Raw genomic sequence first — 46105 nt, 5'->3', positions numbered from 1 at the left:
AGCTGATTTGTAATCAGCAGGTTGTAGGTTCGATTCCTATTGCCAGCTCCATAAGTGGAGGAGTTCCCGAGTGGCCAAAGGGGGCAGACTGTAAATCTGTTACGTTTCGTTTCGATGGTTCGAATCCGTCCTCCTCCACCATATAAGGTCGCATAGCTCAGCTGGGAGAGCACCTGCCTTACAAGCAGGGGGTCACAGGTTCGATCCCTGTTGCGACCACCATAATGAATTATAATTCATTAAATTTCAAAACTATATAATATGCTGGCATGGCTCAACGGTAGAGCAGCTGATTTGTAATCAGCAGGTTGTAGGTTCGATTCCTATTGCCAGCTCCATAAATGGAGGAGTTCCCGAGTGGCCAAAGGGGGCAGACTGTAAATCTGTTACGTTTCGTTTCGATGGTTCGAATCCGTCCTCCTCCACCATATAAGACACTAAGTTTACTTAGTGTCTTATTTTATTTTTAATAAAATATAAAATAGGAATTGAGTAAGTATTTTATAATAATTGAATAAATCTTTTTATTAAGTTTAAAATATATTTAATGGCATATAGAAAGTTATTATAATGGTAAATATTAATTATTTATATTAATAGATAAGTGTGTTGACAGTTAAATTTCCCTATGCTATTATCTATGTATAAATTAATAATATAACTCTTATCAAGAGTGGTGGAGGGACAAAGGCCCAATGAAACCCAGCAACCGGCTATTAAAAGCAATGGTGCCAATTCCTGCAGGATTTTCTGCAAGATAAGAAAGCTTAGTTTGAAATATACTAACCTCTTCTTGTCTGATAAGAAGAGGTTTTATTTTTAAGTGTCGGTAATATTTAAATACTTAAGGAGGAAAATTCAATGAGAAGATTATTTACGTCAGAATCAGTAACTGAAGGACATCCAGATAAAATGTGTGATCAGATATCTGATGCAATACTAGATGCCATATTAGAAAAAGATCCAAATGCTAGGGTAGCTTGTGAAACTGCAACTACTACAGGAATGGTTCTTGTAATGGGAGAAATAAGTACAAACTGCTATGTAGACTTCCAAAAGGTTGTTAGAAATGCAGTTGAAGAGATTGGATACAATAGAGCAAAATATGGATTTGATTGCAATACATGTTCAGTATTAACATCTATAGATGAGCAATCAAGAGATATTGCTATGGGAGTTGATGAAGCTTTAGAAAGTAAAGCAGGTCAAATGAACAATGATGAGGCTACGGGTGCTGGAGACCAAGGTATGATGTTCGGATTTGCTACAAATGAAACAGAAGAATATATGCCTCTTCCAATTTCTATGGCTCATAAATTATCAAGAAGACTAGCAGAAGTAAGAAAGAATGGAACTTTATCTTACTTAAGACCAGATGGAAAAACTCAAGTAACTGTAGAGTATGAAGACAATAAGCCAGTTAGAATAGATACTATAGTAATTTCAACTCAGCATTGTCCAGATGTTACAAGAGAACAAATCGAGAAGGATTTAAAAGAGCATGTTATAGCTCCGATAGTACCTGCTGATTTATTAGATGCAAGCACAAAATACTATATAAATCCTACAGGTAGATTTGTTATTGGAGGACCTCAAGGAGACTCAGGTCTTACAGGTAGAAAAATAATAGTAGATACCTATGGTGGATCTGGTAGACATGGTGGTGGAGCTTTCTCAGGAAAAGACCCAACAAAGGTAGATAGATCTGCTGCTTATGCATCAAGATGGGTAGCTAAAAACTTAGTAGCTGCTGGTGTTGCTGATAGACTAGAAATACAACTTGCATATGCTATTGGTGTTGCTAGACCGGTATCTATACAAATTGATACTTTTGGAACTGGAAAACTTTCAGAAGATAAGATAGTAGATATAGTTAATAAAGTTTTTGACTTAAGACCATCATCTATTATAAAAGAATTGGATTTAAGAAGACCTATATACAAACAAACTGCTGCTTATGGTCACTTTGGAAGAAATGACTTAAACCTACCATGGGAGCAATTAAATAAGGTTGAAGAAATAAAGAAATATATATAAGTAATTAAAGATATATATTTATCAATAAGAATCCACACTAACAATATGATTTGTTAGTGTGGATTTTTTAAGTAGAGAACCCAAATCTACGATTTGGTGTGAATCACTTACTCAGCGAAAGTACTGAGTCGAGTTTCATTAAAAAGACTATAATTAAATTTGCATAGATTATGAAATTTAACAAGGATAAATATTTTTATTTTAAACTGAGCCATATTACTAAATCTTATTATATTGTTAATATATATGAGATATAATTTGGTATAATAATAGTTATAGATAGATAATAATAGGTATTAGGAGAGATTTTATGATAACCATTGAAGGGATAGTTGAAACAGTTGTATTTAGAAATGATGATAATGGGTATACAATATGTAAACTAAGGTGTGATAAGGAAGTTGTCACCATTGTTGGAACAATACCATTTATAAATGAATCCCAAGAATATAGTGTTCAAGGGGAGTGGACTGTTCATCCTAAGTTTGGTAAGCAGTTTAAAATAGAAAGCATACATGAAATAATACCTACAACTACTAGCGGCATCGAAAAATATTTAGCTAGTGGAGTCATTGAAGGTATAGGAAAGGTTACAGCAAAAAAAATAGTAGAATTTTTTGGAGAAGATACAATAAAAATATTAGATAGTAATATAGAAAAGCTTGAAGAGATTCCTGGCATAGGTAAAAAGAGAATAAATACCATTATGAAATCTTATTTAGAGCAGAGGGTTACTAAGGATATTATTATTTTCTTTCAAAGTTACGGCATAACTGTTAATATGGCAATGAAGATTTACAAGAAATTTGGAGTTAACTGCATAAATATAGTTAAGGATAATCCATATATATTAACAGAATACATAAGTGGAATTGGGTTTAGAACAGCGGATTCCATAGCTAAGAGCTTGGGCATAGAGAAGGACTCTCTATTTAGAATAAAAAGTGGAGTTATATATATAATTAATGAATTTTGTACTATAGGGAATACCTTTATACCTATGGATAGATTAAGGGATAAAGGAATGAAACTTCTGGAGATAAACAGTGAGAAATTTGATGAAGGAGTTTATGAGCTGATAATTGATGGAAAGATTAAGGTAGAGGTAGTAGATAATATAGATGCGGTATATAATATGTCCTATCTTTATCTAGAGATGTCTGTAACACGTAAAATAGTAGAACTAGCCACTACTAATTATGATAAATTAAGTTTAAATGTAAATGAGAAAATTAATGACTTTGAAAGTAAAGCAAATATTAAATTAGCCAATTCTCAAAAAGAAGCTATAGAGGGTGCTTTTTTTAATGGGATAGAGGTTATAACAGGGGGACCTGGAACAGGAAAGACAACAATTATAAATTGTATTGTAAGTATTTTTGAGAGCTTAGGACTTAAGGTATTTATGGCTGCACCTACAGGAAGAGCAGCAAAAAGGATGGCTGAAGCTACAGGTAGAGAAGCAAAAACTATCCATAGACTTTTGGAAATAGGAAGTTATAGTGAAGAAGAGGTAGATGAAATAGAAAATGAAACATCTGCCATAGAATGTGATGTTTTAATAGTGGATGAAGCCTCTATGGTAGATATAAGTCTTATGAATGCTCTTTTAAAAGCAATGCAAGTGGGAACTAGACTAATAATAGTAGGAGATGTGGATCAGCTGCCATCAGTGGGACCAGGAAATGTTCTTAGGGATATCATAGAAAGTGATGCAGTAAAAGTTGTAAGACTTAATGAGATATTTAGACAAGGTCAAGAAAGTATGATAGTACAAAATGCCCACTTAATAAATGAAGGCAAGATGCCTATTTTAAATACCAAAAATAGTGATTTCTATCTTGAAAGAGCTGCAGATAGTGAAGTGATGTTAGAAAAAATCATTGGATTAGTGAAAACGAGACTTCCTAAGTTTAATGTGGAATGGGATAGTGTTAGAGATATACAGGTATTATCACCTATGCGTAAGGGAATTATGGGAATAGATAATTTAAATATACAACTTCAGCAAGTGTTAAATCCTAAAAGTAAAGATAAGGATGAAGTTGAGATTAAAGATATGATTTTTAGAGTAGGAGATAAGGTTATGCAAATTAAAAATAACTATACTCTAAAATGGAGCAAAAATAATTCCAGTGAAGAAGGTAAGGGTGTATTTAATGGAGATGTGGGGTATATAACAGAAATTAGTGAGGATGAGGATAAGATTACTGTATGCTTTGAAGATGATAAAATCGTAGAGTATGAGGAAAGCGACTTAGATGAAATAACTTTAGCTTATGCAGTTACTATCCATAAGAGCCAAGGAAGTGAATTTCCTGTAGTTATTATGCCTATGTTTATGGGACCACCGCTACTGATGAACAGAAATTTGCTTTACACTGGAATAACTAGGGCTAAGAAGTTAGTTGTATTGGTAGGTAATTCTAAAGTAGTTGAATTTATGAAAGATAACAATAGAAGTTTTGAGAGATATTCAGGACTTAAATGGAGAATAAGAGAGATAATTCATATGTAGGTAGGAGCGATTTTATGTCATTTATAAAAACCAATAGAGAGATAGTGGAGGCATCAAAGAAATCTATAGAAGATACCATATTAGATGGTGCTAAAAAGAAGTTGCATAAAATAAATATAATTTCTGCATTAAATAATAAAAAACAAATTTTTAATAAGGTATTTAACTGGTGTTTTAAAGAAAGTAAAAAGATATTATATATAATAAATACAGATATAGAAGAGGTAAAGATATTAGGATTGATTAATAAAATTTTTATAAATTCTATTGAAGGTGAGAATGATATAGCATATACAGGTAAAGTTAATATATGTACCCACAGTAGAGCCTTATACTTAAATGAGAAATTTGACTTTATTATATATGATGAAATAAATTCTAGGCCTATATATAGCAATGAATCTATAAATAAGCTAATGGAGTATCTATGTAATAACTATGGAACTATGATTAGTTATTCCACGGAACCAATTTTTCATAATGAGTTAATATTATATAATTTAAGAAAAGATAAACAAGTTCCTATTGCTGAACCTAGGATTATGGTAACTAGAGTAAATATAGAAGAAGAAATACCTATGAGTGTATATGAATACCTAGAGTGGTCAATAAATACTAATAAGAAGGTTTTAATATATACTCCAGATGATGAGAAAACTCATAAGGTTTATAATTATCTTTCTAATATAGACCATAAGCTTACAAAAAATATATTTAAAGATATAACAGGAGATAGTGACAAGAAGGAACTGTCTAAATTTTTACTAGCAGAGTATGGTATATTGGTTACTAATAATTATAATGAGAACTATTATGGAGTGCATCCTTTGAATATTATGATTTTTTTTGCAGATAATGATAACTTTAATTATAAGGATTTGGTTTATATATCTAGTAAGATAAATAGAAGATCTATGGCAGAGCGAGAAGAGGTTATTTTTCTTTGTAATAGTGAAACTGAGGATATGGATAGATGTAAAAATATTTTAAGGGAGTTAAATAAAAGAGCTTGGGAAGAGGGAGTTTTGAAATTATAAAACAGATAGTAGATAATATATTGTCCACTATATATGGAATAGATGATAAATGCATAATATGTGATGAATATGAAGATAAGGATTATATTTGTGAAAAATGTAAAAAGAGCATTAATATAATTAATATAGAGTCCTTAATAACTTACCAAGATGAGGAATTTATAAGCTATTCTTTAGGATTCTACGGCTATGAATTAAAGAAATTGATTTTAAAACTTAAATACAATAAGAGTTTTTTAGCAGGAAAAATATTAGCAGGTTATATGTGTGATTTTATATTAGAAAATTTAAAGGATAAGGTAGATATATTAACCTTTATTCCAAGTAGTAAATCTGCTTTAAAAAGTAGAGGGTTTAATCAATGTGAAGTACTTTGTAAATATATAAGTAAAAATTGTAAAATTCCTTACAAGGAATTGCTTTATAAAGCAAGTGATAGTGCAGATCAAATTGGATTAGACAATATAAAAAGATGGGAAAATATAAAGGATTCTTTTATAGTTAAAAATAAAAAAGAAATAGAAGGAAAGAGAGTACTCATTATCGATGATGTAATCACATCTGGAGCTACAGCTTTTTATGCGGCAAAAGCTATTAAGGAAATAAAGGCCAATGAAGTTTTTATATTGACAGCGGCGAAAAGTAGAGTATAATATAAGAGTCGGGTTTGTGGTTGAAAGTCGATGCCAGTCGCAGGCGAAACGATCCACGTAAGTTAAATAAAATGTTTAATGAGCATGGTGCGGCTTAGAAGTAAGTCCTACCGTATTATAATGCGAGAGGGTTAGTAGTGAGAGGGTAATTCTGGGTAGCAAAAGCTCCAGTAGGCGAGTGTGGGGTCAAAGACCAGGTCAAACGACATAAGTACCTTAATGGTGCTAATTAGCAGTCTTTTATGGACTGCTATTTTTTAGTGTATAGGAAAGTATAGATTTTTACGTTTTATTGGTTTTACGTTAGGAACGTGGTGCATGCCACTTTTTTTATTACATTATATATTGAAGCTGTATTTTTAACTTTAGTTATGAAATGATGTTTAAATTTTTAAATATGTATAAACAATTTTTATATTTTTATTATATGATATCCAGCACATGTAATTTTATTATAACATAAAATATGAAAAAAATCATATACTATGTAAAGGCGTTATAAGTCGTAGAGTGAAGGAAAAGTAAGCTAGAAAAGGCTAGAAAGAAAACTTTTCAGAATATTGAGTAAAGCCTTCTTGCAAGTATTTATAGTAAAGCTTAAAATATAATTACAAAATAGAAATATTAAAAGGAACCACAATAATCCTTTTTAATATGAGGGGAGCTGGAATTATGAAAGTTAGAGTTATAGGAAGAAATATCGAGGTTACTGAAGGGCTTAGAGCTGCAGTAGAAAAGAAGTTATCAAAATTGGATAAATTCTTTGTAAATAATGAGAATGCTACAGCTACACTAAGTGTGGAGAAGAATATACACAAAATTGAAGTAATAATTCCGTTTAACAGTGCATTATTAAGAGCAGAAGTAAGAAATGGAGATATGTATAATGCAATAGATACTGTAATTGACAAGCTTGAAGGTCAAATAAGAAAACAAAAAACTAAGCTTGAAAGAAGAAATTATGACAGTTCTTTAAGATTTAATAATATAGAACGCTATGCTGACTATGACGAAGAAAAAGAGCCAAGGATAGTAAAGACTAAAAGATTTGCTATAAAACCTATGAGCCAAGAAGAAGCGGTGTTACAAATGGAACTTTTAGGACATGATTTCTACGTATTTATGAATGGCGATACAGATGAAGTAAATGTTGTTTATAAAAGAAAAGACGGAAATTATGGTTTAATTGAACAAGATTTCTAAAATTAGTTTTAAAGAAAAGTTTAAAATATACTTATTATATTAATAAAAACTCTATGGCATTAGCTATAGAGTTTTTTATGGCAATAGAAATTATTAATACTATATTAAAATAGAACATAAATTTACTTATTTTGGATGAAAATTGTGGGTATAAAGTTGAAGTGACAAAGAATAACTGATATAATCTAAATTAGTATTTATGTGATGATTATAGCTAACAAACCTTAGATAGAAAGAGTGAGGATGATTTTAGATGAAAATATTTAACAAGATATTTGGTACCTACAGTGAAAGAGAAATTAAAAGAATTATGCCAATAGTTAAAAAGGTTAATTCTCTTGAGGAGATTATAGAAAAATTAAGTGATGAAGAATTGAAACAAAAAACAGAAGAATTTAAAGGTAGATTAAAAAAGGGTGAGACATTAGATGATATTCTTCCAGAAGCTTTTGCGGTAGTTAGAGAAGCATCTAAAAGAGTTCTTGGTCTTAGACATTATGATGTTCAGATTATAGGTGGAGTTGTCTTACACCAAGGTAGAGTTTCAGAGATGAGAACAGGAGAAGGTAAAACTTTAGTTGCCACTCTACCATCTTATTTAAATGCTTTAGCTGGTAAGGGTGTGCACATAATCACAGTTAATGACTATCTTGCTAAGAGAGATAGAGATGAAATGGGAAGAGTTCATGAATTTCTAGGTCTTACAGTAGGAGTTATAGTTCATGGTCAAACTCAGATAGAAAAACAACAAATGTATAATTGTGATATCACTTATGGTACTAATAATGAATTTGGATTCGACTACCTAAGGGATAACATGGTAGTTTATAAAGAAGAAAAAGTTCAAAGAGAATTAAACTATGTTATTGTGGATGAGGTTGACTCAATACTTATAGATGAGGCTAGAACTCCACTTATAATATCAGGTCAAGGAGATAAGTCTACTGATTTTTATAGAATTGCAGACTTCTTCGTTAAGGGATTATTAGAAGAAGATTATTTAATAGATGAAAAGAGAAATTCCGTTATTCTTACTGATGAAGGTATAGCAAAGGCAGAAAAGTACTTCCACTTAGAAAATTATGCAGATCCTGAAAATATGGATATTCAACACCATTTAGTTCAAGCGTTAAAAGCAAATCACATAATGAAGAATGAAAAGGACTATATAGTAAAAGATGGAGAAGTAGTTATTGTTGATGACTTTACAGGAAGACTTATGGAAGGTAGAAGATATAGTGATGGATTACATCAAGCTATTGAAGCAAAAGAGGGAGTTAAGGTTGAAAAAGAGTCTAAAACTCTTGCAACTATAACGTTCCAAAACTACTTTAGAATGTATACTAAGCTTGCAGGTATGACTGGTACTGCTGAGACTGAAGAAGCTGAATTTAGAGATATTTATGGTCTTGATGTAATAGTAATACCAACTCATATGCCGATAGCAAGAGTAGACCATCCAGATGTTGTTTATAAGACTATTAAAGGAAAATATAAGTGTTTAGTAGATGAGGTAACTGAAACTCATAAAAAAGGTCAGCCAGTTTTAGTTGGTACAGTAAGTATAGATAAGTCTGAAGTAATTTCTGCTATGCTTAAGAAAAAAGGAATACCACACCAAGTATTAAATGCTAAGTACCATGAAAGAGAAGCAGAAATTGTAGCATTAGCTGGACAAAAGGGTGCTGTAACTATTGCTACTAACATGGCTGGTAGAGGTACTGATATTAAGCTTGGAGAAGGAGTAGTAGAACTTGGAGGCTTAAAGATATTAGGTACAGAAAGACATGAATCAAGACGTATAGATAACCAATTAAGAGGACGTTCTGGTCGTCAAGGTGACCCAGGTGAATCTAGATTCTATATTTGTCTTGAAGATGATTTAATGAGAATATTTGGTTCTGAGAGACTTGGAGGTATGATTGATAAATTAGGGCTTCAAGAAGAAGATGCCATTGAGAGTAAAATGGTTAGTGGTGCTATAGAAAGTGCACAAAAAAAAAGTTGAAGGAAATAACTTTGACGTTAGAAAGAATGTTGTTAAATATGACGACGTAATGAATAAACAAAGAGAAATTATTTACAAACAAAGACAAGAAGTTCTTATGGGAGCTAATATAAAAGATCAAATACAAACAATGATACAGGATGTTATAGAAAGTTCAGTTAATACTCATATTAGTGGTGTAGATGATACTTTTGAAGATGAATTAAATAAATTAGTAAAATACATGGAAGATATATATCTACCTAAAGATACTGTTACAGTAGATGAAATTGCTAAGTTATCTAATAATGAGATTGTAGAATTATTACTAGATAAAGCAATAGAATTATATGCTGAAAAAGAAGTAGAATTTGGCGAAGAGCAAATGAGAGAAATTGAAAGAGTTATCCTACTTAAGATAGTTGATTCTAAGTGGATGGATCATATTGATAGTATGGATCACTTAAAACAAGGTATAGGACTTAGAGCATATAAGCAACAAGATCCAGCTCAAGCGTATCAAATGGAAGGTAGCGAAATGTTTGCGGAAATGATAGAAAATATTAAGCATGAAACAGTTAAGTACCTATTCCATGTTAAAGTTGAGAAGGCTCCAGAAAGAGAAAGAGTAGCTGAAATAACTTCAACTAACGAAGATAAATCTTTAAAGAAAGAGCCAGTAAAAAAACAAGCTAAACCAAATAGGAATGACCCATGTCCATGTGGATCAGGATATAAATATAAGAACTGTTGTGGAAGAGGAGAATAAAAGTGATATTACAATTAGAAGAATGCTTAAATGAAGTAAATGTCATCAGTGGAAAATTACAAGAATTGAAGGTGTCTCTTTGACATAGCAGCAGAAGAAAAGAAATTATCTGAACTTGAGTTTAAAATGCAAGAAGTGGATTTTTGGAGTGATATAAATAAGGCACAAGAAATTACTCAGAATGCTAAATCGATAAAGGATAAATTAGATAATTTTAATAATTTGGAGATTAGAACAGAGGATGTTCAAATTTTGATAGAGATGAGTTTGGAGGAGGAAGATTCCTCCTCTTACAAGGATATAAAAAGTGAATTAAAGTCCATAGGAGAAGAGATAGAAAATCTTAATATAGAAACTCTTTTAAGTGGAGAATATGATAGAAACAATGCTATACTGGAGCTTCATACAGGTGCTGGAGGCAACGATGCTCAGGACTGGACTAATATGTTATACAGAATGTATACTAGATGGTGTGAAGCCCATGGTTTTAAGGTTACAGTTTTAAACTATGTAGCAGATGATGAAGCTGGAATTAAGGCAGTTACTATTAAGGTTACTGGAGATTTTGCCTATGGATATTTAAAATCAGAAAAGGGTGTTCATAGGTTAGTTAGGATATCACCCTATAACTCTAGTGGAAAAAGGCAAACATCCTTTGCTGGATGTGAAGTTTTACCAGAGCTTACTGAAAATCAAGATATAGAAATTAGATCAGAGGATTTAAAAATAGATACCTATAGATCTAGTGGGTCAGGTGGACAGCATGTAAATACTACAGATTCTGCAGTAAGAATAACCCATATACCTACTAATATCATAGTGCAATGTCAAAATGAAAGAAGTCAGCATACTAATAAGGAGTATGCTTTAAAGATGCTGAAAGCTAAGCTTATAGACATTAAAATTCGTGAGCATAAGGATAAAATTGAGGATATAACAGGGGAAATAAAGGATAATGCATGGGGAAGTCAGATAAGATCCTATGTATTCCACCCTTATAATTTAGTTAAGGATCATAGAACTGGAGCTGAAACTTCTAATGTAGGTTCAGTAATGGATGGAAATATAGATATGTTTATAAATGAATATCTAAAACAAATAAAAGAGTAGTTTCAATGATATAATCCCACTTAAGTAGACACATGAAATAATTAAATTTCATGTAGTTACGGAGGTGGGATTTTATCACAATTAACTACTCTTTTTTGTGTTGTAATAGATAGCACTTAGAATTAGAGAAGCACCTAAGGATAGAAATAGAATTAATTCTAAATGATTATATAGTATATTACTAGAATAACTATCTTTAAATATTTGAGTTTTCATAACACTAAAGCATCTATCAATTGCTTCTTCACTAATATATTCTATTTTATCATTTGGGGTATGAATTCTAGATAAATCATAGTCACAAAGGGTTACAGCCTCAATCCCTGCATCTACAAAGGAACCATGGTCACTAGAATTCTCAAAGATGTAATTAAAATATATTTTTTTATCTTGGAATGCCTTAGTTAATTCTTCTACTATAGGAGTTTTAGCCGTATTAGTTTTACCAGCCATAATACAAAGAGGGGTACCGTCATAGCTTCCAATCATATCAAAGTTATAAACTCTACTTCCAGATATTAAGTCCCTATATTCTTCTACAAAGGCTTTAGAGCCTTTAAGTCCAAATTCTTCAGCATTAAAGGAAACAAAGATTATATCTCTATCAGGAATGCCTAAGGTTTTAATGTACTTAGCAAGCTCTAAGAGAAATGATACTCCAGAAGCATTATCCAAAGCTCCATTATAAACAGTTCCACCTAGATCAGTACCTATATGATCGAAGTGGGCACCTAGGATTAAAGGTGGAAGAGATGAATCTTTACCTTTAATTAAACCTACTATATTATTGATACTTGCTTCTTCTATAGAATAAGGGATATAGGTGTAGATTGAAAAACCTTCATTTAAATAACTTTCTATTTCGGCAAGAGTTTCCTTTGTCACTGTAATAAACAGTCCTTTATTACTCTCTTCGTAAAAAGAACTTCTAAACCCAAGAGTATTATTAGAAGAAGTATAAAATATTGCAGTCCCCATGTCATTAGAAACTGCTATTGCATCATTGTTTCTAGAAGAGACATCTAAGTTATCAAACTCTATCTCTGTATTCCTAAAGTTAAGTAAATCTTCTTTGTAATTAACACCGTATTCTAAAATCTTATGTATTTTCTTATCTTTATCAATAACTGCAATCATAGGTTCATCTGACAAACTCTTAGGGTAATTTACTTGAAAGCTTTGGTAATAGCCATTACTTAGGGGTTCTAATCCTATGTGTTCAAACTCATCCTTTATATAGGCGCCAACTAAAGCATTTTCTAAGGTTCCACTTAATCGACCTTTAAACTCATCAGAAGATAGATAATGGATAGTTTCTTTTACTTCCTTAGCATCGAAGTTTTTAGTTAGCATTAGGCTATTATAACTGATGGAAGAAAGGATTAGGGAAAAGGTTAAAAGAGAAGAAACTATAAATTTTTTCATGGCATCACCTTAAACATTACTATATTAGTATATGTATGAAAAAGTTATTTTGATTATGATAAATTTGCTAATAATGTGATAAAATTAAAGAATACTATGCTTAGAACAATCAGGAGGAGAAAAGATGTCAATTATAAACGAGAAGTTAATTAAAGAGTTTCCTATGAGCAAGTCTCAAGTGGAGGATGTAATAGAATTATTAGATGAGGGTAATACAGTGCCTTTTATAGCCAGATATAGAAAAGAAAAAACCGGTGGTCTTGATGATGTAATCTTAAGAAAATTTTCAGAAAGACTTACATATCTAAGAAATCTTCAAAATAGAAAGGAAGATGTTATTAGATTAATCGATGAGCAAGAAAAACTAACAGATGAAATTAAAATTTCTTTAGATAAAGCTGAAACTTTAACAGAAGTAGAAGATATTTATAGACCATTTAAGCCTAAAAAGAGAACAAGAGCTATAATAGCTACAGAAAAGGGATTAGTGCCATTAAGTGAGTATATCTTATCTGGAGGGGGAGAAAAATCTCCTGAGGAGTATGCTGCAGAGTTTATAGATGAAGATAAAGGCGTAACTTCTATAGATGAAGCATTACAAGGAGCTATGGATATTATCAGTGAAAAGATTAGTGATAATGCTAAGTTTAGAAAGTGGATAAGAGATTATGTGGTAAACAATGGAGTTATAGAAACTAAAGGAAGCAGTGAAGAGAGAACTCAATATGAAATGTATTATGAGTATAGTGAAAAGGTAAAATTCATACCTTCTCATAGAATTTTTGCTATAAATAGAGGAGAAAATGAAAAAGTTCTTTCAGTCAAGATTACCTGTGATGTAGAAAAAATAAAAAGCTATATAAGCAAATTTATGGTCACTGATAATATGAAGTGCAATGAGTGTATTAATACCAGTATTGATGACTCTATAAAGAGATTAATATATCCATCTATTGAAAGAGAAGTACGTAATATGCTTACAGAAAAAGGAGAAGATGGGGCTATAAAAATATTTAAAGAAAACCTTAAGGCGCTTCTTATGTCTCCACCTATAAAGGGAAAAACTGTAATGGGCTTTGATCCAGGTTTTAGAACTGGATGTAAAGTAGCAATTCTTGATGATACAGGTAAGTTTTTAGAGTATGTTACAGTTCATGCTACAGCTGCAAGTGAAGCTAAGGTTAAAGAGGCTAAAGAAATATTAAAGAAGATGATGATAAAACACAATGTAGATGTAGTTTCTCTTGGAAATGGTACTGCATGTAGAGAGTCAGAAGAGATATTAGGGGAAGTTATAGCACAGATAAAGAAAGAAACAGGTAAAGATATATATTATGTAATAGTATCTGAAGCTGGGGCCTCAGTTTATTCTGCATCAGAGCTTGCAACAAAAGAATATCCAGATTTAGATGTTACGGTAAGAGGAGCTATATCCATAGGAAGAAGGCTTCAAGATCCTCTTGCTGAGTTAGTAAAGATAGATCCTAAATCTATAGGAGTAGGTCAATATCAGCATGATGTTACTGTAAAAAGATTAGATGAATCTCTAAAAAATATAGTTGAAGATTGTGTTAACAATGTAGGAGTAGATTTAAATACAGCAACACCAGCACTTTTATCTTATATTTCTGGAATAAATTCTGGTATAGCTCAGAATATAGTTGCCTATAGAGATGAAACAGGCAAGTTTAAATCAAGAAAAGAGCTTTTAAAGGTAAAGAGGTTAGGAGCTAAGGCCTATGAGCAATGTGCAGGATTCCTGAGAGTTGATAGTAGCAAGGAACCTTTAGACGGTACATCTGTCCATCCGGAAAGCTATGAGGCTTGTAAAAAGCTTATGACTATCCTAGGATATGATGGTAAAGATTTAAGTAGTAAAAATATAGAGGGTATAGATGAAAAGGTTAAAGAGGTAGGAGTATCTAATTTAGCTAAAGAAGTAGGTATAGGGGAACCAACTCTTTTAGATATCATAAAAGAACTTAAAAAACCAGGAAGAGATCCTAGAGAAGAAATGCCAAAACCAATATTTAAAACTGGGGTTATGGAATTATCTCAGCTTAAAAAAGGAATGAAATTATTAGGAACGGTTAGAAATGTATCAGATTTTGGTGCCTTTGTAGATATTGGAGTACACCAAGATGGTCTTGTTCATAAAAGTCAATTAAGTGATAGATTTGTTAAGCATCCACTAGATGTGGTTAAGCTAGGAGATGTAGTAGAGGTTACAGTAATAGATATTGATGAGAAGAGAAATAGGATATCTTTATCAATGAAAAAAGATGTAGAGTTAAAATAAACTCTGTTTATGTGGAATAACACTTAAAAAGTAAGATATAAGTTTAAAAATATCGTTAAAAAAATATCTATTTTATCTATGAATTTTAAAAAATATATTGAAGTGTAATGATTTTAATGGTAAGATTAAAGTGTAATAAAAGTTAATAATGCACTTCAGGGCGGGGCGTAATTCCCCACCGGCGGTAAAGCCCGCGAGCCGAAAGGCTGATTCGGTGAAACTCCGAAGCCGACAGTATAGTCTGGATGAAAGAAGTAGGTATATAGTATTTTAGTGATGCTTGTTTTAGCCCTGATTTTAATCAGGGCTTTTTTAGATTTGTTATAAGTATTATATTTAACAATTAAGTTCTAATGAACAGTATTAATGAGATAGTCATTAGAGAAATAACAAATCTGAAGGCATTAGGGTACTATAAACAGAATTCTTAGCTTCTTTGAAGGTTAGGAATCGTTATCCAGAGACGTAGACACTCTTAACACCCACTTCGAAGAAGATGAGAGTATTAGAGTGGATAGTCATCGGATAAATTCACCCTATGAAGTATGCAGTAAATTTAGGGGGTATTAATAATGAACACATCTAAAAATGTAAACAGGTTAGTAAAAATCTCTTTATTGGTAGCAATAGCATTTATATTAATGTTATTTGAATTTCCAATACCAGGATTTCCACCATTTTTAAAACTTGATCTTAGTGATTTACCAGCACTTATAGGTGGATTTGCATTGGGACCAGTGGCAGGAGTAATTATAGAAGGTGGAAAAGTAATATTAAATCTAGTTTTTCATGGCACTTACACCGGTGGAGTTGGAGAATTTGCTAACTTTTTAATTGGTGGGTCTTTTGTGTTTGTAGCATCATATGTTTATCATAAAAATAAAACTAAAAAGAGTGCAATTATAGGATTAATTTTAGGAACTATAATAATGACTATAGTAGGAGCAGTATTTAATTACTTTATACTAATTCCATTATATGCTACAATAATGGGCGGCATGGCTAATGTTATAGGAGCATCAGCAGCAGGAAACTCTAATATTTCTAGCTTAACAGGAATAATTGTTCTAGGAATAACTCCTTTTAATATTATAAAAGGAGCCATAGTATCTCTTATAACCTTCGTATCTTATAAGAGAATATCACCACTACTAAATAGAGAGAATGTTTTAGCTGAACAAGCTATGAAAAAGGGTGCCTAATAAAAATGTACTAAATCATATCTTTAACAATTTAAAAAATAAGTTGAAGTTAAAATTAAAATATATAAAGAAAATTTACAAAAAGACGATAAAAGAAAAATTCTTTTATCGTCTTTTAAATTTTAATATATACCACCTATATGTTGTGGTTCCACATAATGTAGCCATCTTCTTTTGGATGTTGATAATAGTTTTTCCTTATACCTTCTACAGAAAAATGGTGTTTTTTATAAAGATTTATTGCAGCTATATTAGAGGCTCTAACCTCTAGAGTCATAGAAACAATATTTATATCCTTAGCAATTGTAATGAGGTTTTCTACTACCACATCTCCAAAATTATTTCTTCTATAGTCGGGATGAACTGCTATATTGGTTATATGACCTTCATCAAAGACAACCCACATTCCACCAAAGGCTACAACTTTATCACCTAACTTTACAACTATATAGACAGCATTTTTATTAATTAGTTCTTTTTCCATAGATAGGAGAGACCAAGGGCTTGAGAAGCTTAGGTCTGAAATTTCTTTAACTCCTAATATATTAAGGGAACTCATTCTTTCAATAGTTACATCAGTCATGATTTTTTACCTTTTCTTCATATTCACGCTCGGCTTGGCAAAGTCTAAGATATACAGGTGAACTACTAAGTACATTATCACCTTCATTGTTTATTAATCTAAGATAGCCTAAGTTGCCTATAGAAGATGCCTTTGTCACATTGATATGACTAGGTGCTATGGAAGCATTAGGTAGAGAAGTTAATATGGCATCCTTAAATTTTGATGTACCATCACCTATAAAAGTAATAGGCTCATTAAATCCTGAGCATTTATTTATTACATCTTCCATTGATAATAATTCAGGCTCACCTAAGACTACTAAATTATTATTTTCAAATTTATAGAAATTAGTATATACATTACCCCTCAACGCATCAATTATAGGACAAATAATACCTTGGATATTAAAGAGATTATTTGCAAGTCCATCTAAAGAATTTATAGACACAAAGGGTTTATTAGTTGCTTGCACAAGACCTTTTATAGTGGACATACCGATTCTAAGACCAGTAAAAGATCCAGGGCCGCTAGAAACTACAAAGCCTTCTATATCTGATATGGATAAACCACAATTTTTTAAAAGGTTATCTATCATAGGCATCATAATTACAGAGTGTTGCTTTTTATAATTTATAATAGTTTCCCCTAATATCTTATCGCTATCAATAATAGCCGCAGTTGCACATTCAGTTGCAGAATCTAAGGATAAAATCTTCATAGCTTCAACTCCTTTATATAATTATATCTATCATTAGTATAGGAAAGAGTAATCTTTCTATAGGTTTCACCTAAGTCTGGAAGTTTAGCTATGTTTATAGTTAAACTTTCTTCTGGTATTAAATCTTCGATATAGTTAGCCCATTCAATGACGCTAACTCCATTTCCAAATATATATTCATCAAAGCCGATGGCAGCAATCTCATCGGGATCATTTACTCTATACACATCAAAATGATACAATTTTAATCTACCTTCATATTCATTAACAATTGTAAAAGTAGGACTAGTTATACATTCATCTATGCCAAGACCTTTTGCAATTCCTTTGGTAAGATGAGTCTTACCAGTACCAAGATCACCTATAAGGCATAAAATATCATTTTCTTTACACATTTTTCCTAGCTGTATACCTAGGGAATCTAATTCATCAACATTACTAACTATAAATTCCATATGATTCACCTCATTAATATTTTAGCCTAAAAGAAAAAAAATGAAAAGCAAATAGTAAAATTACTTTTCATTAAATAACTGTATAATAATTAAATTAAGGTTTCTTTTCTACCCCAGATACTAAAGTATTTTTAAAATGTCTTACTGCATTACCACAAATTAAGTTCCTATTTACCATATCATCTAATATATTAAATGCTTCGTACATATACATACCTTTTCTATAGGGCCTATCAGCAGTTAAAGATTGATATATATCACATACTCCAATAATGCGGCATTCTTCACTAAGGTCCTCAGCCTTAAGTCTTCGCGGATAGCCTTTACCATTTAATTTTTCATGATGACTAGAAGCCCATAAACTAATATCAGATATGTGGTCTATTTTATCTAGAATTAATTTAGTATAGTAGGTATGAGATTTGATAATAGAATATTCTTCTTCTGTTAAAGGACCATCCTTGTCCAATATACTGATGGGAATAGCTAATTTTCCAATATCGTGAAGTAATCCTGCAATTTTCATTTTAAGACACTTTTCTTCAGTGTAGCCTAAATGCTTAGAAACATTATAAGCTAAAGTAGCAATTTCTTTAGAATGTTCTGCAGTAAAAGAACTCTTATTATCAATAATGCTTGCAAATACATCAGCAATTGCTTCAAATTCCGATAGCGAGATAAAAATATCTTTCTCCGGTATTATATTATCAAGGATGAAATTCATATTAGGTAAATTTATAAGGTTTAGCCAAAACTCTTCTTTGTCAGCTACCACGAGAAAAGCTTTTACAACCTGTGGTGAAAATAAAGTTTCATTGTGCAGTTTTACCCAATCAATAAGAATATCCTTTTGGATGTGGTAAGGTTTCGAATAATCTACCTGGATTTCAATTAAATCAGCTATTCTCAGAATTTGAGCTTCTATAGGAATTAGGGAACTTTTTAATTTTAAGCATCCACTACCATCATAATTTTCATGATGATAACGTATTATATCATATACTTGTATTAAGGATGGGATACGTTGAATCATTTCAGAGCCAGCAATGCAGTGCTTTTTTATATACCATTTTGAGGTGTGAGACTCATCAAATATATTTTGAGTTCCAATATCATGAATCATACAAGCAATATATAAATTATAGTAAGAATTTTCATCTAGTTTCATAGTTTGAGCAATTTCTAAGGCTATATATGAGGTGCATCTAGAATGATTAGAAAATTGCTTATTTGAAATATCTTTAGCATGTGTTGGGTTTATAACATCCTCAAATTTACCCCAATCATTGTCTGTAAGATCCAAGGATAATGATAGAGCAGAAACTATATTCTTTATACTAATATTCATTTTGTCCTCCAAAGCATACCATTTATCTATATAAAAAAATTTTAGCATATTTGGCAGTGAAATGGTACTAAATATTGTAAAAGTAAATTTATATTTAAGTAAACAAATCTATATATTTTACGTATTATATTTTGGATACGTAAAATAGTAATAATTGATGCAATAATCAAAATATATTTAATATATTAATAATGAAATATATTAAAATACTAACATAGTATACTAAAATAAGGTATAATATAGAATAACAAATAAGTAGAGGAGGATAAATTATGTTTGTAAATAATTTGATGTTATCTAGAGAAAAGTTAATAACTGTAACACCAAAGGTAACCATAGGAGAAGCTCTTAAGGTAATGGAAGAAAATAAGTTTTTATCCATACCAGTAGTAGAAGGAGATAAATTCTGTGGAGTAATTTCAAAAGAGCAAATATACACATACTACTATGAAAAATCTATAGAGAGACAGTGTTTACTATCAGATTTTCTAGTTGAAAATGTAATGAGAACTGATGTACCATCAATAACTCCTTTTAATGAAATTGAAGAGGCTGCACATTTCTTAGAAACTAAAAGTGTTTCCTTTGTACCAGTAATAAATAAAAATGGAGAAATGCAAGGAATAGTAACACATCACGGTATTTTTCATCAATTTACAGAATTGTTTGGATTAAATAAAGGTAAACGATTAGCTGTAATTGCTTATGACATACCTGGACAAATATCTAAACTATCAAAAATAATTACTGAAAACAAAGGGCAAATTATAAGCTTTGTAGTTGTTGATCCTAAGAGCATAACAGAAGTTAAAGAGATAGTAATAAGATTAAGCACAGACAATATGGACGAAATTCTTGAGAAGGTGAAAGAAGCTGGATTCAAGATACAGTAGCATATCGTTGGGTATGTAGGTGAACTACATACTCAACAGTACATAACTATATATTAAGAAAAGATTAATATATTTTAAATACATAATTAATATAGTAGTAATTTGAATACTTTTATAATATACTGATTTACAAACATATTTCTTAAATTTATTTCCCATATTCTATAATTATGGGGAATAAAAGTGATTATAAATTAGATTTAATAAATAATAAGATACTAAAATAAAAATTAATGGGATAAAATAAATAATGTGATAGAAGAAATATTGTATTCAAGGAGCTGATTAAAATTAGTGATGTAATAGATTTTAATGAACTGAAAAATAAGGCCACAGATAAAGATGTAGATAAGTTTGAGGATTACATATATTCTATGTATTATTCAATGGCTCAAGGAAAGCTATCTATGGCGGAAATGAGCAGAGAAATATTTAAGTATATGAAGGAAAATAATATATCTCAAGAGAAATTTATGAATATCCAGAATAAGGTTATGGAGAGGTATGGAATTTCTACTGAAGATGTAGAAAGCCAAATGAAGTCTATGGGTATAGAAAATCCTCTAAGTGGATTAGGTATTGAGTATGAAGATGCAAGAAAAATGGTTGGGTTTCAAGAAAAGTATAAAGGAAAGCTTAAAGTAAAAAGTGTAACTTCATATAGCATCAAGAATGATAAGAATGATTTAGAGTTAATGCTTCAAGATGAGAATGTTATATTAAAAAGTTTTGGGAAAATAGATTTAACTGATAATGAGTTAAATGAATTTTTATGTTCCTATAAAAAGGTAATGAATAATAAGATGCTAAATATTTCAATATGTGAGAATACTTCCACTTATTTATACTAGTATTGACTTAAGAATATGTTGAATAATTTATATAAAACCTCTTGCATTTATGTTTATTATATAATATAATAAACGAGTAACGAAGGGGTATAGCTCAATTGGTAGAGTAGCGGTCTCCAAAACCGTTGGTTCCGGGTTCAAGTCCTCGTGCCCCTGCCATAAGGAAAGCCAGTAAATTCAACGATTTGCTGGTTTTTTATTTTTCAGTAAAATTGGGTACTAACTAAGAAATGGGTACTATTTGGGTACTACTATATTAAAAAGTTAATATTAAATACTATAAATTACAACAAGAAAGCAAGGTATTTTAACCTTGCTTTTTATTTTTGATATTTTTATTAAAAAGATTTTCAAGCTTATCAGCAGCTTCAGTATCCGCCTTTTTTAAGCTATGTGAATATATGTCTGTAGTAGTTGAAGTTCTAGCATGACCTAACCTTTTACTAACTGTAGTTACATCTACACCCTGGTTAATTAGTAAGGTAGCACTTGTATGTCTTAATCCATGAAAATTAACATTATCTAATATATATTTCTTTTTATCTTCTTTAGATATGGTGTCATCACTCATAATAGCCTCGTTATGCCTTTTAATGAACTTATTGAACCATTTACTTATGGTACTTGGAAACATAGGCTTACCATCAAGCGTAGTGAATATATTTGTATATTCATCATTCCATAAGTCACCTAAATTAGCTTTTTCACAATTCTGCCAAAACTTATATTCTCTTAAAAGAGTTATAGCAGATCCAGGAAGTGAAATAATTCTATTGCTAGTTTCATTTTTAGTGGATTTAACAAAAGTACCTTTACCTTTTAAATGCTGCAATGATTTATTTATTCTTAAAAGACCAGTATCAAAGTCTACATCTTGCCATTCCAGGGCAGTTAATTCACCCATTCTCATTCCACCATAAATGGCCAATGTTATCATAGTTCTATATTTGATTGGTTCATTCTCCATAAGTTCAAGTATATATTCTGTTTGCTCTATATTAAAATGTTTAGCTTCTTTCTTTTCAACCTTTGGAGGTTTTACCCTTGAAGCTGGATTATTTAATAGGAATTGCCATTGTACTGCACAAGTAAGAATACTTGATATTAATCTATGATGATGCAGAATAGTTCTCTCTGATAACCCTCCAGGCTTTTTATCCGTACGAATACCATCTTCACGTAGATTATTATAGAACTCTGTTAAATGAGTAGGTTGAAGTTTATTAAGCTTTAGATGTCCTAAGGCTGGAATAATACGTGTATTTAATAATTCTTTATATCTATATAATGTTTTGGGTGCCAATTCGTGTTCTGCATAATCTTTTAACCATTTCTCAATAAAATCTTCAAAAGTTACCTTATCAGTATCTAAGAATAAACCTTTTTCTATTTCATTTTTAAGTAGTATCCACTGCTTATTAGCTTCTTCCATCTGCTTATCGTGTTTAACATGAGATAAATCTATTGTCTTACGTTTAACTATCTTCTTACCATTCCTATCATACCCACATGATACTGTGAGCCTATAGGAATTCTCTCCTCGTTTTTCTATAGCTGCCATATATTCACCTTCTTTTTATTCATAAGTATTTTAAGAATCAGAAACTGACTTTCCACACTTATGTGGAATATTTGTTTTTATTCATGGTGCTTGAAACTTAAGCAATGTTCTTCATAAAGAGTAGGGTTTTCGTCATTTTTGACGATTTGACGAGGTTCGTCATAATGACGAGGGTTATAGACTTATAGTCCGGAGCCTATGGGGTCGATACTACCGATACCCTTAATAATAGTAACCTCATATATAATATTATGAGAACTCAATTTTGTATTTTTAGAGTATGCTACTAACACCAAAATTGTGGTTAGTGCAAGTTTGCACTCGTTAACGTTATTGCCTGTTACCATTATCCCCATCAGGTAGTTTATAATTATTTTTTTCTAATCTGTAAAATTCAAATTCTAACAAGTTAGTTATTTTTTCATAAAGATAGCCTAATGTTTTATTGTCTAATTTTGAAACGGGATAACCATCTTCTAATAAAAATTTTATTAGACTTTCCAAAGGTTGGAGTAACTCCGAAAGATTTATGTCATTTTTATTTAGCTTGTTTTGAATGTTTTTTTCTTTATCTTCATTGTCACTATATGTGGGTATTATAGATTTCATATATAAATCTTCACAATAACATTTTATTTCATCATCTAATTCATAAATTCCAGGTAAAATCAAGTATTTATAGATGTCCTTAAAATCTTCTCGCGATATCTGAAATATGAAGTTTAGTAATCCTTTGATACAATCTACTGGTAAAGAATTAGTAATTTGGTTATGGAGATTATATAAACTATCATAATCATGAGTATATTCTTCTAAATATGCAAATACATCGTCAGCATCTTTTGGAAGAGTAGGAAGCATAAGACTAATAGCCTTGTTTAATATTTCTTTGTCGAATATTTCATCAGATAGTAAAGTTTTAGGAGATACATTTAGAAATTGAGATATTTTATTTAATGTTTCTATATTAGGAGTTCTTTTATTTAGTTCATAACTTTGTATTGTTATAGTTTTAAGACCTAATAGTTCTGCTAATTGTTTTTGAGTTAACTGATTTCTATTTCTAAATAATTTTATACGATTACCTATAGCCATTTTATCACCTCTATATAATTATAACCTATTGCATACAAACTGTATACGTGTATGCGCAAAATATTTATAAATCTATATTGACATATACATATCGTATGGTATTATATAAACATAACACATACGATATGTATGTTAAGGGGGGGTACGTGATGTTAAAGTTGGACATTTTTAAATTGAGATTATCACAAGCTAGAGCATGTTTATCTGTTGAAGAATTGGCGACGAAAGCAGAAATTGCAAGAATATCATTGTCGAGAATTTTAAATGGTGAAAGCAATGCAACGCCAAAGACTATAGGAAAACTGGCGAAGGCTTTAGATGTAGATGTAACCGAATTGCTTAAAGATGAAGAATAAACGTGATTTAAGCAAAGGAAACCAAATACACCTAAAATCATTTTAGAACGTTTCTAGCCACAAGTGAGCGAGAAATTCACATCAATTAATGACATTACACAGTAAGGACATAACAGAACATCAGAAGTTCTTAAAATTATAATAAGGAGTGATTAAGTGTTAAGAATTGAATTACCTAATGATATACAGAAGTTAGAAAAACAGATTAAAGCTTTAAAATATCAAATATCTAGAGATATAAGCTCCAAGGATAAAAATATACATGAAGCAGCTCTTAAGAAGTTATTGGAGCATAGAGAAAAATTATTGTTGAAAGGGGATTAGGTTATGGGTAGAAAGGCGTATATAAAACAAGCAGCAGAGGAGTTAGGACTTACAGAGTATCAATTAAGAAGGATGGCTAAAGAAGGGAAAGTACCTTTTCTAAAATCCGGAGTAAAGTATATCTTTGATATTGAGCTATGCGAAGAATTTCTTAGAAACCAGGCATTAGAAAATACTAGGCAACAAGAACCAGTTAAGCAGTATGGTGTATTGAGGAAGATTGGAATAAATTAATGTTTTAAATTTAGGAGGTACTACATGAGCGTTAAATTACTTAATAGATATATTCAGCTTTGTGAAGAGCTCCATTGTGAGCCTTCACTAAGGGGATTAATGTACTTTAAACAGGCTTTTAAGTTTGGAGGAATAAAGTATGAATAAAAATATTAAATTCAATAAATCCAATAAATTATATATAGATAAATATATTAAAATTGGTAAAAAAGCCAGGGGGATGAAAAAGTATATACTTGAGGATGGACGAATTGCTAATTATATTGAATTTGATAACATTGGTCTGGAGTTTATTATTAATAAAGATTACACATGCATCAGAGATATTAAAAATGAAGTTAATCTTCATGAACAATCAAGATTTGAGGATTACCAAAAGAGTGTATTTGTTTTAATGGGATATTTTCAAACTCATAAAAGTAGGTGATAGGTTGCATATTACCGAACGTGAAATAAGAGGAAAATATAGATATTCAAATCTAAGCTATGTATTTGATGTTTATATGGAATGCGAATATAGAGCAAACCTTACCCAAGAAGAATATGATGGATTATTACCTGGAGAATTTAGGTTTGATTATAAGAGTTGGGGATATAGGTTGGGTTTCACTAAAGCACAAATGGAAAGAGCTATTAAAGAACTTACAACTGAAAATATAGTAATTATTCAAGTTGAAAAAGGTAAAAAAGGTTCAAGTAGTAAGTACTTTTTAGCACGGTTTAAGGATGATTTTGAAAAGAACAATAAAAAGCATAATGAGAAGAATAATAAAAGAACAATAAACGTTGAAAATACAAGTGTTGAAGGTAATCAAGAAGAACAAAAAGAGAATAATAATAAGAATAAAAAACGGCACTCATCTAGATATAATAATCTAGATATAGAATCTAATAATATATATAGTCATTGGAATAGTAAAAAAATAATAAGACATAAAGAATTGTCGGAAGAAATGAAGAAGGCTATTAATAAAGCTCTTAAGAAATATTCAGAAGATGAAATAATACAAGCTATAAATACTTATGATGAAATATTAAAAAGTGACTTCTTTTTCAACTATAAGTGGAGTTTAACAGATTTTCTAAATAGAAAAAATGGAATAAGTACATTTACGGAAGAAGGAAGTAATAAAGCTAACTATGATACTTGGAATAGTAAACAAAATATAAATGTATCAGAGAGTAGTTATAGAATTTTTTAAATGAAAGGAGTTATAAGAGATTGAGTATTGAAACACTAAGTAATATACAAAATGAGCAAAGCATTTTAACAAGTGCATTTACTAAAGAAGGATTAATGCTATTAAAAGATTTAAAGGTTAGACCTAATGAGTTCTATAGTAGTAATCACCAGGTATTATATAAAGCTATATTAGAAACGTATAGTGAAACTGATAATATAGATCCTATATTAGTATTGGAACATTGCAAGAAAAATAAAATTTTAAATGCAGTAGGTGGTACAAGCTATATAACAGAAATAGCCACAAACTTTACTAATAACATAGCATTAAATAACTATGTTGATATATTAAGAGAATATAAACTTAAAAGGGATATTTTAGATATATCTAAGAATATTGAAGAAAAACAAAATATTGAAGCTAACGAGCTCCTTAATGTAGTTCAAGATAAGATTTTACAAATTCAAAAAACTACTGACCATGAAGAAACACAAGAGCAGTTATGGGAAAAATATATTGAAAGTAAAGAAAAAGCATATTTAGGTGAGGTTGAAGCCTGTAATACTATTAAAACAGGTCTTATCAAATTAGATAATCATATACAAGGGTTTTCATCAGCTGAACTTATAACAATATTCGCCTTTAGTGGAGTAGGTAAAACTGCAGTAGCTGGGCAAATAGCTTTAAATATGGCTAGAGCAAAGAAGAATATAATGTATTTTAGCTTAGAAATGACATATAACCAAATGGTTGATAGGTTAGTATCTAATATTACTAAAATGGACCATAAGAAGGTTAAGTATATAAAGAGAGGTAAAGTATCTGAAAGTGAATTTGAAGCTATAGTTAATAAATCAGCAGCTATTAATAATTATATTAAAATTTATAATACTAGGTATTTAAATGATGTTATTTCTAAAATTCAAGTTGAGAAGATAAAGGGCAATGTAGATATAGTATTTATAGACTATATAGGACTTATTGAAGGTGTAAAGGCACAAGATGAACGTATGAAGGTTACAGAAGTAACAAGAAGGTTAAAGGGATTAGCTAATAGCTTGAATATTCCTATAGTGATTTTGGCACAAGCAACGCAAGAAGCAGCAAGAAAAAATGAAAATAAGAATTATGAAATTTATGAAAAACTTAGTGATACTGATATTGCAGAGAGTGCTAGTGTATTTAGAGATAGTGATACAGTATTAGGAATTTATAGAAATACTCTTCTTGATGATCCTGGAGTAAATCCGGATAAAAAGAACTATAATTCTGATGATGCCACAGTTAATCCGGAAAGAATAAATATTATGGTCAAGAAGTGTAGAAACTCAACAAAGAAAACTCTTTCGTTTAGATGGATAGGTGAAAATTTCAGAATTGAAAATATATTTAATTAGGAGTTGATATCCATAGAAAAGCAGCAGCCTAAAGTTATAATTATTGTCTTAAGAGTTAAGGATAAGTACCAGGTATGTGAAGATAAAAAGCTTAAAAGGTATATAGGCAAGAAGATGGCCGGAGATATTAAATGATTAAATTAAAAAAGGTGCTGAATACGGGAAAATATTCAGCACCAGCAAGTAAAGATGTCCTATATTGCCTATAAAAAGAATATCTCAAAATCTAACAAAAATCAAGTAGTGAAGGGGATTTTATATTATGAAACATGAAGAAATTAAAAAGTTAATTAGGAATGTTATAGATAATGAATTTCAACATATCCAAGAATATGAGGAAAGAAATTTTGTTGATACAAACAAGGAACAGACAGAACTTGCTGAAGAATCAGAAAGGCTATTTAAACAGTTATTTGAGAGTATGCCTAAAGAGTATCAGAACTTACTAGAAGATTATAATAGTGCAGTATTACATGAGCTGGTTAATATGTGTAGGTTTTATTTTAAAGAAGGTGTTAGAGCTGGTACTACTAACCTAGAGTTTTTAAAAGATACTGAAATTATGGAATACATTTAAGGAGGATTTACTATGAATAAAGAAGATATGAAACAGGTTAAAAAAGAAAAGTTTTCATTAGAAGAGTTACAAATTGAGTCTATAACAATAGATGATGTGTCTATATGGGTTAATCCTAAGTTTCTTTGTAAATATAAAGTGGGGGATGTAGCTAATGATTAAGATTAAACTAAGTTATAAAAAGGAAGAGGACAAGCTAAGGATCCTTAAGCAGTTATCCAGTGGAAGTAGAATAAAAAAGGTTAGTAATCCTCATAAAACAGGTGAATTTTATAGGATATATGTAGAATTAGAATGAAATTTATAGGGTGTGTCAATCTTGGTACACCCTTCAATTTTAATCAATATGTGGTTACGAAGTTATAAATCAAAGTAGCTACAAGAAAGGAAAATATATGTATTGTGTAATTCAAGAGATAGAATTAAAGAAAGAAAATCAATACGGAAGATATAAGGAACTTAAAGTATATGAAAGTAGATTTACAATGTATAATGAAGAACATGTAAAGTATGGCTATGATTATACTGGAGGAAGATTTGAAAGACCTATGAAGAAAGCTTATAAAATAAGCATACATCACAGTTTTAGAGAAGAAGGGAAAGTTAAAAAGAAACAGTGGGTAATATGTACAATGAAGTATTATGATATAGCTCAAGGTACTACATATATAGGAGATTACTTTATATCTTCAAAGTGGGAAGAAAAGCTTAAATCTATAGGAGTATCAGAAGATGAATTATATGATTTGGTATATAAGAAACTAGATCCTTTAATTGAACGTATACAAAATGAGTTCCAGAAGACAGAAGAGTATAAGACACACCAAGAGCATGAAGCTATTATAAACAAGTACCTTAAGGTTAAGGAGGCCTTTGAGTCAGTATATGGAGATAATACCTATGATTATTGTTATGATGTATTTGGACAAGTTAGAAATGAGAAAAAGCTTCAAGAGATAAAGGAGCAGTACAAACAACAAAAAGAATATCAACGTAGTTACTATGAAAACTCTAAAAGCAACTACAATAATTATAATTTTGGTAGTTACTTTGAAAATAATACGAGTACCTACACAGAGGAAGAAAAATCATATTTAAAGAAAATATATAAAGCTGCAGCTATGAAACTTCATCCGGATACTACTAAAGATAATGGAGAGAGTATGAAATTTCTAAATAAACTTAAAGATGAATGGGGAATATGATATCATATGTAGGTACTAAGTAATATTATGTAGTAACCACGTTAAAGTATTGGTAACACTATATTTTAAGCTGGTTTCATGGTATAATATAAACATAAAGATAAATATAAGAAATACCCTCACTTGATAAGTGGGAAGGCATAAAAGCCATGGTTAATATTTTGGAAATCCTAAATAGGATAACTAATTTATTAGTCATGGCTTTTTTATTTTGAATGAAAGGAGGATTATCACTAATGGAACAAATGGCTAGAGCTGAAAGAAACGCCTATATGAGAGAGTGGCGTAAAAATAATCAAGATAAAGTAAAGATGGCCCAAAAGAGATATTGGGAAAAGAGAGCTAAAAAATTATCCGGTAAAAGCAGAAAAGATGAAGGTAGTCAAGATAGATTACAACTACCGATTTAAGGAGTGGATCATGATGAAACTGAAATCTAAAAAAGAAAAAGAAATTATGGAACGTTGGATGCGTAATCAAGCCAAGAAAGAAAAATCTAAAAGTCCATGTAAGTAAGGAGAGGTAATTAATGATAAAAGGAAAGTTGGAACATTTAACAGATCAAGAGGTATTAAGCTTAATAGAAACTAGAGAAAACAGAGCTGCAAATATGGGAAACAGTGTTGAAGGGAGAAGAAGTCTTTTAGATGATGAAGGGATACATGAGGAATTAAAAGCTAGAATGAATAAAATTGTAATTAATAATTTATTAAGTGGAAAGACATTAACAGAAAAAGAAATTAGAGAAGTATTTTTTATATATAAACCGACAGCTTTAATTGAAAGTGTAACTAAACACCATGCTTATTATTTGGAATTGGATGTTTTTCAAATTGGAGAAAGTGGTAACTATGAAAAAGTAACTACACATGAATTTAATAAAGAAATTACTAAAATATTTATTAAAGATATGGAAGAGTCACGATTTCACATAGGTAGGGTTGGTGAAACTAATATTGATGCAGTAAGGGCAATGATAAATGATAAGGTAAATATAACCTTAGAAGATAAGATTATAAGTGCTTTAAGTGATACAACTCTTACAGTGGCTAACACTAATAATATAGTTCAAGATATATCCAGTGCTATTTCTAAGTTAAGTAAAAGGAATAAAAGAATGTTTACAGTTCTTATAAGTCCTGAGGAGTACTGTGATAATGCTGCAGTAATTAAGAACTTAGATAAGATAAACTTTATGTTAGTACCAGGCATTACTAATATTATAGTAGCTGCATTAGATAAGCTAGTACTGAACTATGTTGAAGGTAAGTTAGAGTTTGATAAAGATGTAAAGAATGGTAGCTATACATTCTGTGTTTCATTATTTAATTTGGATGCAATCATAACAGATAATAATGCAGTAGTAAAGATTATATAATTTAGGGTAAAAAGAGTAAAAGAAGGGGGAAAAGGTTTAATATCCCCCCCTACTTACCAGAAAAAGAGGAAATCCCTACAGTACCGTTGTTATTAGAGTTCCTCACACAAAGTTCCTTAAATGAGTGAAAAAAGGGGGTGTCTGTATTGAAGACATTAAAATGTGACAATGAAGAGTTAGTTAAACAGTACCAAAATGGCAGTAAACAGGCACTTGATGACCTACTTCAACAGAACATAGGAATTATAAAAAAAATAGCTGAAAATTACAATAAAATAGGAAAAAAAGGCATAGAATTTGATGATTTATTCAATAGTGGAGTTATAGGTTTAATAGCTGCAGCTAAGAACTATGATTTTAATAATGAGAAAAAAGCTAAATTTATTACTTATGCAGTCCATTATATAAATAGACAGATATGTATATGTGCTAATGGTAGAAGTGATAAGGAGATACAGAATAATAAGCTTTATAACTTTACTAAAAGCTTAAATACTCCAATTGGACAGGATGAAGACATAGAGTTACTAGATATCATACAAGTAGATGATAACAGTTTTGAAAATGTAGAATATAAATTATATCTTAAACAGTTGCGACAAGAGTTAGAAAAAGTAATGAATGAATGTTTATCTTTAAGAGAAAGAGAAGTAATTAAATTTCTCTATGGCTGGGAATGTGATGTTATGAAAATGCAAGAAGTAGGTGAGATCTTAAATATCACAAGGGAAAGAGTAAGACAAATAAAAGAAAATGCATTTAGGAAAATAAGACATACTTCATGGTGTAGAATTAAAGGTCAAGAGTATTATAATGAAATATTTGGAGGTAGAAAATTAAGTTATAGCAACATAGAAAGAGAACTTGATTTTATAAATAGATATTTTGATGATTTGATGGGGGTATAGGTATGCTGGGAACGGAGAGTATGAATTTATTGCAAAAGATAATTGATGCATAAATAAGTCATTAAATTTGAATACTGTATTTAGAGAATAATTGCAGTTAGGAGAAATTAAAGATGAAAAGAAGATTAGAATGTAAAGATGAGAGTAATATTGAAAGAGTTGAACAACTTTGGAAGTTTTTAAATGAAAGAGGAATATATACGGAACAACAATTATACTCAGAGTTAAAAAAACGAGAACTTGATATAGGTGTTTTTACACTTAAAGTTGAAGATGATAAGGCTGAATAGCCTTTTAAAAATAACACTTTTCGAAAATTGGATAAATATATTTGATACGTAGATCAGAATACACTTGTAGAAATATAGGTGTATTTTTTTACGTGATGGGAATTATAAGAGGTATAAAATATTATATGGAATAAAAAACAGTATTAATGCATGTTTTAGATATAGGAGGAAGTATGTGGTTTAATTATATAAATAGAGAATTAAATATTATTTTTGATGATTTTTATGAAAAAATTATGTCATCAAAGCTAATATTTCTAGCATTTAATAATTTAAATATTCTTAATCAGATTGATGTTAGAGAATTCATTGATGAAGTATATTCATATAATGATGAAGATGGAAAAAGATATTTTTCTAAATTGTATTTTGTAGGTAGTGATATTATCAATGGATATTTATATGAATCTCTATATTCTAAACTATATTCTGATTACGAATTTTTTATAAAAGAATTAGCTATATATCTTAATTGTTATGATAAAAAACAATGTAAGAATCTTGAAAACTTTCATCAATGCAAAGATGAATTGATGAAAGTAATATTAGATGAAGAAATATCGCAACTGATAGAACATATTGATGACATTAGAGTTGTTAGAAATCATATTATCCATAATAATTCAATTGTGGATGAAGATACATGGTGTGGAAGTAAGGATAAAATTGAAAATGTTATAGAACTTTGTGATGAATTAAAGCCATTGGAATTTATAGAAATTACAGAATTTCACATGGAATGGTTATATGATAGTTTTGAAACTCTTATTCGTAAAATTAGAGATTATCTTATAAGTAAACCAGATAAATTTAGGATAAAAGGTTATTCTAACTAGAGTAAGGAAATTTATTAATAGATAATATGAGTAAATTGCATATTGATTCAATTCGATTTAATTTAATTTAATTGAATTGAATTGAATGATATAATGTGAAAATCGAAGATATGGTGAGCTATTGTCACATATGTGTGACAATTTGGGTAATAAATCGATTATACAAAATTATGAAATTAGCATAAAATAATACTATGTAATACTATATAATATTTAGTATTATAAAATAATACTAAATAATACTATTATATGTGAGAAAGATGGACAAGTATTGTCGTATATTGTTCTTTCTATATGTATAAATTTGAGAAAAGATGAAATACTTTAGATAGGAAAGTTTTAGTAATATGGAAGAGAATAGTCAAATACTAAGTTTAGATGACCAGACGCTAAGTTTAGATGATTACGAATTTGTAATTAAGTGCATATATAGTAATTATAAAGAGTATTGTAAATCATGGCATAGCATAAAAAGTGGTAGGATGAATTTAAAATCAAAACAAATACGAGATGTTTATAATTCATCATGTGGAATAGATAATAGATTCCTTGATTATATGCATACTTTTAAATATGGACTAACAAGCTTTTATCGAAAAATATTATTAGAACTAGATGACAGTATTGATATAACGGATAAGACTGAATTTACAGGAAGAGTAAAATCAGAAGAATCTATTAGGAATAAAATATATATAAAGTCTAAAGATCAACATGGAAAGTTTCCGATAAATAAATGTTTGAATGACTTATTGGGATTAAGAATAATAGATAAAGATTATAAAAATAATATTAATATACTAGAAAAAAAGATATTATGGTTTAAAGAGCAAGGTTATATCATAAATAATATACATAGGGATACTAAAGAAGGATATAAAGGGTATCATATTTATTTTAAAGATAGCAATGAGGCCTTTCCTATTGAGCTACAAATATGGGATAGTGAAAATGAAAAAAAGAATAGAGAATTACATGTTCCATATAAACAAAATTATGTAAAAGATATAATTAAAGATTATAATAAATTTTAAGAGAGGGGTGATGTTTATGTATCAGCATATGATTTTAATGTGTAGTGATTATGTTCAAGGAGAAAGAATTGCATTTCATAAATGCTATAGTAAAGTATCAGGTATACTTAAATTTGAAGATATCGCAAATAAAATTAAGGAGAAATTTACTAATATTGAATTTAGTTTTCATCATATTCCAACTAATTCTAGGGTTAAACAATCAATTGCAGAGTATGATAGCTATTTCAAAGATGTAATATTTTATTCTGATTTAGATGGATTTGAAGAAACCATTAAAATGAGTACAAAATTAACCCCAGAAGATATTGCTAAATATATATTGTGTCAATATAGGTTTGATCAGCTACAGGTTCAAAAGCTTTTATACTTTGTTTATGAAGAGTTTAGTAAAAGTCATGATACTCCTTTATTTGAAGAAAAGTTTGAAGCATGGCAATATGGACCGGTTATACCGCAGATATATAGAGTTTTAAATAAATATAAGAGTGAAAAGATAGATTTAGAAGATAAAGAACTAGAAAAAATAAAACTAGAATTAAAATTTGAAAAAGTTAAGGATAGTAATACTATATTAAGTATTATGGATAGGGTGCTTTTAAAATATGGTTGTAAAACAGGTAGTGAATTAATAGAAGAAACTCATTGCCAGGGTTCTCCATGGGATATAACTATAAAAGAGCGAGGTTTGAGATCCAATATTCCATTTAAGTTAGTAAGAGAATGTGCAAGAATAGCAAATCAATAAAAAGAACCTTATTTTTAAAGGTTCTTTTTTCTTATAATTAAATTATAAGAATAGAACCCATTGGGTACTATTTGGGTACTAATGACATAAGAAATAGCATTAAAATGAATGATTATAGAACAATCTAAAATTGAAGAATGTTGATATACAAGGGATTGCTACGATTTGAAGGAATATAAAAAAAGCTATCTAACGCACTCCAAAACCGTTGGTTCCGGGTTCAAGTCCTCGTGCCCCTGCCATAGAAACCTAGTGATTTTAGTAATCGCTAGGTTTTTTTATTGTTTTCTTTTATCTTATTTTTACATAGATAAAGAGAGTAAAAATGTACCGTATAATTCCATAAAAATAATTAAATAAATTTATTGAGGAAGTAATAAACCTGTGATATAATCTGTAAGTTAAGAAAATAAAATAAGTTATTAATCACATTTTAAGTTTATATATGTAAGTTAAAGTTATCTATGTGAGGCGTGATTTAAGCTATGTTTTTAGAAAGGACATAGCTTTATATGGTGAAGGGAGAAATTTTATGGAAAAACGTGTGCCAGAATTTAAAGGTTTACTAAGAAGTCATATGATTGAGTTACCTAAGGTTATTAGGGACGCTACTGGAATTGTTATATTTGGGAAAAGAATTAAATCTTTAGTGTTTTCAACTGATGTGGCAGTTATAAGAAATACTAATGCAGATGCTGTTATTGCAGTATATCCATTTACGCCTCAACCCAGAATAACTGAAGCACTATTACTAGCATCAGATATCCCAGTATTTTGTGGGGTAGGTGGATCTATTACTACAGGTAAAAGGGTGATAAATCTAGCATTGGATGCTGAATTTAAGGGAGCTATGGGGGTTGTAGTTAATTCATCTATAGGCAATGATGTTATTGCAGGGATGAGAGAAACTATAGATTTACCAATATTAGTTACTGTTGTTTCAGAAAAAGATGATATAGATGGAAGAATAGCAGCAGGAGCAACTATACTTAATGTATCAGGAGCTAAAGAAACTGCGAATATTGTTAGACATATAAGAAGTAAGTACCCAGATGTACCTATTATAGCAACAGGAGGTCCTACAGATGAGAGTATACGTGAAACTATAATTGCTGGGGCTAATGCTATAACATATACACCACAAAGTACTAGTGATATATTAAATGAAATAATGATTAAACATAGAAAAAGATATGAAGACTAATTTCATTCAGAAATGTAATATTTGCAACGAATATTATATTTGAGGTGATTTATTTATGGACAAGGCAACTTGGATGTTAGGAATAATAGTGCCATTAATATCTGCAGCATTTGGTGGAGGTATATCTCTATTAATAATGAGAAAACTAATTATGGAAGAGAGAAAAAAATCTAAGAAAGAACGTGCTATAGATATTAATAACGATAAAATAAAAAGTTATAAGGAACTATTTGAACTAAATAAAAAAATTAAAGTCTTTGGAGATAAAATTAAAAATAACACAATACCTAATTGGATAAATGTAGAAAGCTATTATAGAGACGAATTTATAATAGAATTTGAAGAGATTATAAATAATTATAAATTTGTAAATGGTTATATTAATGACAAAAAGATAAATGAATATGCACAAAATGTACTTAAGTTATCACAAATTATAGTAGTAGAATTAAAAGATAGAGAAAACTACGGTACTACTTCTGAAAAAGTAGAAACCTGCGTAGATACGTTGATAGAAGTTTTAAATACAATAGAAAAGAACATTTTATCCGTAGTGTTAGAACTATCTATAGAGAAATATAAGTAATATAAATATTTATAGTGAATATATTTTATTCTAAGACCGTCTTACCATGAATGTATTATCAAATTTATATTTGATAATAAAAGTTTATGAAATGTTTATGATTTTAAATGGATTATGTTAGATTTAATTAATTGGACTAAAGCATAATAGGTGTGGTAAAATAGAATAGTTAAATTTACTACATAAGACCATGTGAAGTAAATAGAGAGAGGATTGTAAATATGAATATTCTTATTTTATCTGCATCTACTGGTGGAGGACATTTAAAAGCATCAAAGGCTTTAGAATCATATATTTTAGAAAATGAGTTAGATGCTAAAGTAAAAGTAGTGGATACCTTAGAGTATATTAATCCATTTATAAATAAAATAGTAACTAAGGGATATATAGTACTGGCAAAGTATTTAAATTCCTTATATAAAAATATATATAGTTTAACGGACAAGTCTGGAGTCTTAACATGTTTAGTAACAAAGTTAATTTATTTATTTTCGAAAAAATTGATCCCGCTAATAGAAGCATTTGCTCCAGATGTAATCATAACTACTCATCCCTTTCCTACAGAAATGATTTCTATATTAAAGGGAAATAGAAGTATAAAGGTGCCATCAATATGTATAATGACTGATTATGCACCACATAAAACATGGATAAAACCTAATGTAGATGAATATTGTGTAGCATGTGAAGATATGGTAGAAGGTATGATAGATAGAGGAGTTCCTCCAGAAAAAGTTCATCCTTATGGAATCCCTGTATATGATGGTTTTTTTCATCAAGATGAAGATGATAAAAAAATACTACTAGATGAGCTGGGATTAAGCGAAAATAAAATGACCGTGTTAGTGATGGCTGGAAGCTTCGGAGTATATAATATAGAAAAAATCTATAAGAATATAAATAATATTCCTATAGATTTTCAAATTGTAATTCTAACGGGTAATAATAAAAGACTATATAATAAAATTAAGGAACAGATTAAGTTTAGTAAAAAACAGACAAAGCTTATTAAGTTTACCAATGAAGTCCATAGATATATGAACTTAGCAGACGTCTTAATTACTAAACCAGGAGGGCTTACAGTATCAGAAGCGTTAGCAGCAAATCTTCCTTTAATTACCTTTGATGCAATACCTGGACAAGAAGAAGCAAATGCAAAGTTTCTATTAGATCATGGCATGTCCATATCTATAGGCAGAGGTGATAATTGTACTGAAGCTATAGAGGCTTTGATTAAGGACAAAAATAAACTAAGAGAGATTAAAGAAAACTGTATGACTTTTGATAAATCAAATTCAACAAATGAGTTACTAGAACTTATAAGAAGATTAATGAAAGAAAATGAAGCTGAATGTAATTCAGAAATTGCATAAAACTTAAATAATTAAGACCAAGGTTTTTAAGACCTTGGTCTTTTGACTTTATAATACGAGTCTTTAGGTTTATTTATGAGATTTTTTAATGGCATTAATAAATTTATCTAAAAACTTAAATGAACCATTTTTAATGTGTAAAAATCCCATTATAGATAATATAACACCACTTAAAGAACCACTTATCATATCTGTCATAGTATCCGTAAGACTATTAAGTTGAGAATCAAACCCCAATAGTTGATCTCCTGCAAATTCCCAGAACTCCCACAGTGCAGCTCCAGAAATAGTAAAGAGTAATATATACATCCCTATGAATAATGGTGGAAGGGTTTTGATATTATTTTCACCTATAAGAGGTTTTAAAATTATTAAAGATAAAAACCCTAAAAGAGCCCCTGAAGCAAAATGAAGAAATATGTCCCACCAAGGTAGTATTGAGTACATATTGTACATCCTACCTAAGAGTAGAGCTAAAAATATAAAAAACTGCAATAAAAAGTCAGGTAAACTAGTTAATTTAACCTTAAATATATTTAAAATTATATCTGGTATAAAGGATGTGATAAGAATTAATAGAATGTTGCTAATGTAATTTGAATTATTATCAGTTTTTACAAATGAGTAATAAACAAATAGTATTAATAAAATTGATCTAAATATCCATTTGAAAAATAAAGAAAAAGAAGACTTTGTATTTTTCATTGATTTCCCTCCGAGCTATTTATGGCGTTTTCTATAAGAATAAGTTTTTCTGCTCTAGAAAGTTTTTTTATTTCACATTCTCTTTTTAAAGCTGAAGATTTGTCAGGTAAGTTTTCATAGTGAACAATTTCTACAGGTAATCTGCATCTGGTGTACTTAGCTCCTTTACCACTATTATGGCATTTAAGCTTTTGTTTAAATCAGTTGTCCATCCTGTATATAAAGTATTGTCATTACATCTTAATATATAAACAAAAAACATATCTTTACCTCATATAAAATATATTAAAAATTAGAATAATTATTACTGTTGTATAATACTATTTAAATAGTATATCATTATTTTAGCATGAATATATTATACTATTTTATAAATACTAGTATATTCATATTGAATTAAATTAAATCATAGGGTATAATTAAATTGGATTAAAGAGAAATGGTAAATAATATGTTGATTTAAATTGAATAAAGTATAGTTTTAGGTACATTATGTTTAATAGGGAAAGTGGTTAAAGTCCACTACAGCCCCCGCTACTGTGTACGAAGACGAAATCTCATAGAAAAACCACTGGAGTGTATTTCTGGGAAGGTGAGATGGAGGATGATACGTGAGTCAGGAGACCTGCCTAAAGCATAGATATGACACTTCGGAGGGAAGGGAGTTAATAGTTTAGTTTGTATATTTATTACAAATTATAATTCTGTTATGAGTTAAATTGAATTTTAACCTCTACCTTTTGGGTAGAGGTTTTATTTTGCACTAATTTATTAAATTTGGAGGAACTAAAATGAAAAAGGCTATATTAGTAGTAAGCTTTGGAACTACTTATAAGGATACATTAAAATTAACTATAGAAAAAATTGAGGATGAAATAAGAGAAAGATTTAAAGAGTATCATGTTATGAGAGCTTTTACAGCCCATATGATAATTAAAAAAATAAAAAATAGAGATGGAATAATTGTACCTACCCCGGAGGAAGCGTTAGAGCAATTATACAAAGAAGGCTATGAAGAAGTTATAGTTCAGCCACTCCATATAATACCAGGGGAAGAGTTCCAATATGTTAGATTAGTAGTTGATAAGTTTAGAGGGAGTAATAAATTTAAATCAATAAAAGTAGGTAGACCAGCCCTTCACTTTCAAGGAGGGGAAGAAACACCTAATGATTATGAGGTGTTTATAGATGCTATAAAAGAAATTATACCAAAAGATAAGACTATGGTATTTATGGGACATGGAAGTAATCATCCAGCTAACTCAGCCTTTGTAGCACTTCAAAGCGTATTTACTTACTTAAATTATAATAATGTATACGTTGGAACAGTAGAAGGATATCCTACCGTAGATATGATAGTAGAAATTCTTAAAAGAGAAGGTATTGATCACGTTAAGTTAGCACCACTTATGCTAGTAGCTGGAGACCATGCAACTAATGATATGGCTTCTGATGAAGAAGATTCATGGAAGACTATTTTAGAAGAAGCTGGAATTAAAGTAGACATATATCTTCATGGTTTGGGTGAGATTGAGAAGTTTAGACATATATATGTGAATCATGTACAAGATGTAATAGATAATAAATATCTTCATTTGGGAGATACGAAGAAAACACCATAAAGGAGTAAATTATGAAAAGTATAATAGTTTCTTCAAATAGTAGTGGCGGTGGAAAAACCACTGTTACATTAGCACTTATGAAAACTCTTATAGATAGAGGATATAAGGTTCAAGGATATAAAGTTGGACCTGACTATATAGATCCAGCCTTTCATAGAGAAATAACAGGAGTAGATACAAGAAACTTAGATTTATTTCTAATGGGAGAACCAGGGGTTAAGGAGAGTTATCTAAGAGGTGAGGGTGACCTAGGAATCATTGAAGGAGTTATGGGACTTTATGATGGAAAAGGTATAGATACTAATTTTTCTACAGCTCATGTATCTAGAACTTTAGATTTGCCTGTGGTATTAGTATTATCTCCTAAAGCTCAATCAGCAACTTTATGTGCTGAAATAGAAGGACTTCGAAATTATGAAAATGTGAACATAGTAGGGATAATACTTAATAATATTAGTGAAAGTTACTATAAACTTTTGAAAAAAGCTATTGAAGTAAATTGTAAAGGGATTAGAGTTTTCGGATACATACCTAAGGATGAGAGGTTAGCTTTGAAAAGTAGGCATTTAGGCCTTGTGCAGAGTAGCGAGGTTGAAGATTTATCAAAGAAGATAGAGTTATGCAGTAGCCTTATGGAAGAGTATGTAGATGTAGATAGTCTTATAGAAGAATTTAAAGCTTCAGATATTCAATCTACTAACAGTGAAGATTTCCACGCTGAAAACAAAGATATAAAGATTGCAGTAGCCTATGATAAAGCCTTTAGTTTTTATTATAAAGAGAATATAGAGCTTTTGGAAGAGGTTGGAACAGTTCAGTATTTTAGCCCCCTAAAAGATAGAGAAGTGCCAAAGGATGTAGATTTTATATATATAGGTGGAGGATACCCAGAAGTATTCAAGGAAGAGTTATCTTCTAATAAATCTATGTTAAATAGTATTAGAAAAGCCCTAAACAGTGGAGTAAAATGCTATGCAGAATGTGGTGGACTTATGTATCTTACAGAGAGCATAGATGGAGTTGAAACAGTAGGTTTCTTTAATGGAACATCTTATATGACTGGAAAACTTAATAATTTTGGATACGCAACTATAAAGATAAAAGAAGAAAATTCTATAGTGCCAAAGGATATGATGATTAATTGTCATGAATTCCATAAATCACTGGTAGATTTAAAAGAAGAAGAAATATATGAATTAGAAAAGAAAGCCTACGATGGAACCACAAAGAAGTGGAAGTGTGGGTATGTAAAAAATAATGTTTTAGCAGCTTATGGACATATACATTTCTTTTCTAATATTGATTTTTTTAATAGCTTAATTAAGTAGATGTAATTTTAAAATAGAGATTTATTAAGGAAAGTTATTTCCTTAAGTAGGAGGAGAAATGGATTATATAAAAATACCAATGGACATAGAAAAGAGAAGTTTTGAAATTATAGGAGAAGAAATGGGACCTCATAATTTCGATGATAGAGAGCTTTCTATAATTAAGAGAGTTATTCATACTACAGCAGATTTTGAATATAAGGATTTAGTTTATATGACAGATGATGCTATAGATACAGCCCTAGAGATTCTAAAAAAGGGAACAACTATATATACAGATACTAATATGGCACTTTCAGGAATAAATAAAAGAGCCTTAGAAAAGTTAAATTGCAGGGTTGTATGTTATGTATCAGAACCAGAAGTTGCAGAGATTGCAAAGGAAAGAGGCATAACTCGTTCTATGGCTGCAGTAGAAAAGGCAGTAGGAGATGGAGTAGAGTTCTTTGTATTTGGAAATGCTCCAACGGCTTTATTCAAACTTAAAGAGTTTATTGAATCAGGAAAGTCTAATTGTAAATTTATTATAGGAGCTCCAATAGGATTCGTAGGAGCAGCTGAATCAAAAGAAGAAATAGAAAAATTAAAAGATATAGATATGATGACAGTTAGAGGAAGAAAGGGCGGAAGTGCAGTAGCAGCAGCTATAGTCAATGCTCTTATGTATATGTTAGTAGAGAGATAATAAAGAAGGTATTAGAATGTTAGACTTATATGTTAACAGTAATGGTAAAAAGTTAAGATGTGGTTATACTACAGGTTCCTGTGCAGCAGCTGCTGCTAAGGCAGCTACTTACATGCTTTTTACTGGTAAAAAAATTAAAGAGATAGAGATTAATACACCAAAGGGAATAATTTTAAACTTAGTAATAGATGAAGTTGTTTTTGGTGATGACTATGTGGAATGTTCCATTATAAAAGATGGTGGAGATGACATAGATGCTACTCACGGATTACCTATATGGGCAAGAGCTGAAAAGGGTGAAGAAAGATATATTTTAAAAGGTGGAAAAGGTGTAGGAGTAGTTAATGGTGAAGGCCTCTATATTGAAAAGGGTGAAGCTGCTATTAATCCAGTACCTAGACTTATGATAGAGCAAGAGGTAAGTAGTGTGCTTCCAGAGGATGAAGGAGTTACTATTACTATATTTGTACCAAGGGGAGAAGAAGTAGCAAAGAAAACCTTTAATCCTAGACTTAATATAATAGGAGGAATATCCATATTAGGAACTACAGGAATTGTTTATCCTATGTCTGAAGAATCAATTAAAGAATCAATAAAAATTGAGATAACTCAAAAGGCTTTAAAAAATAAGGTTCTTATATTAGCCTTTGGAAACATGGGAGAAAAGGTTGCAGAATCTATGGGATATTCTATAGATCAAGTGGCTATAATATCAAACTTTGTTGGATTTGCTATAGAATGTTGTGTTAGCTGTGGAGTTAAAGAGATAATTATAATAGGTCATATAGGTAAGATATGTAAGATATCTGCTGGTAGCTTTAACACTCACAGTAGAGTATGTGATGTAAGACTAGAAGTAATAGCATTAGAATTAGCATTAGCAGGAGCTCCACATGACTTAGTTAGAAGTATATATAATGAAAAGACTACAGAGGGTGCTATAAAAGCTTTAAAGGGTGAATATAGTGAGATATATAAAACTATTGTAGATAAAGTGAAGAAAAGAATGGAGCTTTATAGCTATGGTGAACTTAAATGTGATGTAGTTATGTATTGGGGTGCAACTAATCCTAAGATATTAGCTACAACATTATAGAGGTGGAAAGATGATTTATGTAGTAGGACTTGGTCCAGGAAGTAAGGAGTATATACTTCCTAAGGCTGTTGAAACTTTAGAAAATAGTGATATGTTAGTAGGATTTTCTAGAGCTTTGGAAAGTGTAAATTTTATAAATACTGAAAGAGTGGCAGTTAAGTCTTTATCAGATATTTTAAAGATAGTAGAAGAGAATAAGAGCAAGAAAATATCTATAATTGCATCGGGAGACCCATGTTTTTATGGAGTTACTGATTATATAAAGAGAAATATAAAAGAGGAGCCTATAGAGATAATACCAGGACTTAGCTCTTTTCAATATCTAATGAGCAAGATAGGGAAGAGTTGGAATGGAAAATTTTTAGGCAGTGTCCATGGAAGAGAAGAAGATTTTTTAACTGTTGTTAAAGAAAATAGTATGTGTATATTCTTAACAGATAGTAAAAATTCACCTAAGGTTTTAGCAAATAAACTGTTTATAGAAAATATAAGTTGTAATATATGGGTAGGAGAAAATTTATCCTATGAAGATGAGAAAATAACAGTAGGTACACCAGAAGAGATAATGGAGAAGGAATTTTCTTCATTAAGTGTCTTTGTAGTGGAGGAAGTTTAAATGAAATATATAAAAGATGAAGAGTTTATAAGAGGAAACTGTCCTATGACAAAGGAAGAAGTTAGAATTCTAAGTGTAGCAAAACTTAATTTAGAGGAAAATTCTAAACTTCTAGATGTAGGAGCTGGAACTGGTTCCATATCAATTCAAGGAAGTAAGATTTGCACTTCTGGTAGTGTTGTTGCAATAGAGAGAGATGAAGAAGCCTTAGAGGTAATCTATAAAAATAAAGATAAGTTTAATTGTGATAATTTAGAGATTATAGAAGGTGAAGCTTTAGAAGCGTTAGACTCTATTAAGGAAAAGTTTAATAGTATCTTTATTGGAGGTAGTGGTGGAAATCTTGAAAAAATAATTGAGAAATGCCATAACCTTCTTGAAGATGATGGAGTAATGGTTTTAAATTTTATAACCATTGATAATGTATATAAAGCAATGAGTACTTTAAAAGAATTAAACATAAAAATTAGCTGTACTCAAGTTGGCGTAAGTAAAACAAGAGGCCAAAGTTATATGTTATTTGGATATAATCCAATTTTTATTGTAGAGGCTTATAAGAATTAGAAATATTGTAATGTAGTAGGTTTGTAGTACAAGGAAATACAGCAATAGAAAATAGTTAAGAATTGAAAATATTGTTTTATAGTAGAAATAGAGGAGTGAAATAGATGGCAAAGTTATATGGAGTTGGAGTAGGACCAGGAGATAAAGAGCTATTAACCTTAAAGGCGGTTAAAACTATAGAAATGTGTGAAGTAATTGTTTCACCAAGTGCTATGAAAGGTGGGAAAAGTATAGCTTTAGGCATTGCAGAGGACTTTATATCAGAGGATAAAGAAGTTATGATAAAGCAATTTCCAATGGGTGGAGAAGACCAAGAAGAAAAAATATATGAAGCCTTTAAAGCTATAGAAGAGAAGCTTAAGGAAGGAAAGAATGTAGCCTTCTTAACTTTAGGAGACCCTTTTGTTTATAGTACATATATTTATTTGCTGAAATATATAGAAGAGCATGGCTTTGAAGTTGAAACAATTCCAGGAATAACTTCCTTCTGTGCTAGTGCTAGTCTTGCGCAAAAACCATTAGTTATAGGTGATGAACCATTACTTATTACCCCAGCTAGCAGAGTTTCAGATATAAAGGATGAAAAGTATGTAGTTATAATGAAGGTCTATAAAAGAGAAGAAGAAGTATTAGACGTTCTTGATGAAAAAGGCTTTAACTATGTATATATAAAAAAAAGCTGGAAGAGAAGGGCAAGAGATTTTACATAAGAGAGAAGATATTTTAGATAATAAAGAATACATGTCACTTATAATAGCAAATAGAGATTAGGAGGAAGAAGAATGGTTTATTTTATAGGAGCAGGTCCAGGAGATGCAGAGTTAATCACAGTAAAGGGAAGAGATACACTTGCAAAGGCAGATGTAGTTATATATGCAGGCTCTCTTGTAAGCAAGGAGCATATGAATTATTGTAAGGCTGGATGTGAAATACATAATTCAGCATCTATGACTTTAGAACAAGTTATAGAAGTTATGGGTAAGGCTGAGAAAGAAAACAAAATGGTAGTAAGACTTCATACAGGTGATCCAGCTATCTATGGAGCTATCAAAGAACAAATGGACGAACTTGATAAATTAAATATTCAGTACAAGGTAATTCCAGGAGTTAGCTCATTTACAGCAGCAGCATCTGTAATAAAAAAGGAATTTACACTTCCATCAGTAACTCAAACTGTAATATTAACTAGAGTTGAGGGAAGAACTCCAGTACCAGAAACTGAAAGCTTAGAAAAACTTGCATCAATTGGTGCATCCATGGCTATATTCCTTTCTATTAGCATGATAGATAAGGTAGTTGCAAAGCTAAGAAAAGGTTATGGAAGGAATGTTAATATAGCTGTAGTTGAAAGAGCTACTTGGGAAGATGAAAGAGCTATAATTGGAACTTTAGATGATATAGCAGAAAAGGTTAAAGAAGCAGGAATCACTAAATGTGCTCAAATATTAGTAGGGGACTTTATAAATTGCGATTATGATAAGAGTCTTCTATATGATAAATCCTTTACTCATATGTTTAGAGAAGGACAAAAGTAATTCTTAGAATGTACAATTCTAGAAAGTAGGAGAGTTATGAAGTTAGCAGCGGTGTCTGTAACAAGACAAGGAGATAATATTGCAAAAAAACTAAGTGAAACTTTAGAGCTTAAGCTTTACTCTAGTTATAATAACAAAAACTTCAAACTAAAATCTGTATGTGAAGAGCTTATGAATACTGTAGATGGAATAATTTTTATCTCATCTACAGGCATTGCAGTAAGAGGAATAGCACCTTTTCTAAAGGGAAAGGATAAGGACCCAGCAGTGGTAGTAGTAGACTGTGAAAGCAGATTCGCCATAAGTCTTGCAGGAGGACATCTTGGAGGAGCTAATGAACTTGCTTTAAAAGTCTCAGAAATTCTTAAGGCTACACCAGTTATAACTACAGCCACTGATTCCATGGGAATAGATGCTCCAGATATGATTGCTAAGAATAATAATCTGATTATAGATGATATGAAAATAGCTAAAGACATAGCTGCCAAATTGGTTGATAAAGCTAAGGTTGGTTTTTTAGATGATGAAGCCAAATAAAAATGCCAAAGGGATATGTAATTCCTGAAGTAGATATTAAGGGTATGGTTACAGTAT

Annotated in this window: 48 protein-coding genes, 5 tRNA genes, 3 pseudogenes and 3 riboswitches (1 of these 59 running past the window's edge); of the genes and pseudogenes, 47 read left to right on the top strand and 9 right to left on the bottom strand. The window is 30.2% G+C overall.

Annotated elements, in window-relative coordinates:
• Positions 1-56: 56 nt before the first annotated feature.
• The 11 genes and pseudogenes from IO99_RS02460 to prfB all read left to right on the top strand — a co-directional run bounded on the left by IO99_RS02460 (position 57) and on the right by prfB (position 11314).
• Positions 57-141, top strand: a tRNA-Tyr gene (locus IO99_RS02460).
• Positions 142-146: 5 nt separating this feature from the next.
• Positions 147-222, top strand: a tRNA-Val gene (locus tag IO99_RS02455).
• Between the two features lie 41 nt (positions 223-263).
• Positions 264-338, top strand: a tRNA-Thr gene (locus tag IO99_RS02450).
• Positions 339-343: 5 nt separating this feature from the next.
• Positions 344-428, top strand: a tRNA-Tyr gene (locus tag IO99_RS02445).
• A 233-nt stretch (positions 429-661) separates the two neighbouring features.
• Positions 662-764, top strand: a riboswitch (SAM riboswitch).
• A 97-nt stretch (positions 765-861) separates the two neighbouring features.
• On the top strand, positions 862-2037 hold the full coding sequence (gene metK, locus IO99_RS02440) for a methionine adenosyltransferase (protein ID WP_035129780.1): 1176 nt from the start codon (positions 862-864) through the stop codon (positions 2035-2037).
• Between the two features lie 310 nt (positions 2038-2347).
• The gene (gene recD2, locus IO99_RS02435) at positions 2348-4555 is read left to right on the top strand and encodes an SF1B family DNA helicase RecD2 (RefSeq protein WP_035129777.1); all 2208 of its coding nucleotides are present in this window, start codon (positions 2348-2350) and stop codon (positions 4553-4555) included.
• Positions 4556-4569: 14 nt separating this feature from the next.
• Positions 4570-5592, top strand: a complete 1023-nt coding sequence (locus IO99_RS02430) for a hypothetical protein (RefSeq protein ID WP_035129775.1) — start codon at positions 4570-4572, stop codon at positions 5590-5592.
• Positions 5565-6245 (top strand): ComF family protein, encoded by a 681-nt coding sequence (locus tag IO99_RS02425; protein WP_035129773.1) that lies wholly within the window; start codon positions 5565-5567, stop codon positions 6243-6245. Before IO99_RS02430 ends, IO99_RS02425 begins: the two co-directional genes overlap by 28 nt.
• A gap of 672 nt (positions 6246-6917) precedes the next feature.
• Positions 6918-7448 (top strand): ribosome hibernation-promoting factor, HPF/YfiA family, encoded by a 531-nt coding sequence (gene hpf / locus IO99_RS02420; protein ID WP_035129771.1) that lies wholly within the window; start codon positions 6918-6920, stop codon positions 7446-7448.
• A 253-nt stretch (positions 7449-7701) separates the two neighbouring features.
• Positions 7702-10204, top strand: a pseudogene (gene secA / locus IO99_RS02415) (preprotein translocase subunit SecA).
• A 2-nt stretch (positions 10205-10206) separates the two neighbouring features.
• A protein-coding gene (prfB, locus tag IO99_RS02410) for a peptide chain release factor 2 (protein ID WP_156964270.1) occupies positions 10207-11314 on the top strand; the annotation gives its coding sequence in 2 pieces (ribosomal slippage) (positions 10207-10284 and positions 10286-11314; 1107 coding nt in all).
• An 81-nt stretch (positions 11315-11395) separates the two neighbouring features.
• Here the strand turns inward: prfB and IO99_RS02405 are convergent.
• Complete coding sequence (locus tag IO99_RS02405; protein WP_035129765.1) at positions 11396-12739, bottom strand: M28 family metallopeptidase; 1344 nt, start codon at positions 12737-12739, stop codon at positions 11396-11398.
• Between the two features lie 124 nt (positions 12740-12863).
• Here IO99_RS02405 and IO99_RS02400 point away from each other — a divergent pair, with 124 nt between their 5' ends.
• Positions 12864-15038, top strand: a complete 2175-nt coding sequence (locus tag IO99_RS02400) for a Tex family protein (protein WP_035129752.1) — start codon at positions 12864-12866, stop codon at positions 15036-15038.
• A gap of 147 nt (positions 15039-15185) precedes the next feature.
• A riboswitch (FMN riboswitch) is annotated at positions 15186-15299 on the top strand.
• Positions 15300-15610: 311 nt separating this feature from the next.
• Entirely contained in the window at positions 15611-16240 is a 630-nt protein-coding gene (locus IO99_RS02395) for an ECF transporter S component (protein WP_035129749.1), read from the top strand.
• Between the two features lie 136 nt (positions 16241-16376).
• Here the strand turns inward: IO99_RS02395 and rimI are convergent, their stop codons facing one another.
• From rimI to IO99_RS02375, 4 genes are all read right to left on the bottom strand, one after another.
• Positions 16377-16823, bottom strand: a complete 447-nt coding sequence (gene rimI, locus IO99_RS02390; RefSeq protein WP_035129746.1) for a ribosomal protein S18-alanine N-acetyltransferase — start codon at positions 16821-16823, stop codon at positions 16377-16379.
• Positions 16816-17523, bottom strand: coding sequence for a tRNA (adenosine(37)-N6)-threonylcarbamoyltransferase complex dimerization subunit type 1 TsaB (gene tsaB, locus IO99_RS02385; RefSeq protein WP_035129743.1), 708 nt, complete (start codon positions 17521-17523; stop codon positions 16816-16818). Before tsaB ends, rimI begins: the two co-directional genes overlap by 8 nt.
• Complete coding sequence (tsaE, locus tag IO99_RS02380; RefSeq protein WP_035129742.1) at positions 17520-17978, bottom strand: tRNA (adenosine(37)-N6)-threonylcarbamoyltransferase complex ATPase subunit type 1 TsaE; 459 nt, start codon at positions 17976-17978, stop codon at positions 17520-17522. The genes tsaB and tsaE overlap by 4 nt, the downstream gene beginning before the upstream one ends.
• A gap of 94 nt (positions 17979-18072) precedes the next feature.
• Complete coding sequence (locus IO99_RS02375; RefSeq protein ID WP_035129739.1) at positions 18073-19326, bottom strand: HD domain-containing phosphohydrolase; 1254 nt, start codon at positions 19324-19326, stop codon at positions 18073-18075.
• Positions 19327-19598: 272 nt separating this feature from the next.
• Between IO99_RS02375 and IO99_RS02370 the strand changes: the two genes are divergently transcribed.
• The 3 genes from IO99_RS02370 (at position 19599) to IO99_RS02360 (ending at position 21229) form a co-directional block, all read left to right on the top strand.
• Entirely contained in the window at positions 19599-20219 is a 621-nt protein-coding gene (locus IO99_RS02370) for a CBS domain-containing protein (RefSeq protein WP_035129736.1), read from the top strand.
• Between the two features lie 290 nt (positions 20220-20509).
• Positions 20510-21070, top strand: coding sequence for a DUF3867 domain-containing protein (locus tag IO99_RS02365; protein WP_035129734.1), 561 nt, complete (start codon positions 20510-20512; stop codon positions 21068-21070).
• An 83-nt stretch (positions 21071-21153) separates the two neighbouring features.
• Positions 21154-21229 (top strand) — tRNA-Trp (locus IO99_RS02360).
• Positions 21230-21377: 148 nt separating this feature from the next.
• On the opposite strand, the gene IO99_RS02355 is transcribed toward IO99_RS02360, so the two are convergent.
• A complete protein-coding gene (locus IO99_RS02355) occupies positions 21378-22631 on the bottom strand; it encodes a site-specific integrase (RefSeq protein WP_035129732.1) in 1254 nt (417 codons plus the stop codon).
• A 330-nt stretch (positions 22632-22961) separates the two neighbouring features.
• Positions 22962-23726: a helix-turn-helix domain-containing protein gene (locus IO99_RS18235; RefSeq protein ID WP_051823855.1), complete on the bottom strand. Its 765-nt coding sequence runs from the start codon at positions 23724-23726 to the stop codon at positions 22962-22964.
• Between the two features lie 149 nt (positions 23727-23875).
• Between IO99_RS18235 and IO99_RS02345 the strand changes: the two genes are divergently transcribed.
• The 21 genes from IO99_RS02345 (at position 23876) to IO99_RS02275 (ending at position 37360) form a co-directional block, all read left to right on the top strand.
• A complete protein-coding gene (locus IO99_RS02345) occupies positions 23876-24082 on the top strand; it encodes a helix-turn-helix domain-containing protein (RefSeq protein ID WP_035129731.1) in 207 nt (68 codons plus the stop codon).
• 156 nt (positions 24083-24238) lie between these two features.
• The gene (locus IO99_RS19250) at positions 24239-24406 is read left to right on the top strand and encodes a hypothetical protein (protein WP_198028544.1); all 168 of its coding nucleotides are present in this window, start codon (positions 24239-24241) and stop codon (positions 24404-24406) included.
• Positions 24407-24409: 3 nt separating this feature from the next.
• Positions 24410-24640, top strand: coding sequence for a helix-turn-helix domain-containing protein (locus tag IO99_RS02340; protein WP_035129729.1), 231 nt, complete (start codon positions 24410-24412; stop codon positions 24638-24640).
• Between the two features lie 24 nt (positions 24641-24664).
• Positions 24665-24787, top strand: a complete 123-nt coding sequence (locus tag IO99_RS19580; protein ID WP_278245218.1) for a hypothetical protein — start codon at positions 24665-24667, stop codon at positions 24785-24787.
• On the top strand, positions 24780-25067 hold the full coding sequence (locus IO99_RS02335; RefSeq protein WP_035129727.1) for a hypothetical protein: 288 nt from the start codon (positions 24780-24782) through the stop codon (positions 25065-25067). The genes IO99_RS19580 and IO99_RS02335 overlap by 8 nt, the downstream gene beginning before the upstream one ends.
• A gap of 4 nt (positions 25068-25071) precedes the next feature.
• Entirely contained in the window at positions 25072-25842 is a 771-nt protein-coding gene (locus IO99_RS02330) for a hypothetical protein (protein ID WP_035129726.1), read from the top strand.
• A 20-nt stretch (positions 25843-25862) separates the two neighbouring features.
• Positions 25863-27221 carry a replicative DNA helicase gene (locus IO99_RS02325; protein ID WP_035129724.1) on the top strand — a complete coding sequence of 453 codons (1359 nt, stop codon included), beginning with the start codon at positions 25863-25865 and terminating at the stop codon, positions 27219-27221.
• A 262-nt stretch (positions 27222-27483) separates the two neighbouring features.
• Positions 27484-27798: a hypothetical protein gene (locus IO99_RS02320; protein ID WP_035129723.1), complete on the top strand. Its 315-nt coding sequence runs from the start codon at positions 27484-27486 to the stop codon at positions 27796-27798.
• Between the two features lie 12 nt (positions 27799-27810).
• On the top strand, positions 27811-27960 hold the full coding sequence (locus tag IO99_RS18935) for a hypothetical protein (RefSeq protein ID WP_156964269.1): 150 nt from the start codon (positions 27811-27813) through the stop codon (positions 27958-27960).
• Positions 27953-28096 carry a hypothetical protein gene (locus IO99_RS18930; protein ID WP_156964268.1) on the top strand — a complete coding sequence of 48 codons (144 nt, stop codon included), beginning with the start codon at positions 27953-27955 and terminating at the stop codon, positions 28094-28096. Before IO99_RS18935 ends, IO99_RS18930 begins: the two co-directional genes overlap by 8 nt.
• A gap of 97 nt (positions 28097-28193) precedes the next feature.
• Positions 28194-29003, top strand: coding sequence for a hypothetical protein (locus IO99_RS02315; protein WP_035129720.1), 810 nt, complete (start codon positions 28194-28196; stop codon positions 29001-29003).
• A gap of 236 nt (positions 29004-29239) precedes the next feature.
• On the top strand, positions 29240-29413 hold the full coding sequence (locus IO99_RS19245) for a hypothetical protein (protein ID WP_198028543.1): 174 nt from the start codon (positions 29240-29242) through the stop codon (positions 29411-29413).
• 119 nt (positions 29414-29532) lie between these two features.
• Positions 29533-30381, top strand: coding sequence for a hypothetical protein (locus IO99_RS02310; RefSeq protein WP_035129718.1), 849 nt, complete (start codon positions 29533-29535; stop codon positions 30379-30381).
• 146 nt (positions 30382-30527) lie between these two features.
• Positions 30528-31289, top strand: a complete 762-nt coding sequence (locus IO99_RS02305) for a sigma-70 family RNA polymerase sigma factor (protein WP_035129715.1) — start codon at positions 30528-30530, stop codon at positions 31287-31289.
• A 113-nt stretch (positions 31290-31402) separates the two neighbouring features.
• A complete protein-coding gene (locus IO99_RS19240; protein WP_198028542.1) occupies positions 31403-31579 on the top strand; it encodes a hypothetical protein in 177 nt (58 codons plus the stop codon).
• Between the two features lie 173 nt (positions 31580-31752).
• Positions 31753-32415 carry a hypothetical protein gene (locus tag IO99_RS02300; RefSeq protein ID WP_035129712.1) on the top strand — a complete coding sequence of 221 codons (663 nt, stop codon included), beginning with the start codon at positions 31753-31755 and terminating at the stop codon, positions 32413-32415.
• 347 nt (positions 32416-32762) lie between these two features.
• The gene (locus tag IO99_RS02295; protein ID WP_035129710.1) at positions 32763-33449 is read left to right on the top strand and encodes a nucleotidyltransferase family protein; all 687 of its coding nucleotides are present in this window, start codon (positions 32763-32765) and stop codon (positions 33447-33449) included.
• A gap of 16 nt (positions 33450-33465) precedes the next feature.
• On the top strand, positions 33466-34197 hold the full coding sequence (locus IO99_RS02290) for a Panacea domain-containing protein (protein ID WP_035129707.1): 732 nt from the start codon (positions 33466-33468) through the stop codon (positions 34195-34197).
• A gap of 532 nt (positions 34198-34729) precedes the next feature.
• Positions 34730-35401 (top strand): hydrolase, encoded by a 672-nt coding sequence (locus tag IO99_RS02285; RefSeq protein WP_035129704.1) that lies wholly within the window; start codon positions 34730-34732, stop codon positions 35399-35401.
• Between the two features lie 55 nt (positions 35402-35456).
• Positions 35457-35987 carry a hypothetical protein gene (locus tag IO99_RS02280; RefSeq protein WP_035129701.1) on the top strand — a complete coding sequence of 177 codons (531 nt, stop codon included), beginning with the start codon at positions 35457-35459 and terminating at the stop codon, positions 35985-35987.
• A gap of 221 nt (positions 35988-36208) precedes the next feature.
• Positions 36209-37360 (top strand): MGDG synthase family glycosyltransferase, encoded by a 1152-nt coding sequence (locus IO99_RS02275; protein ID WP_035129699.1) that lies wholly within the window; start codon positions 36209-36211, stop codon positions 37358-37360.
• A 69-nt stretch (positions 37361-37429) separates the two neighbouring features.
• On the opposite strand, the gene IO99_RS02270 is transcribed toward IO99_RS02275, so the two are convergent.
• Together IO99_RS02270 and IO99_RS02265 are read right to left on the bottom strand one after the other, a co-directional pair.
• Positions 37430-38065: a DUF2238 domain-containing protein gene (locus IO99_RS02270; RefSeq protein WP_035129697.1), complete on the bottom strand. Its 636-nt coding sequence runs from the start codon at positions 38063-38065 to the stop codon at positions 37430-37432.
• Positions 38062-38327: pseudogene (locus IO99_RS02265) on the bottom strand (GIY-YIG nuclease family protein). The gene IO99_RS02270 and the pseudogene IO99_RS02265 overlap by 4 nt, the downstream one beginning before the upstream one ends.
• A gap of 204 nt (positions 38328-38531) precedes the next feature.
• A riboswitch (cobalamin riboswitch) is annotated at positions 38532-38712 on the top strand.
• 144 nt (positions 38713-38856) lie between these two features.
• On the opposite strand from IO99_RS02265, the gene IO99_RS02260 reads away from it, so the two are divergent.
• The 10 genes and pseudogenes from IO99_RS02260 to IO99_RS19720 all read left to right on the top strand — a co-directional run.
• Positions 38857-39687, top strand: a complete 831-nt coding sequence (locus tag IO99_RS02260; RefSeq protein WP_035129695.1) for a sirohydrochlorin cobaltochelatase — start codon at positions 38857-38859, stop codon at positions 39685-39687.
• Positions 39688-39698: 11 nt separating this feature from the next.
• Positions 39699-41015: a cobyrinic acid a,c-diamide synthase CobB gene (locus IO99_RS02255; protein WP_035129693.1), complete on the top strand. Its 1317-nt coding sequence runs from the start codon at positions 39699-39701 to the stop codon at positions 41013-41015.
• A gap of 58 nt (positions 41016-41073) precedes the next feature.
• On the top strand, positions 41074-41700 hold the full coding sequence (locus IO99_RS02250; protein ID WP_035129691.1) for a precorrin-8X methylmutase: 627 nt from the start codon (positions 41074-41076) through the stop codon (positions 41698-41700).
• 16 nt (positions 41701-41716) lie between these two features.
• Positions 41717-42796 (top strand): cobalt-precorrin-5B (C(1))-methyltransferase CbiD, encoded by a 1080-nt coding sequence (gene cbiD / locus IO99_RS02245; RefSeq protein WP_035129689.1) that lies wholly within the window; start codon positions 41717-41719, stop codon positions 42794-42796.
• A 10-nt stretch (positions 42797-42806) separates the two neighbouring features.
• Positions 42807-43412, top strand: coding sequence for a precorrin-6y C5,15-methyltransferase (decarboxylating) subunit CbiE (gene cbiE / locus IO99_RS02240; RefSeq protein ID WP_035129687.1), 606 nt, complete (start codon positions 42807-42809; stop codon positions 43410-43412).
• Positions 43413-43976, top strand: a complete 564-nt coding sequence (gene cbiT / locus IO99_RS02235; protein ID WP_035129685.1) for a precorrin-6Y C5,15-methyltransferase (decarboxylating) subunit CbiT — start codon at positions 43413-43415, stop codon at positions 43974-43976.
• A 104-nt stretch (positions 43977-44080) separates the two neighbouring features.
• Positions 44081-44747, top strand: a pseudogene (locus tag IO99_RS02230) (cobalt-factor II C(20)-methyltransferase).
• 11 nt (positions 44748-44758) lie between these two features.
• Positions 44759-45511, top strand: a complete 753-nt coding sequence (gene cobM, locus IO99_RS02225; RefSeq protein WP_035129683.1) for a precorrin-4 C(11)-methyltransferase — start codon at positions 44759-44761, stop codon at positions 45509-45511.
• A gap of 36 nt (positions 45512-45547) precedes the next feature.
• Entirely contained in the window at positions 45548-46048 is a 501-nt protein-coding gene (locus tag IO99_RS19725) for a cobalamin biosynthesis central domain-containing protein (protein WP_341349070.1), read from the top strand.
• Positions 46049-46050: 2 nt separating this feature from the next.
• Positions 46051-46105, top strand: partial view of a cobalamin biosynthesis protein gene (locus IO99_RS19720; protein ID WP_341349069.1) — the 5' portion only. 437 nt of this gene lie beyond the right edge of the window; only the first 55 of its 492 coding nucleotides appear in the window; its start codon is at positions 46051-46053; its stop codon lies beyond the right edge, outside the window.

This window comes from Clostridium sulfidigenes, assembly GCF_000732635.1.
GTDB classification, from domain to species: domain Bacteria; phylum Bacillota; class Clostridia; order Clostridiales; family Clostridiaceae; genus Clostridium_J; species Clostridium_J sulfidigenes.
The sequence above is the reverse complement of the archived record's forward strand: the minus strand, read 5'-3'. Positions and strand labels throughout refer to the sequence as shown.

Excerpts from the sequence above, each read along its gene's own strand:
- metK (WP_035129780.1), top strand. The coding sequence starts at position 862 with ATGAGAAGATTATTTACGTCAGAATCAGTAACTGAAGGACATCCAGAT.
- recD2 (WP_035129777.1), top strand. The coding sequence starts at position 2,348 with ATGATAACCATTGAAGGGATAGTTGAAACAGTTGTATTTAGAAATGAT.
- IO99_RS02430 (WP_035129775.1), top strand. The coding sequence starts at position 4,570 with ATGTCATTTATAAAAACCAATAGAGAGATAGTGGAGGCATCAAAGAAA.
- hpf (WP_035129771.1), top strand. The coding sequence starts at position 6,918 with ATGAAAGTTAGAGTTATAGGAAGAAATATCGAGGTTACTGAAGGGCTT.
- IO99_RS02405 (WP_035129765.1), bottom strand. The coding sequence starts at position 12,739 with ATGAAAAAATTTATAGTTTCTTCTCTTTTAACCTTTTCCCTAATCCTT.
- IO99_RS02400 (WP_035129752.1), top strand. The coding sequence starts at position 12,864 with ATGTCAATTATAAACGAGAAGTTAATTAAAGAGTTTCCTATGAGCAAG.
- IO99_RS02395 (WP_035129749.1), top strand. The coding sequence starts at position 15,611 with ATGAACACATCTAAAAATGTAAACAGGTTAGTAAAAATCTCTTTATTG.
- rimI (WP_035129746.1), bottom strand. The coding sequence starts at position 16,823 with ATGACTGATGTAACTATTGAAAGAATGAGTTCCCTTAATATATTAGGA.
- tsaB (WP_035129743.1), bottom strand. The coding sequence starts at position 17,523 with ATGAAGATTTTATCCTTAGATTCTGCAACTGAATGTGCAACTGCGGCT.
- tsaE (WP_035129742.1), bottom strand. The coding sequence starts at position 17,978 with ATGGAATTTATAGTTAGTAATGTTGATGAATTAGATTCCCTAGGTATA.
- IO99_RS02375 (WP_035129739.1), bottom strand. The coding sequence starts at position 19,326 with ATGAATATTAGTATAAAGAATATAGTTTCTGCTCTATCATTATCCTTG.
- IO99_RS02370 (WP_035129736.1), top strand. The coding sequence starts at position 19,599 with ATGTTTGTAAATAATTTGATGTTATCTAGAGAAAAGTTAATAACTGTA.
- IO99_RS02355 (WP_035129732.1), bottom strand. The coding sequence starts at position 22,631 with ATGGCAGCTATAGAAAAACGAGGAGAGAATTCCTATAGGCTCACAGTA.
- IO99_RS18235 (WP_051823855.1), bottom strand. The coding sequence starts at position 23,726 with ATGGCTATAGGTAATCGTATAAAATTATTTAGAAATAGAAATCAGTTA.
- IO99_RS02345 (WP_035129731.1), top strand. The coding sequence starts at position 23,876 with ATGTTAAAGTTGGACATTTTTAAATTGAGATTATCACAAGCTAGAGCA.
- IO99_RS02340 (WP_035129729.1), top strand. The coding sequence starts at position 24,410 with ATGGGTAGAAAGGCGTATATAAAACAAGCAGCAGAGGAGTTAGGACTT.
- IO99_RS19580 (WP_278245218.1), top strand. The coding sequence starts at position 24,665 with ATGAGCGTTAAATTACTTAATAGATATATTCAGCTTTGTGAAGAGCTC.
- IO99_RS02335 (WP_035129727.1), top strand. The coding sequence starts at position 24,780 with ATGAATAAAAATATTAAATTCAATAAATCCAATAAATTATATATAGAT.
- IO99_RS02320 (WP_035129723.1), top strand. The coding sequence starts at position 27,484 with ATGAAACATGAAGAAATTAAAAAGTTAATTAGGAATGTTATAGATAAT.
- IO99_RS18935 (WP_156964269.1), top strand. The coding sequence starts at position 27,811 with ATGAATAAAGAAGATATGAAACAGGTTAAAAAAGAAAAGTTTTCATTA.
- IO99_RS18930 (WP_156964268.1), top strand. The coding sequence starts at position 27,953 with ATGATTAAGATTAAACTAAGTTATAAAAAGGAAGAGGACAAGCTAAGG.
- IO99_RS02315 (WP_035129720.1), top strand. The coding sequence starts at position 28,194 with ATGTATTGTGTAATTCAAGAGATAGAATTAAAGAAAGAAAATCAATAC.
- IO99_RS19245 (WP_198028543.1), top strand. The coding sequence starts at position 29,240 with ATGGAACAAATGGCTAGAGCTGAAAGAAACGCCTATATGAGAGAGTGG.
- IO99_RS02310 (WP_035129718.1), top strand. The coding sequence starts at position 29,533 with ATGATAAAAGGAAAGTTGGAACATTTAACAGATCAAGAGGTATTAAGC.
- IO99_RS19240 (WP_198028542.1), top strand. The coding sequence starts at position 31,403 with ATGAAAAGAAGATTAGAATGTAAAGATGAGAGTAATATTGAAAGAGTT.
- IO99_RS02300 (WP_035129712.1), top strand. The coding sequence starts at position 31,753 with ATGTGGTTTAATTATATAAATAGAGAATTAAATATTATTTTTGATGAT.
- IO99_RS02295 (WP_035129710.1), top strand. The coding sequence starts at position 32,763 with ATGGAAGAGAATAGTCAAATACTAAGTTTAGATGACCAGACGCTAAGT.
- IO99_RS02290 (WP_035129707.1), top strand. The coding sequence starts at position 33,466 with ATGTATCAGCATATGATTTTAATGTGTAGTGATTATGTTCAAGGAGAA.
- IO99_RS02285 (WP_035129704.1), top strand. The coding sequence starts at position 34,730 with ATGGAAAAACGTGTGCCAGAATTTAAAGGTTTACTAAGAAGTCATATG.
- IO99_RS02280 (WP_035129701.1), top strand. The coding sequence starts at position 35,457 with ATGGACAAGGCAACTTGGATGTTAGGAATAATAGTGCCATTAATATCT.
- IO99_RS02275 (WP_035129699.1), top strand. The coding sequence starts at position 36,209 with ATGAATATTCTTATTTTATCTGCATCTACTGGTGGAGGACATTTAAAA.
- IO99_RS02270 (WP_035129697.1), bottom strand. The coding sequence starts at position 38,065 with ATGAAAAATACAAAGTCTTCTTTTTCTTTATTTTTCAAATGGATATTT.
- IO99_RS02260 (WP_035129695.1), top strand. The coding sequence starts at position 38,857 with ATGAAAAAGGCTATATTAGTAGTAAGCTTTGGAACTACTTATAAGGAT.
- IO99_RS02255 (WP_035129693.1), top strand. The coding sequence starts at position 39,699 with ATGAAAAGTATAATAGTTTCTTCAAATAGTAGTGGCGGTGGAAAAACC.
- IO99_RS02250 (WP_035129691.1), top strand. The coding sequence starts at position 41,074 with ATGGATTATATAAAAATACCAATGGACATAGAAAAGAGAAGTTTTGAA.
- cbiD (WP_035129689.1), top strand. The coding sequence starts at position 41,717 with ATGTTAGACTTATATGTTAACAGTAATGGTAAAAAGTTAAGATGTGGT.
- cbiE (WP_035129687.1), top strand. The coding sequence starts at position 42,807 with ATGATTTATGTAGTAGGACTTGGTCCAGGAAGTAAGGAGTATATACTT.
- cbiT (WP_035129685.1), top strand. The coding sequence starts at position 43,413 with ATGAAATATATAAAAGATGAAGAGTTTATAAGAGGAAACTGTCCTATG.
- cobM (WP_035129683.1), top strand. The coding sequence starts at position 44,759 with ATGGTTTATTTTATAGGAGCAGGTCCAGGAGATGCAGAGTTAATCACA.
- IO99_RS19725 (WP_341349070.1), top strand. The coding sequence starts at position 45,548 with ATGAAGTTAGCAGCGGTGTCTGTAACAAGACAAGGAGATAATATTGCA.